At 39.6% G+C, this 41,243-nt stretch carries 37 protein-coding genes, 1 pseudogene and 1 riboswitch; of the genes and pseudogenes, 34 read left to right on the plus strand and 4 right to left on the minus strand.

The window, feature by feature from the left end:
• The first annotated feature begins 879 nt into the window (after positions 1–879).
• The 14 genes from cas6 to nt5e all read left to right on the plus strand — a co-directional run bounded on the left by cas6 (position 880) and on the right by nt5e (position 16,538).
• Positions 880–1,611 carry a CRISPR-associated endoribonuclease Cas6 gene (gene cas6, locus HMPREF2867_RS09645; protein WP_070577244.1) on the plus strand — a complete coding sequence of 244 codons (732 nt, stop codon included), beginning with the start codon at positions 880–882 and terminating at the stop codon, positions 1,609–1,611.
• A complete protein-coding gene (cas10, locus tag HMPREF2867_RS09650; protein WP_070577245.1) occupies positions 1,592–3,880 on the plus strand; it encodes a type III-A CRISPR-associated protein Cas10/Csm1 in 2,289 nt (762 codons plus the stop codon). Before cas6 ends, cas10 begins: the two co-directional genes overlap by 20 nt.
• 3 nt (positions 3,881–3,883) lie before the next feature.
• Complete coding sequence (csm2, locus tag HMPREF2867_RS09655; RefSeq protein WP_070577246.1) at positions 3,884–4,276, plus strand: type III-A CRISPR-associated protein Csm2; 393 nt, start codon at positions 3,884–3,886, stop codon at positions 4,274–4,276.
• Positions 4,276–4,938 carry a type III-A CRISPR-associated RAMP protein Csm3 gene (gene csm3, locus HMPREF2867_RS09660; RefSeq protein ID WP_070577247.1) on the plus strand — a complete coding sequence of 221 codons (663 nt, stop codon included), beginning with the start codon at positions 4,276–4,278 and terminating at the stop codon, positions 4,936–4,938. The genes csm2 and csm3 overlap by 1 nt, the downstream gene beginning before the upstream one ends.
• A gap of 1 nt (position 4,939) precedes the next feature.
• Positions 4,940–5,839 (plus strand): type III-A CRISPR-associated RAMP protein Csm4, encoded by a 900-nt coding sequence (gene csm4, locus HMPREF2867_RS09665; RefSeq protein ID WP_070577248.1) that lies wholly within the window; start codon positions 4,940–4,942, stop codon positions 5,837–5,839.
• Between the two features lie 2 nt (positions 5,840–5,841).
• Positions 5,842–6,915: a type III-A CRISPR-associated RAMP protein Csm5 gene (gene csm5 / locus HMPREF2867_RS09670; protein ID WP_070577249.1), complete on the plus strand. Its 1,074-nt coding sequence runs from the start codon at positions 5,842–5,844 to the stop codon at positions 6,913–6,915.
• Entirely contained in the window at positions 6,912–8,072 is a 1,161-nt protein-coding gene (gene csm6 / locus HMPREF2867_RS09675) for a type III-A CRISPR-associated CARF protein Csm6 (RefSeq protein ID WP_070577250.1), read from the plus strand. The genes csm5 and csm6 (HMPREF2867_RS09675) overlap by 4 nt, the downstream gene beginning before the upstream one ends.
• A 14-nt stretch (positions 8,073–8,086) precedes the next feature.
• Positions 8,087–9,373 carry a type III-A CRISPR-associated CARF protein Csm6 gene (gene csm6, locus HMPREF2867_RS09680; RefSeq protein ID WP_070577251.1) on the plus strand — a complete coding sequence of 429 codons (1,287 nt, stop codon included), beginning with the start codon at positions 8,087–8,089 and terminating at the stop codon, positions 9,371–9,373.
• A 200-nt stretch (positions 9,374–9,573) separates the two neighbouring features.
• The gene (pyrF, locus tag HMPREF2867_RS09685; protein WP_037599866.1) at positions 9,574–10,269 is read left to right on the plus strand and encodes an orotidine-5'-phosphate decarboxylase; all 696 of its coding nucleotides are present in this window, start codon (positions 9,574–9,576) and stop codon (positions 10,267–10,269) included.
• 87 nt (positions 10,270–10,356) lie between these two features.
• Positions 10,357–10,986 carry an orotate phosphoribosyltransferase gene (gene pyrE / locus HMPREF2867_RS09690; protein WP_004182503.1) on the plus strand — a complete coding sequence of 210 codons (630 nt, stop codon included), beginning with the start codon at positions 10,357–10,359 and terminating at the stop codon, positions 10,984–10,986.
• An 85-nt stretch (positions 10,987–11,071) separates the two neighbouring features.
• Positions 11,072–12,523, plus strand: coding sequence for an amidase (locus HMPREF2867_RS09695; protein WP_070577252.1), 1,452 nt, complete (start codon positions 11,072–11,074; stop codon positions 12,521–12,523).
• A gap of 109 nt (positions 12,524–12,632) precedes the next feature.
• On the plus strand, positions 12,633–13,481 hold the full coding sequence (locus HMPREF2867_RS09700) for a transporter substrate-binding domain-containing protein (protein ID WP_022496381.1): 849 nt from the start codon (positions 12,633–12,635) through the stop codon (positions 13,479–13,481).
• 58 nt (positions 13,482–13,539) lie between these two features.
• Positions 13,540–14,193, plus strand: a complete 654-nt coding sequence (locus tag HMPREF2867_RS09705) for an amino acid ABC transporter permease (RefSeq protein ID WP_070577253.1) — start codon at positions 13,540–13,542, stop codon at positions 14,191–14,193.
• 110 nt (positions 14,194–14,303) lie between these two features.
• Complete coding sequence (nt5e, locus tag HMPREF2867_RS09710) at positions 14,304–16,538, plus strand: cell surface ecto-5'-nucleotidase Nt5e (protein ID WP_070577254.1); 2,235 nt, start codon at positions 14,304–14,306, stop codon at positions 16,536–16,538.
• A 35-nt stretch (positions 16,539–16,573) separates the two neighbouring features.
• Here nt5e and HMPREF2867_RS09715 read toward each other — a convergent pair whose 3' ends face one another.
• The 3 genes from HMPREF2867_RS09715 to HMPREF2867_RS09725 all read right to left on the minus strand — a co-directional run bounded on the left by HMPREF2867_RS09715 (position 16,574) and on the right by HMPREF2867_RS09725 (position 20,499).
• Complete coding sequence (locus tag HMPREF2867_RS09715; RefSeq protein WP_070577269.1) at positions 16,574–17,482, minus strand: AraC family transcriptional regulator; 909 nt, start codon at positions 17,480–17,482, stop codon at positions 16,574–16,576.
• A gap of 176 nt (positions 17,483–17,658) precedes the next feature.
• Positions 17,659–19,029, minus strand: coding sequence for a tRNA uridine-5-carboxymethylaminomethyl(34) synthesis GTPase MnmE (gene mnmE, locus HMPREF2867_RS09720; RefSeq protein WP_070577255.1), 1,371 nt, complete (start codon positions 19,027–19,029; stop codon positions 17,659–17,661).
• 126 nt (positions 19,030–19,155) lie between these two features.
• The gene (locus HMPREF2867_RS09725) at positions 19,156–20,499 is read right to left on the minus strand and encodes an alanine/glycine:cation symporter family protein (RefSeq protein WP_070577256.1); all 1,344 of its coding nucleotides are present in this window, start codon (positions 20,497–20,499) and stop codon (positions 19,156–19,158) included.
• A 96-nt stretch (positions 20,500–20,595) separates the two neighbouring features.
• Positions 20,596–20,702, minus strand: a riboswitch (glycine riboswitch).
• A 305-nt stretch (positions 20,703–21,007) separates the two neighbouring features.
• Between HMPREF2867_RS09725 and pcrA the strand changes: the two genes are divergently transcribed.
• From pcrA to HMPREF2867_RS09825, 20 genes are all read left to right on the plus strand, one after another.
• Positions 21,008–23,317, plus strand: coding sequence for a DNA helicase PcrA (gene pcrA / locus HMPREF2867_RS09730; protein ID WP_070577257.1), 2,310 nt, complete (start codon positions 21,008–21,010; stop codon positions 23,315–23,317).
• A gap of 120 nt (positions 23,318–23,437) precedes the next feature.
• Positions 23,438–24,718, plus strand: coding sequence for an O-acetylhomoserine aminocarboxypropyltransferase/cysteine synthase family protein (locus tag HMPREF2867_RS09735; RefSeq protein WP_070577258.1), 1,281 nt, complete (start codon positions 23,438–23,440; stop codon positions 24,716–24,718).
• Between the two features lie 60 nt (positions 24,719–24,778).
• Positions 24,779–25,534, plus strand: a complete 756-nt coding sequence (locus HMPREF2867_RS09740) for an HAD hydrolase family protein (RefSeq protein ID WP_070577259.1) — start codon at positions 24,779–24,781, stop codon at positions 25,532–25,534.
• A 64-nt stretch (positions 25,535–25,598) separates the two neighbouring features.
• The gene (gene tpx, locus HMPREF2867_RS09745; protein WP_070577260.1) at positions 25,599–26,093 is read left to right on the plus strand and encodes a thiol peroxidase; all 495 of its coding nucleotides are present in this window, start codon (positions 25,599–25,601) and stop codon (positions 26,091–26,093) included.
• Between the two features lie 124 nt (positions 26,094–26,217).
• A complete protein-coding gene (locus tag HMPREF2867_RS09750; RefSeq protein ID WP_064524430.1) occupies positions 26,218–26,838 on the plus strand; it encodes a restriction endonuclease subunit S in 621 nt (206 codons plus the stop codon).
• Between the two features lie 89 nt (positions 26,839–26,927).
• On the plus strand, positions 26,928–27,161 hold the full coding sequence (locus HMPREF2867_RS09755) for a DUF1858 domain-containing protein (RefSeq protein WP_002890969.1): 234 nt from the start codon (positions 26,928–26,930) through the stop codon (positions 27,159–27,161).
• A gap of 1 nt (position 27,162) precedes the next feature.
• Complete coding sequence (locus HMPREF2867_RS09760; RefSeq protein WP_070577261.1) at positions 27,163–28,509, plus strand: DUF438 domain-containing protein; 1,347 nt, start codon at positions 27,163–27,165, stop codon at positions 28,507–28,509.
• A 119-nt stretch (positions 28,510–28,628) separates the two neighbouring features.
• On the plus strand, positions 28,629–29,510 hold the full coding sequence (gene truB / locus HMPREF2867_RS09765) for a tRNA pseudouridine(55) synthase TruB (protein ID WP_070577262.1): 882 nt from the start codon (positions 28,629–28,631) through the stop codon (positions 29,508–29,510).
• The gene (locus HMPREF2867_RS09770) at positions 29,507–30,418 is read left to right on the plus strand and encodes a bifunctional riboflavin kinase/FAD synthetase (protein ID WP_070577263.1); all 912 of its coding nucleotides are present in this window, start codon (positions 29,507–29,509) and stop codon (positions 30,416–30,418) included. Before truB ends, HMPREF2867_RS09770 begins: the two co-directional genes overlap by 4 nt.
• Before the next feature lie 69 nt (positions 30,419–30,487).
• Complete coding sequence (locus HMPREF2867_RS09775; protein ID WP_002890965.1) at positions 30,488–30,901, plus strand: Spx/MgsR family RNA polymerase-binding regulatory protein; 414 nt, start codon at positions 30,488–30,490, stop codon at positions 30,899–30,901.
• Entirely contained in the window at positions 30,894–31,175 is a 282-nt protein-coding gene (locus HMPREF2867_RS09780; protein ID WP_004182521.1) for a UPF0223 family protein, read from the plus strand. The genes HMPREF2867_RS09775 and HMPREF2867_RS09780 overlap by 8 nt, the downstream gene beginning before the upstream one ends.
• Entirely contained in the window at positions 31,165–31,932 is a 768-nt protein-coding gene (locus HMPREF2867_RS09785) for an inositol monophosphatase family protein (protein ID WP_070577264.1), read from the plus strand. The genes HMPREF2867_RS09780 and HMPREF2867_RS09785 overlap by 11 nt, the downstream gene beginning before the upstream one ends.
• 80 nt (positions 31,933–32,012) lie before the next feature.
• Complete coding sequence (locus HMPREF2867_RS09790) at positions 32,013–33,323, plus strand: RsmF rRNA methyltransferase first C-terminal domain-containing protein (RefSeq protein ID WP_070577265.1); 1,311 nt, start codon at positions 32,013–32,015, stop codon at positions 33,321–33,323.
• A 125-nt stretch (positions 33,324–33,448) separates the two neighbouring features.
• Positions 33,449–34,324 (plus strand): phosphate ABC transporter substrate-binding protein PstS family protein, encoded by an 876-nt coding sequence (locus HMPREF2867_RS09795; RefSeq protein ID WP_070577266.1) that lies wholly within the window; start codon positions 33,449–33,451, stop codon positions 34,322–34,324.
• A gap of 2 nt (positions 34,325–34,326) precedes the next feature.
• On the plus strand, positions 34,327–35,241 hold the full coding sequence (gene pstC, locus HMPREF2867_RS09800) for a phosphate ABC transporter permease subunit PstC (protein ID WP_002890959.1): 915 nt from the start codon (positions 34,327–34,329) through the stop codon (positions 35,239–35,241).
• Positions 35,231–36,115 carry a phosphate ABC transporter permease PstA gene (gene pstA, locus HMPREF2867_RS09805; RefSeq protein ID WP_013990602.1) on the plus strand — a complete coding sequence of 295 codons (885 nt, stop codon included), beginning with the start codon at positions 35,231–35,233 and terminating at the stop codon, positions 36,113–36,115. The genes pstC and pstA overlap by 11 nt, the downstream gene beginning before the upstream one ends.
• 10 nt (positions 36,116–36,125) lie before the next feature.
• A complete protein-coding gene (gene pstB, locus HMPREF2867_RS09810) occupies positions 36,126–36,929 on the plus strand; it encodes a phosphate ABC transporter ATP-binding protein PstB (RefSeq protein ID WP_048790301.1) in 804 nt (267 codons plus the stop codon).
• A 12-nt stretch (positions 36,930–36,941) separates the two neighbouring features.
• Positions 36,942–37,700, plus strand: a complete 759-nt coding sequence (pstB, locus tag HMPREF2867_RS09815; RefSeq protein WP_002884992.1) for a phosphate ABC transporter ATP-binding protein PstB — start codon at positions 36,942–36,944, stop codon at positions 37,698–37,700.
• Positions 37,701–37,728: 28 nt separating this feature from the next.
• On the plus strand, positions 37,729–38,382 hold the full coding sequence (gene phoU, locus HMPREF2867_RS09820) for a phosphate signaling complex protein PhoU (RefSeq protein ID WP_004182526.1): 654 nt from the start codon (positions 37,729–37,731) through the stop codon (positions 38,380–38,382).
• Positions 38,383–38,515: 133 nt separating this feature from the next.
• Positions 38,516–41,056 (plus strand): M1 family metallopeptidase, encoded by a 2,541-nt coding sequence (locus HMPREF2867_RS09825; protein WP_070577267.1) that lies wholly within the window; start codon positions 38,516–38,518, stop codon positions 41,054–41,056.
• A 30-nt stretch (positions 41,057–41,086) separates the two neighbouring features.
• Here HMPREF2867_RS09825 and HMPREF2867_RS11675 read toward each other — a convergent pair.
• Positions 41,087–41,243: pseudogene (locus tag HMPREF2867_RS11675) on the minus strand (IS30 family transposase); the annotation flags it as partial.

The following is a 41,243-nucleotide window of genomic DNA, read 5'->3' on the forward strand; positions in this document are numbered from 1 at the left end:
ATAAACCTAATTACCTCGAGAGGGGACGGAAACACAGATGCAGCATAAATAGTGATATTGCCAAATGCGATATAAACCCACTCATCTCGCGAGGGGACGGTAACTTTTCGTTTAACGTTTCATTAATTAATTCGTTCAGATATAAACCTATCCACCCCAAGAGGGGACGGAAACTCCCCGACATTAACGCTATCGTACTGTTCCTTGCTGGGATATAAATCTATATACCTCGAGAGGGGACGGAAACAAAATCTTTGTCAAACATCGTTGACCTCCAATTGTTTAGATATAAACCTATTCACCTCGAGAGGGGACGGAAACACGTGGATTGTCTGGCGTAGTGGTTAAAGCTACTGTGATATAAACCTATGTACCTCGAGAGGGGACGGTTACTCAATGTAATCAATCCTATTATTTAGTTCTTTAAACCTATATACCCCGAGAGGGGACGGAAACGCAGGAGTTTCACTCGTTCTTGGTGCAGTACTTGGTAAAGTACGGATATAACCCTATCTACCTCGAGAGGGGACGGAAACCTGCTAAATATGCTTCAAAAAGATCATTAATGTTTTGATATAACCCTATCTACCTCGAGAGGGGGCGGAAACAGTATTATTTTTTTGTTCTTCCATTGTTGTTCTTGATAAAAATCTACCTACCTCGAGAGGGGACGGTAACGTAAGGTTGTAGAGTTTAGGAGTTGCCTTAGATTTGATATAACCCTACATACCTCGCGAGAGGACTTTTTTGAAAATTTTGAAAACAGTCTTGACACCGCTTCCAGAAAGTGTTAGACTAAAAGCACATTAAGGGCGCCCCAATGAGGTGAAAAGTACTTTCAGCTTTTGGGGTTTTTTCATACAAAGATGAAGGAGTCGAATGAAAAAATTAGTATTTACTTTTAAAAGGATCGACCATCCTGCACAAGATTTAGCTGTTAAATTTCATGGCTTCTTGATGGAGCAGTTGGATAGTGACTATGTTGATTATCTGCATCAGCAGCAAACAAATCCCTATGCGACCAAGGTAATCCAAGGGAAAGAAGACACGCAGTGGGTTGTGCATATGCTCACAGATGACCTCGAGGATAAGGTTTTTATGACCTTATTAAAGATAAAAGAGGTGTCCTTAAATGACTTGCCTAAACTCAGTGTCGAAAAAGTTGAGATTCAGGAGTTAGGAGCAGATAAACTGTTAGAGATTTTCAATAGCGAGGACAATCAAACCTATTTTTCAATCATTTTTGAGACTCCGACAGGTTTCAAATCACAAGGTTCCTACGTCATCTTCCCGTCTATGCGTTTGATTTTTCAAAGTTTGATGCAAAAGTATGGAAGGTTAGTTGAAAATCAGCCTGAAATTGAAGAGGATACCTTAGATTACCTATCTGAACACAGCACAATCACGAATTATCGCTTGGAGACGAGTTATTTCAGGGTGCACGGGCAAAGAATTCCTGCCTTTAGAGGAAGGTTAACCTTTAAAGTACAAGGCGCTCAAACTCTAAAAGCTTATGTCAAAATGCTTCTAACATTCGGTGAATATTCAGGTCTTGGCATGAAAACGAGTCTCGGTATGGGAGGGATAAAGCTTGAAGAAAGAAAAGATTGATTTATTTTACGGAGCTCTTTTGCATGATATCGGTAAGGTCATTCAAAGGGCGACAGGAGAACGAAAAAAACACGCCCTGGTAGGCGCGGATTGGTTTGATGAGATTACTGATAATCAGGTCATTTCAGATCAAATTAGATATCACATGGCTAACTACCAGAGTGATAAACTTAGCAATGACCATCTCGCTTACATAACTTATATCGCTGATAACATCGCATCAGGTGTCGACAGAAGACAGTCAAATGAGGAGAGTGACGAGGATGCATCAGCTAAGATTTGGGATACCTATACAAACCAGGCTGATATTTTTAATGTTTTTGGAGCTCAAACGGATAAACGCTATTTTAAACCGACGGTTCTAAACTTGAAATCTGAACCTAACTTTGCGTCGGCAACCTATGAACCTTTCTCAAAAGGTGATTATGCGGCGATTGCGACGCGTATCAAAAATGAATTGGCAGAATTTGAGTTTAATCAAGCACAAATGGATTCTTTGTTAAATCTGTTCGAAGCAACCCTCTCTTTTGTGCCATCTTCGACTAATACTAAGGAAATCGCTGATATTTCACTTGCTGAGCATAGTCGTCTGACAGCAGCTTTTGCTCTAGCCATCTATGATCACTTGGAAGACAAAGGTCGTCATAACTATAAAGAGGACTTGTTTACTAAAGCATCAGCTTTTTATGAGGAAGAAGCATTTCTCCTAGCTAGCTTTGACTTATCAGGGATTCAAGACTTCATCTATAATATAGCGACCAGTGGTGCTGCTAAGCAATTGAAGGCTCGTTCTTTGTATCTTGACTTTATGAGCGAGTATATAGCAGATAGTTTACTTGATAAACTTGGCCTCAATCGGGCTAACTTGCTCTATGTCGGTGGAGGACATGCTTACTTTGTCCTAGCCAATACTGAAAAAACGGTAGAAACACTCGTTCAATTTGAAAAAGATTTCAATCAATTTTTATTGGCAAATTTCCAAACCAGATTATATGTTGCCTTTGGTTGGGGAAGCTTTGCGGCTAAGGATATCATGAGCGAACTGAACTCACCTGAAAGCTATAGACAGGTCTATCAAAAGGCTAGTCGCATGATTTCTGAGAAAAAAATCTCAAGGTATGATTATCAAACCCTTATGTTGTTGAACAGGGGTGGTAAATCTTCTGAAAGAGAGTGTGAGATTTGTCATTCCGTTGAGAATTTAGTTTCTTATCATGACCAGAAAGTGTGTGACATTTGCCGAGGCTTGTATCAATTTTCTAAAGAGATTGCCCATGATCATTTCATTATCACTGAAAATGGAGGGCTTCCTATTGGTCCGAATGCCTGTCTTAAAGGTGTTGCATTTGAAAAGCTAAGCCAAGAATCTTTTTCCCGTGTCTATGTCAAAAATGACTATAAGGCTGGTACGATCAAGGCAACCCATGTTTTTGTTGGAGATTACCAATTCACAACTATTGATAAATATGCTGATTTATCTAAAAATGAAAACAAATTAGGTATTAAACGTTTAGCTGTTGTACGTCTTGACGTGGATGATTTGGGAGCTGCTTTTATGGCCGGCTTCTCCCAACAAGGAAATGGGCAATATAGTACCCTATCACGCTCAGCCACTTTCTCACGAAGCATGAGTCTTTTCTTCAAGGTTTTTATTAACCAGTTTGCTAGTGATAAGAAGCTCTCTATCATCTATGCCGGCGGGGACGATGTTTTTGCTATTGGATCTTGGCAAGATATTATTGCCTTTACTGTTGAACTCCGTCAGAACTTCATTATATGGACAAATGGAAAGCTAACACTCTCAGCTGGTATCGGTCTGTTTGCTGATAAGACCCCTATTAGCTTGATGGCACATCAAACAGGGGAGCTAGAAGAAGCAGCTAAGGATAATGGGAATGATAATAAGAAAGATAGTATTTCACTCTTTAGTACAGACTATACCTTTAAATTTGACCAGTTTATCACGAATATTTACGACGATAAGTTAGAGCAGATTCGCTATTTCTTTAATCACCAAGATGAACGAGGTAAGAATTTCATTTATAAATTGATTGAATTGCTTCGAAACTACGAGAGTGAAGAAAAGATGAATGTTGCCCGATTAGCTTACTATTTGACACGTCTGGAAGAGTTAACAGACAAAGAAGAAAGAGATAAATTCAAACAATTCAAGAAATTATTCTTCAAATGGTATACAAACAATGAATCAGACCGTAAAGAGGCGGAATTAGCTTTGCTTCTCTATGTTTATGAAATTAGGAAGGATTAATACATGGCAATTTTAACTGATGAGAATTATGTAGATAAAGCAGAACGTGCTATTTCATTACTTGAAAAGGATAATAAAGGGAATTATTTACTAACAACGTCACAAATTAGAAATTTATTATCCTTATGTAGTTCTTTATATGATAGAAGTAAAGAGAGAAAGTTTGATGAATTAATAAATGATGTTTCCTATTTAAGAGTACAATTCGTCTATCAGTCTGGAAGAAACTCTGTAAGAGTTAATAGACAGACATTCTTCCCTGTTAAGGATTTGGTAGAAAAAGGCCAAATTCTTGAAGCGCTTAAGGAAATTAAAGATAGAGAGACACTTCAAAGATTTTGTAGATATATGGAAGCACTAGTGGCCTATTTCAAGTTTTATGGAGGTAAAGATTAATGACATTCGCTAAGATTAAATTTTCAGCTCAAATTCGTTTAGAGACAGGCCTTCATATTGGGGCTAGTAATGCTTTTGCTGCCATCGGTGCTATCGATTCGCCTGTTATTAAAGATCCTATTACTAACCTACCAATCATTCCTGGTTCAAGTCTCAAAGGAAAAATGAGAACGCTTCTTGCCAAGGTTTATAATGAAAAGGTAGCTGAGAAACCAAGCGACGACAGTGATATTCTTAGCCGTTTATTTGGAAATAGTGAAGATAAACGATTTAAAATGGGCCGCTTAATTTTTCGTGATGCCTTCTTGTCAAACGCTGATGAGCTAGACTCTCTTGGAGTAAGAAGTTATACAGAAGTAAAATTTGAAAATACAATTGACCGTATTACAGCCGAAGCCAATCCAAGACAAATTGAACGTGCTATTCGTAACAGTACCTTTGATTTCGAGTTGATTTATGAAATTACAGACAAGAATGAAAATCAAGTCGAGGAAGATTTCAAAGTAATTCGAGATGGATTAAAACTACTTGAACTTGATTATCTTGGTGGTTCTGGATCTCGAGGTTACGGTAAAGTTGCTTTTGTAAACCTCAAAGCTACTACCGTATTTGGAAATTATGATGTTAAAACATTAAATGAACTTTTAACTGCGGAGGTCTAATATGACCTATAAACTGTATATTATGACCTTTCAGAATGCTCATTTTGGTTCGGGCACTCTTGATAGCTCAAAATTAACATTCTCAGCAGACCGTATCTTCTCAGCCCTAGTGCTAGAAGCCCTAAAAATGGGAAAACTCGATGCATTTCTTGCGGAAGCCAACCAAGACGATTTCACGCTCACAGATGCCTTCCCATTTCAATTTGGTCCCTTTTTGCCGAAGCCTATCGGTTATCCCAAACATGACCAAATAGATCAATCAGTTGATGTCAAAGAGGTTCGTCGTCAAGCAAAATTGTCTAAGAAATTGCAATTTCTTGCTTTAGAAAATCTTGACGATTATCTCAATGGAGATTTATTTGAAAATGAAGAGCATGCTGTCATTGATACTGTGACAAAAAATCAACCACATAAGGATGGCAATCTCTATCAGGTTGCTACAACCAGATTTTCAAACGATACCTCGCTTTACGTCATTGCAAACGAATCTGATTTGCTTAATGAGTTGATGACTAGTCTTCAGTATTCAGGTCTTGGTGGAAAGCGTTCAAGTGGTTATGGTCGTTTTGAGTTAGATATTCAAAATATCCCACTTGAATTGTCAGATAGACTGACTAAGAATCATTCAGATAAAGTGATGAGCCTTACGACAGCACTTCCTGTAGATGCTGACCTTGAAGAAGCAATGGAACATGGTCATTACTTATTAACTAAATCGAGTGGTTTTGCATTTAGTCATGCTACTAATGAGAATTATCGTAAGCAAGATCTTTACAAATTTGCTTCTGGCTCAACTTTTAGTAAAACATTTGAAGGGCAGATTGTCGATGTGAGACCACTTAATTTCCCTCATGCTGTTTTAAATTATGCTAAACCACTCTTCTTTAAATTGGAGGTATAAAAATGAAAAATGACTATAGAACATTTAAATTGAGCCTCCTGACACTTGCTCCGGTTCATATTGGTAATGGAGAGAAATATACCTCTAGAGAATTTATCTATGAAAATAAGAAGTTTTACTTTCCTGACATGGGGAAATTCTATAATCAAATGGTAGAAAAGAGGCTTGCTGAAAAGTTTGAGGCATTTCTGATTCAAACTCGTCCAAACGCACGTAATAACCGTCTTATTTCTTTCTTAAATGATAACCGAATTGCAGAGCGTTCTTTTGGAGGTTATAGTATCTCTGAAACAGGTTTAGAATCGGACAGAAACCCTAATTCAGCCGGAGCTATTAACGAAGTTAATAAGTTTATTCGAGATGCTTTTGGGAATCCCTACATTCCTGGTAGCTCATTAAAAGGTGCTATTCGGACTATTTTAATGAATACTAATCCTAAATGGAATAATGAAAATGCTGTAAATGACTTTGGAAGATTTCCCAAAGAGAATAAAAACCTTATCCCTTGGGGACCCAAAAAGGGTAAAGAATACGATGATTTGTTTAATGCAATCCGTGTGAGTGATAGTAAGCCTTTTGATAATAAGAGTCTTATCTTGGTCCAGAAATGGGATTATTCAGCGAAAACCAACAAAGCTAAACCACTTCCTTTGTATAGAGAATCAATTTCTCCATTAACTAAAATTGATTTTGAGATTACAACAACCACTGATGAAGCTGGAAGATTGATTGAAGAATTAGGTAAGAGGGCACAAGCGTTTTATAAAGACTATAAAGCATTTTTCCTATCTGAATTTCCTGATGATAAGATTCAAGCCAATCTACAATACCCAATTTATTTAGGTGCAGGGAGCGGTGCTTGGACAAAGACTCTATTTGAGCAGGCTGATGGTATTTTACAAAGACGATACAGTCGAATGAAAACTAAAATGGTTAAAAAAGGTGTTCTTAAGCTCACAAAAGCACCTCTTAAAACGGTTAAAATTCCATCTGGTAATCATTCATTAATCAAGAACCACGAGTCCTTTTATGAAATGGGGAAAGCTAATTTCATGATTAAGGAGATTGATAAATGAGAGTACTTATATCAGCTGTAGGTGACACAGACCCTTTTAGAAATTTTCATGATGGCGCCTTAATTCATATTGCAAGAAAATATCGTCCCGAAAAAGTTATATTGATTTTTTCAGAACATACTGCAAAAAAACAAGGTAATATTGAAAAAGCCTTGTTTTCTATTGCGCCTGATTATGAGCCTGAACTCATAATTCATGATTCCATTATTAGTGATAATGAGGTTCATATTTTTGATGTGATGTTTCAACGTTTCTCTGATATTTTGCAAGAATACTATACTACAGAAGATGAATTTATCTTAAATCTTTCTAGTGCAACACCTCAAATCAAATCTGCTCTATTTGTGATTAACCGTTTAAATGGCATCAATGTCAAAGCGGTTCAAGTTTCGAGTCCTGAACACGCTTCAAACGAGAACATCGGTCATGATAATGATGAGAACATTGATGAACTCATCGAAGTCAATGAAGATAATAAAGTCAATTTTATCGACCGAACGATTGAAGATAATGCCGAAAAATTTAGTCAGGCTCTCTTGAAGAAGACTGCTCGAGATTTTATCGAGAAGTTTGACTATAAGGCGGCACTAGACATCCTAGACCAATTATCAGATTTCCCAAATCTAAAAAGTGTTCGAAAAGAAATCCGTGATGTTGTCAACTGTCTGTCAAAACAAGATGTTCCGCAAGGGTTGCGTCATAAAAAGTTTAACGAAGAAGAACAAAAAATTCTTAGTGCCTATTTGACTATTGAACTGCAAAGAGAACGTGGGAACGTAAGTGAAAGTTTTATACGAATAAAAAACTTAACTGAGTTTATTTTGGAAGACTATATTGAAAAAAGAAACCCAGGTTTAATCGATGATTATTGTGAAAGTATTCAGAAATATTATCTAAGTCTCTTTGATTACAGTAAACTTTTAAAAGCAACAAGAGAATTTAAACTTAGAAAAACAATCGCTCCAATTATTGAGATGAATTCTTCTAGAAATACGGTTGCCCACAGCTTAAGTCCTTTGGACTCAGATGCAGTTAATCAACTGGGGATAGCTATGAAAACCTTAAAAACTCTAGTTAGAGAACAATACCATTTTAGCCAGAGTGATTTTAATTTTTATCAGGATTTGAATAAGAAATTATTAACTAAGTTGAACTAAAGAGGTAATTCAAATTGAAAATTTTAATCTCAGCTGTAGGAACAACCGGTCCTATAAGTAATAATCACGATGCAGCTTTACTTCATATCGCAAGAAATTATAGACCTGACAAGATTGTCCTTGTATATAGTCAAGAAATGTTGGTCAAACAAGATTTGATAAATAAGGTCTTGCTCTCAATCGAAGGCTATAACCCTATCATTGAAATTGACTCTACAATCTTGAATAACGACGAAGTCTTTCTTTTCGACAAAATGTATGAAGTAATGGGGCTGATTGTTCAAAAGTATACTAATGACGATGACGAAATCATCTTAAACTTATCATCAGGTACACCACAAATTATTTCGGCTCTCTTTGCCCTTAACCGTATCAATGACTATAATACTCAAGCTATTCAGGTTGCTACTCCTAAAAAAGGAGCAAACAGAGAATACAAGCCTCTGACCAACACTGAGATAAATGCTCTTATTGTGGAAAATCAAGATAATAGTCTAGATTTTGTTGACCGAAGTATTAAAGATAAATCTGAGAAGTTCACGCAAGCATTAGTCAAACGTCATCTTAGAAGTTTAATTGCTTCCTTTGATTATCAAGCAGCAGAAGCGATAATCAATCGAAAAGAATATAATAAATTACTTTCTAAAAAGAGAATTGCTTATATTCGTGAGAAGCTAAACGATTTTTCACGTGTATTCAAAAATCAGTCGATTCTTTCAGATATCCTATCGTTTCCTCTCGATGATTCCCAAAAGAAGGCTTTGAATTACTATTTGATGATTGATGTTTTAAAAGAACGTGAGCATATTGCTGATGTCTTGATTAAGGCAAAATCACTTGCTGAATTTGTCATCGAAGAAACCATCAAAAAAGATCATGAGGGCTTAATCGTATTTGATGGCAATCTGCCTAAACTTAATCCAGATTTTCCTGATTGTGAGGCAATTTTAGACGATATTGATAAGAAAATGAAAAAATCTAGGGGTATTGAAGACACTGAAGAACGCATTTTTTCAGTACAATCAACACTTAATCTATTATCTTACTTGAATATCCTTGAGTTCTATGAATATGATTCTCAGCTTCAAACAGCGATAAATGGTATTTTAAGTTTGAATGGGGAACGAAATAAAGTTGCTCACGGTTTGTCAGAAATTGATACGCGATTATTAAGTCGTAAGAAGTTAAAACAACTTTCTGAAAACTTGCGATTGCTTCTTGTTGAGTGTTTGGGTATTGATTCAAGCTATTTTAACTATTATGACAAACAAAATGAAGAGCTTATAAAGATGCTTGAATAGATATTTGGGTGTCATCCCCCTTTGACATTCCCATATAAAAGCGCTATAATAAAACAAATTGAACTGAACCTTTAATCGAGTCCAGAGAGGCGAGAAAGGTGTACTGAGATGCTACGGCATCACTAAAGGGTAGGGACTGCCCTATTTTCGTGCAACCTTCGCTGACTGGCGGAGGTTTTTTGTGTGAAAGGATATAAGAAATGAGAGAAAATCGTCCTGTTATTGCCCTTGATTTCCCGACTTTTGAGGATGTGAAGGCTTTCCTTGCTAAGTTTCCTGCTGATGAAAAGCTCTATGTGAAGATTGGTATGGAACTTTACTATGCGGCTGGTCCTGAGATTGTACGCTACGTTAAAGAGCTTGGTCATAGTGTTTTCCTGGACCTTAAGCTTCACGATATTCCAAATACTGTGAAATCAGCTATGCGTGTCTTGTCTAACCTTGGCGTTGATATGACTAATGTGCATGCAGCTGGTGGTGTGGAAATGATGAAGGCTGCGCGTGAAGGCTTGGGTGATGGTCCAATCTTGATTGCTGTAACTCAGTTGACCTCTACCTCTGAAGAGCAAATGCATGATTTCCAAAATATCCAAACGACACTTCAAGAATCAGTGGTTCATTATGCTAAAAAGACTGCTGAAGCAGGCCTTGATGGTGTTGTTTGCTCAGCACACGAAGTAGAAAAAATCAAAGAAGCAACAAATGAAGATTTCGTTTGTTTGACACCTGGTATTCGTCCAGCAGGAGCAGCAGTTGGTGACCAAAAACGTGTCATGACACCTGCCGATGCGCGCCAAATTGGTTCAGATTACATTGTTGTTGGTCGTCCAATTACACAAGCTGATGATCCAGTAGCAGCTTATCAAGACATCAAGGCTCAATGGACCGGTCAATAAATTTTCAAAAAGACCTTATTTCATAGGAAAATAGACCGAATTAGGTTATAATAAAGAGTAGAAAACGCTTTACGGAGGATAATAATTATGACATTAGCATCACAAATCGCATCTGACTTGCTTGATATCAAGGCTGTTTACCTTAAACCTGAAGAACCATTTACATGGGCATCAGGAATCAAATCACCAATCTACACAGACAATCGTATTACTTTGTCTTATCCAGAAACTCGTACACTTATCGAAAATGGTTTTGTGGAAAAAATTAAGGAAGAATTTCCTGAAGTAGAAGTGATTGCTGGTACTGCAACTGCTGGTATTCCTCACGGTGCTATCATCGCTGACAAGATGAACCTTCCATTTGCCTATATCCGTAGCAAACCAAAAGATCACGGTGCTGGTAACCAAATCGAAGGTCGTGTGGTTAAAGGCGAAAAAATGGTTGTTGTTGAAGACTTGATTTCAACTGGTGGATCAGTACTTGATGCTGTAGCAGCTGCAGAGCGTGAAGGGGCTGATGTTATCGGTGTTGTGGCTATCTTCACTTACGAATTGCCAAAAGCTGAGAAAAACTTCGCTGATGCTGGCGTGAAATTGGTCACTCTTTCAAACTACACTGAGTTGATCAAAGTGGCTAAAGTGCAAGGCTACATCACAGCAGACGGACTTCAACTCTTGAAAAAATTTAAAGAAAACCAAGAAACTTGGCAAGACTAAATATCATGATTGAAGGCGGAACGTTTCAGGCGTTTCGTTTTTTTTAGTATAATTTAGGAAGTAATAGAAGCAGGGAGAATATAAGATGTCAGTAAATGAGTGGTCAGATGCAACGGCAATGGCTGAGGCCGTGCGAAATAAGACGGTCAGTCCCCGAGAACTAGTAAAGGATACTATAAGTGAAGCGGAAAGGACGAATACTAAAATCAATGCTATCGTCAGTCAACGTTACGAGAAAGCTTTAGAAGAAGCAGAAACTAGAGACTTTTCAGATAAACCTTTTGCTGGTGTCCCAATTTTCCTAAAGGATTTAGGTCAGGAGCAAGCTGGTGAGCCGTCAACAGCGGGTTCTCGCCTATTTACAAGTTATCGGGCTAAGGAAACGGATAATTATGTTAAGAAACTTGAGGAATTGGGCTTTATTATTTTAGGACGTTCTAGCACTCCTGAGTTTGGCTTCAAAAATATCAGTGATGCTCAGATTCATGGTCCTGTCAATCTACCTGATGATGTGAGGCGTAATGCTGGTGGCTCAAGTGGCGGTGCGGCTGCTATTGTGAGCTCTGGCATTTCTCCTTTGGCCCCAGCTAGTGACGGTGGGGGCTCTATTCGAATTCCAGCTTCCTTTAACGGCCTAATCGGTCTCAAGCCTACCAGAGGACGAATTCCTGTCGGTCCTGGTTCGTTTCGTGGATGGCAGGGAGCCTCTGTCCAGTTTGCTTTGACTAAGTCTGTTCGAGATACAAAATGCTTGCTTTATCATATGCAGACGTGTCAGATGGAAAGTCCCTTTATCTTGCCCAAACTTGACAAAGATTCTTTAGATAAACCAGTTCAACCTCTGAAGATTGCTTTTTCTACTGTCTCTCCTATTGGTGGTAAGGTATCAGAATCTGCTATTGCGGCGACAAAAAAGGCTGCTAGAGCATTAGAAAGTCTAGGACATCATGTCCATGAAATCACCTATCAGCCCTTGAATGGGATTGAAGCTATGCAGTCTTACTACATCATGAATAGTGTTGAGACGGCTACCATGTTTGATGGTATAGAGGCTGGTCTGGGACGTCAGATGACGCTTGAAGATATGGAGTTGATGACTTGGGCCATTTTCCAATCTGGGCAAAAGATTCCTGCCAAAGTTTACTCTAAAGTCCTAACTCAGTGGGACCAGTATAGCCATCAGATGGCGAATTTTCATGAGTCTTACGATATTCTTCTGACTCCTACAGTTGCGGATGTGGCACCTAAGCATGGGCAGTTTGCCCTCTCTGAAAGCCTACAGAACCAACTCAAGCATATGTCTGAGTTTGATTGGCCAAAGCAACAAGAACTTATTTGGGATATGTTTGCGGATAGTTTAGATTGGACGCCTTTCACCCAACAAGCTAACCTGACGGGACAACCATCGATTTCTTTACCTGTCTATCGTGATGGGCAAGGGCTGTCCCTTGGTGTTCAACTGACAGCCGCCAAGGGAAGAGAAGACCTCCTCTTACACTTGGCCCAACAAATGGAAGAAGGTTCGGTTTTTAGCTAGCTATACTCATTCTCGGTTCAATTTTTTGTAAAACCCTTTCAAATAGTGTAGTCTAAAATTATAAGTTTTTAACTTAACTTTATTATTTGTTTTAAGGAGACACACATAGATGAAAAAGAGATTTTTCGCCGTTTTTAGCTTAATTTTGGCTGCGGTCTTTTTGGTTGCCTGCTCGTCACAAAGTACAGGTGAGAAGAACTGGGAAAAGATTGAGAAACGTGGTAGCATCAAGGTTGCGACTGCTGGAACACTTTACCCACAAACCTATCACGATGATAAGAATAATTTGACTGGTTATGACGTTGAGATTCTCAAAGAAGTTGGAAAACGTCTTAAATTGAAAATTGAATTCACTGAGATGGGTGTAGATGGCATGCTTACTGCTGTAAATAGTGGGCAAGTCGATATCGCTAACTACTCACTCGAAGACGACAACAAGAATGTTAAAAAATTCTTACGTTCTGAACCATACAAGTATTCCTTCACTTCAATGGTCGTTCGTGAATCGGATAATTCTGGAATCTCTTCATGGAAGGATCTCAAAGGCAAAAAGGCAGCCGGTGCTGCAAGTACAAAGTACATGAAGATTGCCAAAAAAATGGGTGCTGAACTCGTCGTATATGATAATGTTACCAATGACGTTTACATGCAAGACTTGGTAAATGGGCGTACAGACGTTATCGTCAACGATTACTATTTGCAAAAGATGGCAGTAGCCGCTATCAAAGACAAGTACCCAGTTAAGATTAATGACGGTATCTACAGTAACCCTTACTCAACAAGCTTTACCTTCTCATTGAAGAATAAAACCCTTCAAGAAAAGGTCAACAAAGCCATCAAAGACATGAAGAAAGATGGTACCCTTACCAAGATTTCAGAGAAATTCTTTGCTGGTCAAGATGTTACAAAGAAAACAAAAGTTGACTATACTGAGATTGATATCTCTGATGTTGAATAATATAAGCGATCCAATTGGATCGCTTATTTGCTAAAGAAATGTTTAGAAAGTTAGACTTATGATTATTGATTTTTCACTGATTCTAAAAAGCATTCCTTATGTCCTATCAGGTCTGCCTTATACCTTAGGAATCTCGCTTTTAAGCTTTATGGTTGGGAATGTTTTTGCTATCATCCTTGCCTTTATGCGAATGTCTCAAAAGCCTTGGTTAAAGTATCCAGCCCGCATTTATATTTCCATCATGCGTGGGGTTCCTATGTTGGTCGTGCTCTTCATTCTTTACTTTGGTTTGCCTTATGTTGGTGTTCAGCTACCTGCCCTTCTTTGTGCCTTTATTGGCTTCTCCTGTGTTAGTGCCGCTTATATGGCAGAGATTTTCCGTTCATCCATAGTTGCTGTAGATAAGGGGCAGTGGGAAGCAGCTCGCTCTCTTGGTCTTCCTCAGAAATCTATTATCCGTCGGATTATCTTACCTCAGGCTATGCGTATAGCAGTAGCTCCTCTTGGTAATGTTATTATTGATATGGTTAAGAGTTCCTCATTGGCTGCTATGATTACAGTGCCTGACATTTTCCAAAATGCTAAGATTATCGGTGGGCGTGAGTATGACTACATGTCTATGTATATCCTAATCGCCCTCATTTACTGGACTTTGAGCTTTATTCTCGAAATGTTTCAAGGCTATCTTGAAAAACGTTTAGCTACCTATTGATTTTTGAAAAAATTGTTTGAATATCTAATAAAATATTGAAATTTATTTAATTCTAATCTTATAAATGTGGTATAATAAAAGCGGTTTAAAAATCAGAAAGGTCTTTTGGAATGAAGAAGAAAACAGTCGTTGCAACGACACTATCAACCCTACTCGTCTCAACTGCCATCTTGGCTAATGCTGTCCAAGCTGACGAGGTAGAAACTCATGCAGCTGTAACAGCACCAAGCACTGCAGTAGTAGCTACAGAGGCAACTACCAATGCGATATCTACTGCAACAAGTGAGTCTGCAGCTCCAGTAGCTAGTTCAACATCAGTTGTTACTGCTTCAACAGCTGAAACAAGCGAAACACCAGTTGCCACAGCCAGTGAAACAGCAACTGCAGCCGCAACTCCTACAACAGAAGTCGTGACAAATGCTAGCACAAGTGCCAGCAACGACACTGTAACTGTTCTTCACACCAACGATGTTCATGGTCGTATGGTTGAAGATGATCGTAACGGAGTTATTGGTGATGCCCTTTTGTCTGGTATCGTCAATGATTCTCGTTCAAAAGGAACAACCCTTGTCTTTGACTCTGGGGACTCATTCCAAGGTCTTCCAATCTCAAACAGCTCTAAGGGTGAGGACATGGCAAGCGTCATGAATGCTGTTGGTTTTGATGCCATGACAGTGGGTAACCATGAGTTCGATTTTGGTCTTGACCAATTGCGTCGTTTGAGCAAACAAATCAATTTCCCAATCATCACATCTAACGTTTATGTGGACGGCGTACGTCTTTTCCAACCATCTACAATCGTTGACAAAACACCTGGTGTTGATGGTGATGAAGTAGTTGTTATTGGTGTTACTACACCTGAGACAGCTACTAAGACACACCCACGTAATATCACTGGTGTCTCTTTCACCGATCCTATTACTGAGGTTAAAGCTGTTGTTGACCAAGTGGAATCAAATGCTCGTGCTGAAGGTAAGGAATACAAGACTTATATTGTCCTTAGTCACTTGGGTATAGATACAACAACTCCAGTTGAATGGCGTGGATCAACATTGGCAGAAGCTCTTTCAAACTATGCACCTTTGAAAGGAAAACGTGTTCTTGTCCTTGATGGTCACTCACACACTCTTCACACAGCGACATACGGCGATAATGTCACTTACAACCAAACTGGTAGCTACCTTAACAATGTCGGCCGCGTCGTTTATAATTCTGACCGTATCTTGTCACATGGCGTGATTTCACACGACGAAGCTAAGAAGAATTATCAAGTTAACCCAACAGTTAAAACTATGATTGATGACATCCAAGCTAAGTACAAGGCAGATTCTTCGAAAGTAGTTATCGAAAATAGTCCAGTTAAACTTAGTGGTGACCGTATGGATGTTCGTGTTCGCGAAACTAACCTTGGTAATGTTGTCGCTGATTCTCTCCTAGATTACGGACAATCAGCCTTCACACACAAGTCTAACCTTGCCGTAACAAACGGTGGTGGTCTTCGTGAAACAATTGCCAAAGACAAACCAATCACTAAAGGTGATATCATTGCCGTTCTTCCATTTGGTAACTCAGTTGCTCAAATTCAAGTGACAGGTCAAAATATCCATGATATGTTTGTCAAATCTCTTGGTTCTATTCTCCAAGTTGACGAAAGTGGTAAAACTGTTCTAGATGAAAATGGTCAACCTCTTCTTGAACCATCTGGCGGTTTCCTTCAAGTATCAGGAGCTCGTGTTTATTATGACACAACACTTCCAGCAGAAAAACGTATCTTATCAATTGACATTTTTGATCCAGAAACTGGTACCTATAAACCACTCAACACTAATGAAACTTACTACCTTGTAACGAATGACTTCTTAGCTGCTGGTGGTGATGGCTACACAATGCTTGGTGGTCCTCGTGAAGAAGGTCCTTCAATGGATACCGTCTTTGCGGATTACTTGACACATGCAGACCTATCTAAGTATGCAGTTATCAATCCAAACTCACGTACCATTTCTATTTCGAGTGCTGATTTTGCTGCCTTGAACAAAAAAGAAAATGCAGAAGACCCTACACTTAATCCATTGAGTCCTGTTACGCCATCTAGCGTTGCTGAAGACCTTAAAACAACTAAACCAGTTGTATCTAAAGTAGTAACGACACCTAATGGTAAAGTATTCTTCGTTTCAACAAGAAACGAAGCACTTAAAGAAACAGAAAAAGTGGCAGAAGCTTCTGCTCAAACTGAAGTTCTTCCTACAACAGGTGACAAGGCCTCACACGCTGGACTCCTCGGACTTGGTATGTTGCTAACTCTCTTTGGACTTAGTGGAAAACACAAAGGTAAAGAGAAATACTAAGAAGTTTGCAGATAAAAAAAGAGTTAACCATTTGGCTAACTCTTTTTTGTTTTCTTGTTGTTGCTATGTGTTTTTCGATACTGACTTGGTGTTTGGTCGTAATAGTGTTTAAATTGACGGTTGAAATTTGATAAATTGTTAAAACCAACATCAGTAGCAATTTCCAAAACTGGTTTAACACTATTACGGAGCTCTTCACAAGCAGCATTAAGTCTTGCTTGAATGATAAATTCGGTACAAGAGGTACCAGTTTGTTGCTTAAAAATCGTCATAAAGTGAGTCTTACTATACCCCATAAGCAATGACAACTTATCAATAGTGAGATTTTCGGCATAATGCTGGTTAATGTAATCAATAATTTCCCGAATTTTTTCATTCTTACGATAATGATCATCAGAAGTCTTTCGCTCTACCAAGCGATAGAAGTAGAAGAGATAGATTAATTCCTCTAGTTTTGACTTGAGAAGAAGTTCATAGTGACGATCTTTCTGACGAATCATCTTAAAAATCTCAAAAAGAAGAGCTTTAATTTCTGTATAACCCTCGTCTGACGGTCTTAGACATTGTTTAAACTTAAAATTGGAATTCTGTAAGGGCTGAAGATAACGGAGACTAAGCAGATCCACCAGAGACTGTCCCAACATATCCAAATGAAAATGAAGAGTATCAGTATGATGAGACTGATTATCTATGGGATGAATCGAATGAAGCTCATTAGGACATATCAAAAAAATATCTCCAGCCTGACTGTCAAAATAGTCATAATCAATATGATAGCGAGCTGTCCCCTCATAAACGTACTGTATTTCAAGCTCAGGATGCCAATGAAATAAAATATCAGGGCGTCCATTTTCGACCATAGTTTCCTCCAGTCGAAAAGGAAGCAGGTTATCATCAAAATCTATCAAATGTTTAAAATCAGTATCAGTAGCTGCTTGACTCATGATTAACCTTTCAAAATCATAGGATAATACCATGATAGCATTTTCTTTCTTAAAAAGCATGAGTTAATCGTCTTATAGTATTGGTAGTTTTTTGATTTACATAATTTTATTTCTGTATTTATGTATACAAAATAAAAAGATGACTAAGCATCTTTTTTACATAAATTTAGTTATGTTTATTTTCCTAGACAGAACTGACTAAAGAGTTGTGTAATGAGTTCATCTGGGGCAGCGTCACCAGTAATTTCTCCTAAAACTTCCCAGGTACGTGTCATATCAACCTGTAAGAGGTCAACAGGCATGCCTAATTCAAGACCTTGATTGACTGCTTCAAGACTTTCGAGGGCTTTTTCAATGAGTGAAATGTGACGAGCATTTGAGAGATAAGTAGCATCTTTCTCCACTTGGCCAGCATTATCAAAGAAGAGCTGATTGATGCGATCTTCGATTTTGTCAATATTTTCATTCTTGAGGACTGAAATTGGAATGACATCTTCGGGAAGTTCTTCCATTTGGATTGCTTGTGGTAGGTCTGTCTTATTTAGAAGAATGATTCGATTGCTATTTTGACTGATTTCTAGTAATGTACGGTCTTGCTCTGTTAACGGTTCGGAGCTATTAAGCACAAGGAGAACCAGGTCAGCCTCTTCGAGAGCTTTCTTGGAACGCTCAACACCAATCTTTTCAACCACATCATCTGTGTCTCGAATACCAGCAGTATCGATTAACTTAAGTGGAACACCCTTAATATTAACGTATTCTTCAATGACATCACGGGTGGTACCTTCAATATCCGTAACGATAGCTTTCTCCTCGCGTAGGAGATTGTTAAGAAGACTAGATTTTCCGACATTTGGACGACCAATGATTGCCGTTGAAAGGCCTTCTCGTAGGATTTTTCCTCGTTTAGCAGTGGCAAGAAGATTTTCTAAAAGTGCTTGGAACTCTTGCGTTTTTTCACGGACAAGAGCTGTGGTGACTTCTTCAACATCATCATATTCTGGGTAATCAATATTAACTTCGACTTGAGCCAAGGTGTTAAGGATTTCTTGGCGAGTGTTGTTAATGAGATCCTTGAGCGACCCATCAAGTTGAGAGACGGCAACGGCCATAGCCTTATCAGTTTTAGCACGAATCAAATCCATAACAGCTTCGGCCTGAGTCAAGTCCACACGACCATTCAAAAAGGCACGTTTGGTGAATTCTCCAGGCTCAGCCATACGAGCTCCAGAACGAATAAGGAGTTGGAGGATTTCATTAGTCACAGCAACCCCACCGTGAGTGTTGATCTCCACGACATCCTCACGCGTAAAGGTCTTTGGTGCACGCATAACACTTACCATGACTTCATCAATGGTTTCTTCATTTTCAACAATATGGCCGTAATTGATAGTATGTGAAGTAACTGATTCTAGATTTTTTCCTTTGAAAACTTTATTAGCAATGGCGATAGCATCGGTTCCAGATAAGCGGACGATACCGATAGCACCTTCACCTAAGGGCGTTGAAATGGCAGTAATCGTATCAAATTCTTTGGTAATTGACATAGTTATTCCTTTGGATTTTTTCTGTATAAGTTTTAAAATGATTTAATTTCATTGTAACGCAAAAGAGCAGTAGTCGCAAGGATTGGTGCTGACAATGCAAAGAAAAAAGAGCCTGAGCTCTTTTCTTTATTTATGACGTTCAAAGTATAATTTGGTTTCTTTAATGATGATTGGTGAAAGGACTAGGAGGGCAATCAAGTTAGGCAATGCCATCAAGCCGTTTACGATATCCGCAATTTTCCAAACAACATCAAGTGTGAGGTAACCACCAAGAGCAACCATAACCACAAAAATGAGGCGGTAGAGTGGAAGGAATTTAGTTGATTTGAAAATGAATTCGAAACAACGTTCACCGTAGTAAGACCAACCCAAGATTGTTGTAAAGGCAAAGAGAACCAAAGAAAGTGTTAAGGCAATTTCACCAAATGTACCAAAAACAGAAGAGAAGGCGGCTTGTGTCATTGGGGCACCTTCTAGGCTACCTGACCATTGACCAGTTACAAGGATAGCAAGACCTGTAAGCGTACAGATGATAATCGTATCAATGAAAGTACCTGTCATCGAAATCAAACCTTGTTCAACAGGTTCTTCGGTCTTAGCGGCAGCGGCAGCGATAGGAGCTGATCCAAGACCTGACTCATTTGAGAAGACACCACGCGCAATACCAAGTCGCATAGCGACCATGACTGTTGCACCAGCAAAACCACCTACGGCTGCTTTCCCAGTAAAGGCAGATTGGAAGACCATTTCAAGAACTGGTAAAAGTTGATTAAAGTTTGTAAAGATAACCACAAGAGCTGCTAGGATATAAAGTCCAGCCATAAATGGTACTACCTTTTCAGAAACTTTAGAGATAGATTGGATACCACCAAAAATGATGGCAGCAGTTATAAGAGCAAGTAAGATACTTACGATTTTTGGTGACCAGTCAAAGCTGTTTTGAAGTGAGGCGGTGATTGAGTTAACTTGAGAGAAAGTACCAATCCCCAACCATGCAACAAGCACACCTGCAAAGGCAAAGAAGTAGGCCAAAGGTTTAGCAATTATTTGCCATTTTCCAGAGAAACCATGTGTGATGTAATACATTGGACCACCAGAAACATTACCTTGGTCGTCAAGTGTACGGAATTTAATAGCCAAAAGACCTTCGGAATATTTGGTTGCCATACCAAAGAAAGCGGCAATCCACATCCAGAAAAGGGCACCAGGTCCACCAGTTTTGATGGCTGTAGCTACCCCAACAATGTTACCTGTACCAACAGTTGCAGCAAGAGCTGTCGCAAGGGCTGCAAAACTAGAAATATCACCTTCCCCTTTATCTTCAGCAAAGATAAGTTTAAAAGCTTTAGGAAGACGAAGAACTTGCAAAAGTCCAAGACGAAGCGTAAGGTAAATCCCAGTTCCTACAAGAAGGACCAAAAGGGGTGGACCCCAGACAAAATCATCAATTGTAGTAAAAAAGTCTAACATGAATGTAACAATCTCCTTTAACCGAGACGTCAAAAAAGAGGTTTGGCTTAACCAGACCTCTGAGAATACAAAGCTATTAATACAAGTTAAAAACTTGCGATGCTTTCTGTCCTTTTACCTGAGAGTTTCGGTTGTTACCCCTTGCCCCTTCGGTGTCTTGTTTACAGCTAAGGCTGCTTCAAGATCTCTCCAGAAGTCCGTCAATCACCAGTCTTCCTGATGACATCACTCGGTTCTTATTTTATTGTGGTTCTATCTTATCGAAAAAACCGAACAGTGTCAACACTAATTTTCATCAAAACTATAAAAAACCGAATATTACACTTAAGAATGCCTTTCACCAAAATCTAGAAAAGTTTGGAATAACAATCATTTTAAGCAAACAACCTCCCAATAAAAACAAACGATTATTTGCTAAAGTTATTTCACACTCATTATGAATAGAGTCTGCATTTTCATCCAAAAAATGATAAAATAGTAGAGCTTATTTTTGAGAATGGAGAATATGATGAACCCATTATTAACTGGTATGAATGACAAACAGGCCGAAGCCGTCCAAACGACTGAAGGTCCTTTGTTGATTATGGCAGGTGCAGGATCAGGGAAGACACGTGTACTTACCCACCGAATTGCCTACCTTATCGACGAAAAAATGATCAATCCTTGGAATATTTTGGCCATTACCTTTACCAATAAGGCAGCTCGTGAGATGCGTGAGCGTGCTATGGCTTTAAACCCAGCAACTTCAGAAACCTTGATTGCGACCTTCCATAGTATGTGCGTGCGAATCCTTCGTCGTGAAGCGGACCATATTGGCTACAATCGAAACTTTACTATCGTGGATCCTGGTGAACAACGTACTTTGATGAAACGTATTCTCAAGAATCTTAATCTTGATCCTAAGAAGTGGAATGAACGTGCCATCTTAGGGACGATTTCCAACGCAAAAAATGACCTCTTGGATGAAGTGGCTTATGAGCACCAAGCTGGTGACATGTATACTCAAATCGTTGCTAAATGTTACAAAGCCTATCAGGAAGAGCTCCGTCGTAGTGAAGCCATGGATTTCGACGATTTGATTATGATGACTCTGCGTCTCTTTGACAAAAATCCCGATGTGCTCGCTTATTATCAGCAGCGTTATCAGTATATTCACGTGGATGAATATCAAGATACCAACCATGCTCAGTATCAGTTGGTAAAACTCTTAGCATCTCGCTTCAAGAATATCTGTGTCGTGGGTGATGCTGACCAATCAATCTACGGTTGGCGTGGGGCTGACATGCAGAACATCCTTGATTTTGAGAAGGACTATCCTGAAGCTAGGGTTGTCCTCTTGGAGGAAAACTACCGTTCAACCAAGAAAATACTCCAAGCAGCCAACGAAGTTATCAAGAACAACCGTAACCGCCGTCCTAAGAAACTTTGGACTCAAAATGATGACGGTGAACAAATTGTTTATTACCGTGCTAATGACGAGCGTGATGAAGCTGTTTTTGTTGCTTCAACTATTGATAACATTATTCGTGAAGAAGGTAAGAACTTCAAGGATTTCGCTGTACTTTACCGTACCAATGCTCAGTCTCGTACCATTGAAGAAGCTTTACTCAAGTCTAATATTCCATATACCATGGTTGGAGGAACAAAGTTCTATAGCCGTAAAGAAATTCGTGATGTCATTTCTTACTTGAACTTGATTGCCAATCCTGCTGATAATATTAGCTTTGAACGTGTCGTTAATGAACCTAAACGTGGAGTTGGGCCTGGGACACTAGAAAAGATTCGTAACTTTGCCTATGAGCAAAACATGAGCCTCCTAGATGCTTCAGCTAATATTATCTTGTCTCCTATTAAGGGGAAAGTAGCTCAGGGCGTTTACAATTTTGCTAACATGATTCTGAACCTACGCGACCAGCTAGATGGGCTAAGCATCACTGAAGCTGTAGAGGCTGTTTTGGATAAGTCTGGTTATCTGGATGCTCTTTCGATGCAACAAACACTTGAAAGTCAAGCGCGCATTGAAAATATCGAAGAATTCATGTCTGTTACTAAGAATTTTGACGAAACCAACACCGATGGTACGGAAGACGAGACAGGTATTGATCGTTTAGGCCGTTTCTTAAACGATTTAGCTTTAATTGCTGATACGGACGATGGTGATATGGAAGCAGCAGAGGTAACCTTGATGACTCTCCATGCTGCCAAAGGGCTTGAATTCCCAGTTGTCTTCCTAATTGGTATGGAAGAGGGAGTCTTCCCTTTGTCACGTGCCTCAGAAGAGCCAGATGAACTCGAAGAAGAGCGTCGTTTGGCTTACGTAGGTATCACTCGGGCGGAAGAGATTCTCTTCCTTACCAACGCTAATACGCGTACGCTTTTTGGTAAGACTAGCTATAATCGTCCTAGCCGTTTCTTACGTGAAATTTCAGATGATTTATTACAATATCAAGGTCTAGCACGTCCAGCCAATTCATCATTTGGTGTTCGTTTTACAAAGGAAGAGCCTACACAATTTGGTCAGGGCATGAGTTTACAACAAGCGCTTCAGACTAGAAAAGCAAATGCACAGCCGCAAAGACATACTGGTGCTCAGCCATTTTCAAAAGCCACTGGGGGACTACCTTTTGGTAAGGCTTCAGACTCAGGCAACTCAGCTACTGATTGGGAAATCGGAGATATCGCTCACCACAAGAAATGGGGAGATGGTACCGTCCTAGAAGTCACTGGAAGTGGCAAGACACAGGAACTTAAGATAAAATTCCCAGAAGTTGGACTTAAAAAAGTCTTAGCAAGCGTAGCACCTATTGTGAAGAAATAGAAAGGGACCGAAAGGTCCTTTTTATAAGCCCTCCCTATCACATTGATAAAAAATTTCTATTAGACAGCTAGCTTTTCTGGGTGTAGAATGAAGGCAACTTTTGTTTTGGAGGACACCCATATGTCACGAGAATTTTCATTTGAAACCTTACAATTACACGCTGGACAAACACCTGACAAGGAAACAAAATCACGTGCTGTTCCAATTTACCAAACCACTTCATATGTTTTTGACGACGCTCAAGAAGGTGAAGATCTCTTTGCCCTTAGAAAGCCTGGTAATATTTACACACGTATTACCAATCCAACAGTAGCAGTACTTGAAGAACGTATTGCAGCCCTCGAAGGTGGTGTTGGGGCCTTGGCTACGGCATCAGGTATGGCTGCAATCACCTATGCTATCCTTGGTTTGGCACATGCTGGTGATCATGTTGTTGCTGCGACAACCCTCTATGGTGGGACATTCAATCTCTTAAAAGAAACCCTTCCACGCTATGGAATCACAACAACTTTTGTAGATGTTGACAATCCTGAAGAAATTGAAGCTGCAATCAAAGATAATACCAAGCTTGTCTTGATTGAGTCTTTGGGAAATCCGCTTATCAATATTCCTGATTTTGAAAAAATTGCTGTGATTGCTCACAATCATAAGATTCCATTGGTTGCTGACAATACTTTTGGAACTCCATATCTCATCAATGTTATCTCCCATGGTGTAGATATCGTGGTTCATTCTGCAACTAAGTTTATCGGTGGACATGGAACAACTATTGGAGGTCTTATCGTCGATTCTGGTAAATTTGACTGGGAAGCTTCAGGCAAATTCCCACAGTTGGTTGACGAGGACCCATCTTACCACAATATCAGCTATACGCGTGATGTTGGTCCAGCAGCATTTGTAACTGCCCTTCGTACACAACTTTTGCGTGACACAGGGGCTGCCTTAGCACCTTTCAATGCTTTCTTGCTCTTGCAAGGACTTGAAACACTTTCACTTCGTGTCGAACGTCACGTCGAAAATACAAAAAAAATCGTAGACTTTTTAGAAAATCATCCAAAAGTTGAAAAGGTTAACTATCCTGGATTACCATCAAGTCCTTACTATGACTTGGCACAAAAATACTTCCCTAAAGGTCCAGGTTCTATTTTCACTTTCCATGTTAAAGGTGGACAAGACGAAGCACGTACCGTAATTGATAATCTTGAAATCTTCTCAGATTTAGCTAACGTTGCTGATGCAAAATCTTTGGTGGTGCACCCTGCAACAACAACTCACCAACAATTGGCAGAAGCTGATTTACTAGCTTGTGGTGTCACTCCAAATCAAATTCGTATCTCAGTTGGTTTGGAAAACGCAGATGATTTGATTGAAGATTTAAAACTAGCTCTTGATAAAATCTAAGTATTTCAATACAAAATGATTTAGCCAGCTCTTTAGCTGGTTTTTTGTTATACTATCCCTATGAAATTTGTTTTTGATTTGGATGGAACCCTATGTTTTGATGGTATGACCATGTCAAAAGACCTACAAAAGGTTCTTTTAACTGCACCAAAATACGGGCATGAAATTATTTTTGCAACAGCACGTTCTTACAGAGACTGTCTTAGTATTTTAGAAGGAGAATTGAGAAAGCTGACAGTAGTAGGCTTAGACGGTGGTGAAGTCTTTCAAGATGAACACTTAGTATCACAATACACAATACCTTCTCCTGCTCTAAGAACGATTGTTAGCTACTGTGATACTTATAATCTCCCTTATTTTATTGATGATACCTTTAATTATGCTATTCAAAATCCTGAGCAAATCCCTTTTCTTTCAAATGTTGATCCATTAAACAAAGCAAGGATTTTGCCTGTTCATGAACTTAATGAGCCTATCAAAGTTGTTATGCCACTTGTAGAGCATGAAGATATACGTGAAGACCTTATCTTTAATCTAAACAAACTGGAATGTTTAGACCTTAGTTATCATGATATCGAAAGGTGTCTTTACATTAATCCTAAAGGTGTGACCAAGGCTAGTACTGTTTTAAACCACTTTGGTAAAGCCTTTGTAGCTTTTGGAAATGATCAAAATGATATTTCTCTTTTCAAAAATGCTATATATGGAGTGCAAATTGGTGATTATCCCTACCTAAAAAACTTTGCGGATGAGGTTATTCCTGCAATTAATGCAGTTATTGCTGAAAAAATTAGACTACTGTTTGAAAAATTCTAAACAAATGCTTAGGCTTATCGCTATATTTACAGTACAATAGTTAAAAAAGTATTGGAGGACTAACATGCCAACATTTATTGGAAAACCAGTTACAGTAGCAGAAGACAAACAACTTCAAGTTGGAGATACCTTGCGTGACTTTAACTTGACCACAACTGATTTGACGAAAAAATCACTTTTAGAATTCGATGGAAAGAAAAAAGTTATCTCTATCGTTCCATCAATCGATACTGGTATCTGTTCAACTCAAACACGTACCTTTAATAAGGAATTGTCAGAATTAGACGATACAGTAGTTATTACTATTTCAGTGGACCTACCATTTGCACAAGCTCGTTGGTGTGGTGCTGAAGGACTTGAAAATGCCATCATGCTTTCTGACTACTATGATAATAGTTTCGGTAAAGATTATGGTGTCCTCATTGAAGAATGGCACTTGTTAGCACGTGCAGTTTTAGTGGCAGATGCTGACAATAAGATTACTTATGTCGAATATTTGGACAATATCAATACTGATCCAAATTATGAAGCAGCAGTAGCAGCGGTTAAAAGCTTATAAAATGAGGCTCAGGTCTCTTTTTTATTTTGCCTTTCTTACAGTTTTTACTTGCAAAAGTATTAGCTTCTTGCTATTATTGTATAGCAATACTCAATATGGATAGTAAAATATAAAAGGAGATTCAATGTCTGAAAAAGAAAGACCTCAACTGATTATCGATTACGAAGCTAATACAGACAAACTTGTTCGTTTAGGCGATGTTGTCGATCAATTTAAAGGAAAAGCTGTTCCTGCTAAGGCAGAACCTGGCGAATTTGCTGTCATTAATCTATCGGATATGACACCCAACGGCATTGCCTACGATGACCTTAAAACGTTTTCTGAGGAACGACGCAAACTTTTACGATTTCTCTTAGAAGACGGTGATGTTCTTATTGCATCTAAGGGAACGGTTCAGAAAGTTGCTGTTTTCGAAGATCAGGGCAAGCGAGAAGTTGTCGCTTCATCAAACATCACAGTGCTTCGTCCCAAAGAGAAACTCCGTGGTTTCTACATCAAGTTTTTCCTTGAGACAGAGATTGGTCGTGCCTATTTAGACTATGCTGATAAGGGAAAGGCTGTCCTAAATTTGTCGACAGCTGACCTCTTGGATATCAAAATTCCTGAGATACCAATTGTGAAGCAAGATTATCAAATTGCTGCCTACTTGCGTGGGCGTGCTGATTACCACCGTAAGATGGTGAGGGCAGAGCAGGAGTGGGAAAATATCCAGCATAATGTCACAGAAGCTCTATTTGGAAATTAATCAAAAGCCAGCAAACTAAGATTTGTTGGTTTTTTTTTCATTATTCTCGTGTATAATGGAAGTAGTAAATATGTTAATAGGAGGTCATTATGACTACCAACACTATAGATTTATCACAACCTGTTGCAACAATCATTAAAGAGCATCCAGAGGTTAAGGAATTACTGATTGATCTCGGTTTCAAGCCCTTGTCTAACCCAGCTATGCTAAATACTGTCGGTAAGGTAACAAGTCTAAAGGCTGGATCTAAGTTAGCAAATATTCCCTTAGAAAAAATTAAGCAAACCTTGCTGTTCAATGGTTATGACGTAATTGGTGACTGATATGGAAGATAATCGTATTCAAATACTCAAAGAAATTCTACTTGATTTGCACCATGGAGCCAGTCCTGAGAGTGTTCAAGAGCGCTTCAATCAACACTTCAAGGGAGTATCTGCCCTCGAAATCTCTATGATGGAGCATGAATTGATGTCATCAGAAGATGGGGTTACCTTTGAAGACGTAATGAGCCTCTGTAATGTCCACGCAAATCTCTTTAAAGGTGCTATTGCAGATGTGGAAGTGGCAGACACTGATCAAGAGGGCCACCCTGTCTATGTGTTTAAACAAGAGAATTTAGCCCTACGTTCAGCTATTCTCCGTATCCGACGTATCATAGAAAATATTAGTAAGCCTGAAAATGAAGATTTTAAATCTGACTTGTTCAATGGACTTAAGCATCAGATGACTCTACTTGGTCAATTCCATAATCATTATACGCGTAAAGAAAAGCTTTTCTTTCCAATAATGGAGCGTTACGGCCATGACTCCCCTCCAAAAGTGATGTGGGGAGTAGACGATGACATCCGAAAACTTTTTAGAGCGGCAGAAGCTAAACTAAAAGAACTTCCAGATACTGATTTAGAAGAATTTTCAAAGTCTTTCGAAGCATTCTCAGAAGAGTTTGAAGCCATGATTTTCAAAGAAGAGGCTATCTTACTTATGATTCTGCTTGAAACCTTCACCCAAGACGATTGGCTTTCGATTGCCGAAGAAAGCGATGCCTATGGCTATGCAATAATAAAACCTACAGCTGTCTGGAAACCTAAGCGTGAACGTTTTGAGGAGGTAAATGCTGATACATCGCAAGAACAATCTGAACTAAGTAGTGACGAACATCTGGACAATACCCGAATTATTGACACTCCCGAAGGGCAGTTCACCATCAGCTTCACTCCAAAACCAAAAACTGAAACTGTCGTAGATAGAGAAACGACTCAGCCTTTTGGCAATGGTTATCTTTCTGTGGAGCAGGCCAATCTCATTCTCAACCATCTTCCTTTGGAAATCACTTTCGTCAATAAAGACGATATTTTCCAGTACTATAATGATAATGTTCCCGCCAATGAAATGGTTTTTAAACGAACACCTAGCCAAATTGGACGAAACGTTGAACTTTGTCATCCGCCAAAAGTGCTTGACAAGGTCAAGAAAATCTTTGAATTACTGAAGAGTGGGGAGCGTGACCAAGTTCCAATGTGGTTCAAATCTGAACGTTTAGAGAAATTCGTTTATGTTACCTATGCAGCTGTTAGAGATGACAAGGGAGACTTTCAGGGTGTCCTAGAGTATGTGCAAGATATTCAAGCCTTCTTTGAACTGGAAAGCGATCTTAAAAGAGATATTGATTAAAAAGCTAGCAGTTTTGCGATTGCTTATGACTATAATACTCAAGAGGTTAGAGACTTTGCTCTCTGCCTCTTTATGTTTCTACCTAGCTCTTTAGGATTGCTTTTGATATAATTAAAAGTATGATTTCAGGAATTATTAATCTAAAAAAAGAGGCTGGAATGACCAGTCATGATGCTGTATTTAAACTACGCAAAATATTACATGAGAAAAAAATTGGGCACTGCGGAACTCTTGATCCAGATGTTACCGGTGTTTTACCTATAGCGGTTGGAAAAGCGACTCGTGTCATTGAATACATGACTGAAGCAGGAAAGGTCTATGAAGGAGAAATTACCATTGGCTTTTCGACAACTACCGAGGATGCTAGTGGAGATGTCGTTCAAACAACTCCAGTTACAGAGCTAGATGAAGAAACAGTTGACAAAGTCATGACTAGTTTTGAGGGCGAAATCACACAAATCCCTCCTATGTATTCAGCAGTTAAGGTCAACGGAAAGAAACTTTATGAGTACGCACGCGCTGGAGAAGAAGTAGAGCGTCCACAACGTCAAGTGACAATTTCCGAATTTGTCCGTACCTCTCCTATTGAATTGGAAAACAACACCGCAAAATTCACCTTCCGTGTTGCTTGTAGCAAGGGGACTTATGTCCGTACTTTATCTGTCGATTTGGGTGCAAAACTCGGATACGCGAGTCATATGTCTGCTCTTCGTCGAACAGCCTCAGCTGGTCTAACCTTAGATAAGGCACTAACTCTCTCACAAATTACAGAAATGGTAGAAGCGGGGGATACTTCCTTCCTCCTTCCCATCGAATTTGGTGTTCAGGACCTACCAGCTGTTCAAGTCACTGAGGATGATGCTAAAGAAATTTCATTTGGTCGCTTTATTACTATCGATAGCCAAGAACCCTTAGTTGCGGCCTTTTTAGGAGACAAGGTTCTAGCCATCATGGAAAAGCGAAATCAAGTTTATAAACCTAGAAAAGTATTAAGTCAATGAAAATAACTTCTATTAACGATTATAAAGATATCCATCAGGAAAAAGAAACGGTTCTTGTCTTAGGGTATTTCGATGCTCTTCACCGTGGTCATAAGGTCCTTTTTGATAAGGCGCGCCAGATTGCTGATGAAAAACAGCTTGAAGTAACTGTCCTTACCTTTAATGAGAGCCCTCAATTGACTTTTCAAAGGTATACGGATGATCTCCTCCTTCATATCACAGCACCTCAGAGACGTTGTGATCTTTTTAAAGCCTATGGTACTGATCAGCTTTATTTAACAGATTTCAATAGTGATTTTGCTCGAACAAGTTCAGACGATTTCATTGCTCGTTATATTAAACGTCTAAAAGCCCAAGAGGTTGTTGTGGGCTTTGATTACAAATTTGGACATCATCGAACAGATGCGGACTATCTTGCCCGTAATTTTTCTGGTAATGTTCATGTCATTGAGGAGCAACAAAGCGATGGTGAAAAGATTTCGTCAACACGTGTGCGTCAATTAATACGAGAAGGCAAGGTTAAAGAAGCCAATAAACTCCTTGGCCATGAATTCTCTACACGTGGCATTGTGGTGCATGGTGATGCCCGTGGACGTACCATTGGTTTTCCAACAGCAAATTTAGCACCTATTGATAGGACTTTTCTACCAGCTGACGGTGTCTATGTCGCCGAAGTTGTAATTGATGGCAAACGTTATCGTTCCATGACTAGCCTAGGAAAAAACGTTACCTTTGGGGGAACAGAACTTCGTCTTGAAGCCAATATCTTTGATTTTGAAGGCGATATTTATGGAAAGACAATTGAAGTTTTTTGGCTGGATTATATCCGTGATATGATTAAGTTCAATAATATCGATGAACTATGTGCTCAACTGGAGGCTGATAAAAAAATCGCGGAAAAATTTTAAGAAAGCGTAGCCAAAACTAATCAAATAATGTATAATGATTAGGAATGTTAAAGTGAAAGGGGTGTTTGCGTGGTAACTTTATTTTTATCACCTAGCTGCACTAGCTGTAGGAAAGCACGAGCCTGGTTGACCAATCATGAAGTTGCTTTTGACGAACACAATATTATCACGAGCCCATTAACTCACGATGAGTTAATGAAGATTTTGTCTTACACGGAAAATGGTACTGAAGATATCATTTCAACTCGTTCAAAAGTCTTTCAGAAGCTGAATATCGATGTGGATGATTTGACCATCAAGGAACTCATTCAATTGATTTCTGAATACCCAAATCTTCTTCGTCGACCTATCATTATGGACACCAAACGCATGCAAATTGGTTTCAACGAAGATGAAATTCGTGCCTTTTTGCCTCGTGATTATAGAAAGCAAGAATTGCGCCAAGCGACCATTCGAGCTGAAATTGAGGGTAACAATGACTAAAGGAAATTATTCCTACCCACTCGATCCATCATGGAGCACTGAGGAAATTACCACAGTGCTTCATTTTTTGAGTCAGGTAGAAAAAGCATACGAGAGCAAGGTTGACCGTGACCAACTCTTGCAAGCCTATAAGGCATTTAAAACCGTTGTTCCAGGCAAAGCGCCTGAAAAACAACTAGACAAGGCCTTTGAAGAAGCTAGCGGTTTTTCAACCTATCAAGCTGTCAAAGCTGCTAAAGCAAAAGATAAAGGATTTGTATCACTTGGAAAATAAACTGATTTTCGCCAAAGAAATCATCAAAGAAGCCGGTGCTTTTATTAAAGAAAGTTTAAGTAAAACTATCACGGTCGAAGAAAAGACGGCTTATGATGATTTAGTAACTAATATTGACAAACAAACACAAGATTTACTCGTGGCACGTATTAAATCCTCCTTCCCTTCAGACAATATTTTCGCTGAAGAAAATGGCTTGGTTCATAATATTAAAGATGGAAATGTCTGGGTCTTGGATCCTATTGATGGAACGGTCAATTTTATTGTCCAACAAGATAATTTTTGTGTTATGATTGCCTACTATGAAGAGGGGCAAGGAAAATTTGGCCTCATTTACAACGTCATGGCTGATCAACTTTTCTATGGTGGTGGCCAGTTTGATGTGTATTGTAATGACAAGTTGCTTCCAGCATATAAAAACCGACCTTTAGACCGTTGCCTAGTCGCTAGCAATGGAGCTATGTATGCTAAAAATTTTCACGGCTTAAAAGACCTTATTGATAAGACCTTGGGCGTTCGTGTCTACGGTGGTGCTGGTTTAAGCATGTCAAAAGTCCTATCTGGTCAAATTTTAGCTTACTTTTCAGTTATTTACCCATGGGACTATGCCGCAGCAAGTATTATGGGAGAAAAATTGGGTTATCACCTTGAGACCATTTCTGGAGAACCACTGGATTATTCTAGTCGTCAAGCTGTGATGCTTGTCCCTAAAGACAGACTTGAAGAGATCAAGCATATTATGGGCTCAGAAAATTAATTTGAAACATAAAACCATACTGGACAAATCAGAACAGCAAGTTCTCTTGGTTAGTCCAGTTTTTTGATAGAAAGGAAACTATGCAATTTCCATCAGACTTTATAGAAAAATATAATAACCTCCTTAGAGATGAAGCTGAGGACTTCTTTGCATCTTTTGATCAAGAAGCCGTATCCGCCTACCGTACCAACCCTTTGAAAAAGCAACAGAAGGACTTTCCTGATGCTATCCCTGAAACACCTTGGGGCCATTACGGTAAAATTTCCGGAAAATCTGCCGACCATGCAACTGGTTTAGTTTATTCTCAGGAACCAGCTGCTCAAATGGTTGCTCAAGTGGCAGCTCCATCCAAGGGAAGTCGTGTCTTAGACTTGGCAGCTGCTCCAGGCGGAAAGTCTACTCATCTTCTTAGTTACCTAGATAATACAGGACTGCTGGTCAGTAATGAAATCAATCCAAAGCGTAGCAAAATTCTGGTTGAAAACATTGAGCGTTTTGGAGCGAGAAATGTTATTGTGACAAACACGTCAGCTGATAAACTAGCCAAAGTTTTCAAAAATTATTTTGATACGATTGTCTTTGATGGACCATGTTCTGGAGAAGGAATGTTTCGTAAGGATCCTGATGCAATCCAATATTGGCATAAGGAGTATCCTAATGAACTGGCACAATTACAGAAGGACATCTTATCAGACGGTTTGAAAATGCTCGCTCCTGGTGGACAATTGATCTACTCAACCTGCACCTGGTCTCCTGAGGAAAATGAAGGTGTTGTTGCTTGGATTTTAGAAAATAATCCTGATCTTGAATTGGTGGCAATCCCTAAATTGAATGGCATGAGTGATGGAATTGATTTTCCAGAAACAGCTCGAATGTATCCACACCATTTCAAAGGTGAAGGCCAGTTTGTGGCAAAATTCCAGGATAAGCGCGTACCTGAGCAAACACGTATCAAAGAGGGAAAATCTAACCTAAACAAGGAGCAGAAGCAACTTTGGGAAGATTTTGCAAAAAAACACCTTAAAACTAGACTGGATGGTTTGCTGCAAGTTTTTGGGGACAATCTCTACCTGCTTCCAAAAGGGCTCCCGGACCTTTCTAAAGTTAAAATCGCTCGTAACGGTTTGCATCTTGGTGTCTTCAAGAAAAAACGTTTCGAACCAAGTTTTGCTCTTGGAATTGCTTTAACATCTGATGAAGTTGTTTCAAGTATAGAGCTAAGTCAAGACAAGTTTGCCCAATACGTTTCTGGTAATGTGGTTACTCTAGATCAAACACATCCTAACGGTTGGTATCAGCTTTTAGTGGACGGCAATGGTTTTGGGTTTGCTAAAGTTGTTGGAAATACGGTTAAAAACTACTATCCTAAAGGATTAAGATTTCACATTTAAGAACCTGTAACCAAACTTTAATATGACTTAGTTATCCTATACTTGTTATAATTAGATAGGTGTCTTTTAACAGCATATCTATGAGACACTTTCTTACTTATGTTACAAAATGTCGGAGGACAAAAATGAAAAAAACAAAAGTCCTTGCAGTGATTCTGTCACTGGCAATGGCCATGCTGGTTTTAACTGGCTGTGCCTCTTGGATTGACCGTGGCCAGTCCATTACAGCAGTTGGTTCTACGGCCCTTCAACCCCTAGTGGAGGCGGCAGCAGATGGGTTCGCTGAAAAGAACCCTGACAATATCGTTAACGTTCAGGGTGGCGGTTCTGGTACTGGACTTTCTCAAGTACAATCCGGTGCCGTTCAAATTGGTAACAGTGACCTTTTTGCCGAGGAAAAATCGGGAATTGATGCTAGTAAGCTTGTTGACTTTCAAGTTGCCGTTGCTGGGATTGCAGTTATTACAAACAAAGAAGTCTCTGTAGATAACTTAACAACAGAACAACTGCGTAAGATTTTCACTGGTGAAATCACAAACTGGAAACAGCTTGGTGGTAAAGACCTAGAGATTACTATTATTAACCGTGCAGCTAGCTCAGGATCACGCGCAACTTTCGATGCAGTGATTATGGATGGTAAATCACCAATTCGTACCCAAGAGCAAGATTCTAACGGTATGGTTAAGTCAATTGTTGCTCAGACACCAGGTGCTATTTCATACCTATCATTTGCTTACCTTGATGATTCTGTTAAAACATTGAAGTTAAACGGATTTGAACCCAAAGCTGAAAATGTTGCAACTAACGATTGGCCGATTTGGACCTACGAACATATGTATACCAAGGGAAAACCGGATAGCTATACCAAACAATTCTTAGATTACATGATGAGTGACGAAGTCCAAGAAAACGTCGTCGCAAAAATGGGTTACATTTCCATCCATAGCATGAAAGTTACCAAGGATGCTGATGGTAAAGTCTCAAAGAAGAGTGAGGAGTAAGCATGAAAAATGAAGAATTGGTGAAACAATTAACATCACCCTCTAAAAATTCACGCCTCGAGAAGTTTGGTAAAACAATCACTTTCCTTTGCCTGGCCTTGATTGTTTTCATCGTGGCTATGATTTTACTTTTCGTTGCTCAAAAAGGGCTGGCGACTTTCTTTGTCAATAAAGTTAGCTTGGTCGAGTTTCTCTTTAGTGGTGATTGGTCACCATCTGAAGGTAAATTCGGGGCTCTACCAATGATTTTGGGATCATTCGTAGTGACTTTGCTTTCAGCCTTGGTTGCAACCCCATTTGCCATTGGAGCAGCCATCTTTATGACTGAGATTTCTCCTAAAGGAGCCAAATTCCTACAACCCGCTATTGAACTTTTGGTCGGGATTCCATCCGTTGTTTATGGATTTATTGGTCTCCAAGTCGTGGTTCCATTTGTTCGCTTAATTTTTGGTGGAACAGGTTTTGGTATTCTTTCAGGTACCTTTGTCTTGTTCGTCATGATTCTACCAACCGTAACCTTTATGACAACAGATACGCTTCGTGCAGTGCCTCGTCACTACCGTGAAGCTAGTCTAGCAATGGGGGCTACACGCTGGCAAACGATTTGGCGTGTGACACTTAATGCGGCTAAACCAGGTATCTTCACGGCCGTTATCTTTGGTATGGCCCGTGCCTTTGGTGAAGCTCTGGCCATCCAAATGGTTGTCGGAAATTCCGCCGTGATTCCAACTTCTTTAACGACACCAGCAGCAACATTGACATCTGTCTTGACTATGGGAATCGGGAATACAGTCATGGGTACTGTTTCAAACAATGTCCTTTGGTCTCTCGCCTTGGTGCTCTTATTGATGAGTCTTGGTTTCAATATGTTGGTGAAATTCATTACCCGTGAGAGAAAGAGAAATTATGAACGCTAAAAAAATTGATAAAATTGCCATCAGCACGCTTTATGTGATTGCTGGCATTATTGTAACAATCCTGGCAGCCTTGATTCTCTATATCTTGGTTCGCGGGATACCACACATCAGCTGGTCTTTCTTGACTAGTCGATCATCATCCTACAAAGCTGGTGGAGGAATTGGGGTTCAACTCTACAACTCATTCTTCCTATTGGTTATTACTTTGATTATTTCTGTGCCTCTTTCAATGGGAGCTGGCATCTTCTTATCAGAATATGCTAAAAAAGGACGACTTACCAACTTTGTCCGTACCTGTATTGAAATCCTATCTTCACTACCTTCAGTAGTGGTCGGACTCTTCGGTTATTTGATTTTCGTTGTTCAATTTCAGTATGGATTTTCAATCCTATCAGGTGCCTTGGCCTTAACTGTCTTTAACTTGCCACAAATGACTCGTACGGTTGAAGATAGTCTACGCACAGTTCACCATACCCAACGTGAAGCTGGCCTAGCTCTAGGTTTGTCTCGATGGGAAACTATCTGTCACGTTGTTGTTCCAGAAGCCTTACCTGGTATTGTTACTGGTATCGTTCTTGCTTCTGGTCGTATTTTCGGAGAAGCAGCAGCGCTTATCTATACAGCAGGTCAATCTGCACCAGCACTTAACTGGAGCGACTGGAATCCGCTTAGCATCTCTAGTCCAATTTCGATTTTCCGCCAAGCAGAGACACTTGCTGTTCACATCTGGAAGGTCAACTCGGAAGGTACGACACCTGACGCCACTGCAGTATCTGCTGGTTCAGCAGCAGTGCTCTTGATTTTCATTCTGATTTTCAACTTTGGTGCACGTCGTTTGGGAGCTTACCTCCATAAGAAATTAACATCCGCTTAAAGGAGTTATCATGACAAAATATAATTGGGACGAGCGTCATATTATTACCTTCCCAGAGAAGGAGCTCGCTCTTGAAACAAAGGACTTGCATGTCTACTATGGTCAAAAAGAAGCCATCAAAGGCATTGACATGCAATTCGAGAAAAATAAAATCACAGCTCTTATTGGGCCTTCAGGATGCGGTAAATCAACTTTTCTTCGTAGTCTAAACCGTATGAATGATACGATTGATATTGCCAAGGTTACTGGACAAATCCTTTATCAAGGAGTCGATGTTAACGCAAGTAATATCAATGTTTATGAAATGCGTAAACATATTGGAATGGTTTTCCAACGTCCAAACCCATTCGCAAAGTCTATTTACAGAAATATCACCTTTGCTCACGAACGTAAAGGTGTAAGAGATAAGCAAACCTTGGACGAGATTGTTGAAACATCGCTTAAGCAAGCTGGACTTTGGGATCAAGTTAAAGATGACCTTCATAAATCTGCCTTTACCCTCTCAGGTGGTCAGCAGCAACGTCTTTGTATTGCAAGAGCTATTGCCGTGAAACCGCAGATTCTCCTCATGGACGAACCTGCAGCTTCATTGGACCCTGTAGCTACTATGCAGCTCGAAGAGACCATGTTTGAACTTAAGGAAGATTACTCTATTATCATCGTGACGCACAATATGCAACAAGCAGCGCGAGCTAGTGATTATACAGCATTCTTCTACCTTGGTGATCTTATCGAATATGATAAAACCAAGAAAATCTTCCAAGATGCTGCCCTACAGTCAACCAGTGACTATGTATCAGGACGCTTTGGATAGAAAGGAGCACTTATGACTGAACCAATCATTTCAATTAATGATTTATCGGTGTATTTCAATAAGAAAAAAGCCCTCAATAATGTGACAATGGATTTCTATCCAAATGAAATCACAGCCCTTATCGGCCCTTCAGGATCCGGGAAATCAACCTTGCTCCGTTCTATCAACCGAATGGGAGATTTAAATCCCGAATGGACACTTACTGGTGCTGTTTCATACAACGGTCACAATGTCTACAGTCCTCGAACAGATACCGTTGAGCTCCGTAAAGAAATCGGAATGGTCTTCCAACAACCCAATCCTTTTCCAATGTCAATCTATGAAAACGTGGTTTATGGCCTTCGTATCAATGGTATCAAAGATAAGGCTGTCCTTGACAAAGCAGTAGAAGAGTCACTAAAAGGTGCTTCAATCTGGGAAGAAGTCAAAGACCGTCTCCATGACTCAGCACTTGGACTTTCAGGAGGGCAACAACAACGTGTCTGTATTGCACGGGTTCTTGCCACGTCTCCAAAGGTTATCCTTCTTGACGAACCAACGTCTGCCCTCGACCCTATCTCCGCTGGTAAGATTGAGGAAACCCTATATAACCTTAAGGACCAATATACCTTGTTGCTCGTCACACGTTCTATGCAACAGGCAAGCCGTATCTCACAACGAACAGCCTTTTTCCTTGATGGAGAGCTCATCGAGTATTCATCAACGAAAGACATGTTCCTAAATCCACAACATAAAGAAACTGAAGATTATATTACCGGTAAATTCGGTTAAGAAAGGACAGATTACTAAAAAAATTATGATGTTACGAACTCCCTTCGAAGAAGAATTAGAAAAACTCCACAACCAATTTTACGCTATGGGTACAGAGGTTGCAGCTCAACTTAAGAAAGCTGTACGTGCCTTTATCAGCCATGACCGTGATTTGGCTAAGGAAGTCATTGAAAATGACGAAATCGTCAATAACTACGAAACCAAACTTGAGAAAAAATCACTTGAAATTATTGCTCTACAGCAACCTGTATCAAGTGATTTGCGTACAGTTATCACCGCACTTAAAGCATCTAGCGACGTTGAGCGTATGGGTGACCATGCCGTTGCTATCGCTAAAGCAACCATCCGCATTAAAGGTGAAGAGCGTCTAACTGAAATTGAAGCTGAAATCAAGAAAATGGGGAAAGCAGTCCGCCACATGGTCGAAGATGCTCTAGATGTTTACTTGAACAGTGACGAACGACGCGCTTATGAAATCGCAGCTTCAGATGAAATCATTGATAACTATTTCCGTGATATTCAAGCCATGACAGTAGAAGGTGTTCGTAAGAATCCTGATGCCGCCTTCGCTGCCAAAGAATATTTCCAAGTACTTATGTATTTGGAACGTATCGGTGACTATGCCCGCAATCTCTGCGAGTGGGTTGTCTACCTTAAATCTGGTAAAATCATTGAACTGTAGGCAAAGCTTCCAATCTATGTTATAATGGGTTTGTATTGAATAATTCAGACCCTTTTCTTTTGTAAAAGAGTCTAATATCGAAACATTTGTCAGTCTGTTTCGATACGAAAAGTTAGATTAGGAGTATATACGTATGACAGCATCTGTTGCTCGTTTTATCGAAAGTTTCATCCCTGAAAATTACAATCTTTTCTTGGACATTAATCGTTCTGAAAAGACCTTTACAGGGAATGTTGCCATTACAGGTGAAGCCCTTGATAACCATATCTCCCTTCACCAAAAAGACCTTACCATTAGTTCCGTTCTCTTGGATAATGAATCGTTAAACTTCCAAATGGATGATGCTAACGAAGCCTTTCATATTGAACTTCCAGAGACCGGTGTTTTGACGCTTGTCATTGAATTCTCTGGTCGTATTACAGATAATATGACAGGGATTTACCCATCATATTACACCTACAATGGTGAGAAAAAGGAAATTATTTCAACGCAGTTTGAATCTCATTTTGCGCGTGAAGCCTTCCCATCTGTTGATGAACCAGAAGCTAAAGCTACTTTTGATTTCTCATTGAAATTTGATGCTGAAGAAGGCGATATCGCTTTGTCAAATATGCCTGAAATCAATAGCCATTTGCGTGAAGAGACTGGGGTTTGGACTTTTGAGACAACCCCTCGTATGTCTACATACCTCCTTGCCTTTGGTTTTGGAGCTCTTCAAGGTAAGACAGCGAAAACACAAAACGGTACTGAAGTTGGTGTCTTCGCTACAGTTGCACAAGCTGAAAACAGCGTTGACTTTGCCCTTGATATTGCCGTTCGTGTCATTGATTTCTACGAAGACTACTTCCAAGTCAAGTATCCTATCCCATTGTCATACCATCTCGCACTTCCTGACTTCTCAGCAGGTGCCATGGAAAACTGGGGACTTGTTACCTATCGTGAAGTTTACCTTCTTGTAGATGAAAATAGCTCAGCTGCAAGCCGTCAACAAGTAGCCCTTGTAGTTGCCCACGAATTGGCTCACCAATGGTTCGGTAACCTTGTTACAATGAAATGGTGGGATGATCTCTGGCTTAACGAAAGTTTTGCCAATATGATGGAGTATGTTTCAGTAGATGCCATTGAGCCTAGCTGGAATATCTTCGAAGATTTCCAAACAACTGGTGTGCCTCATGCCCTCCAACGTGATGCTACAGACGGTGTTCAGTCTGTCCACATGGAAGTCAATCACCCAGATGAGATTAATACCCTCTTTGATAGTGCTATCGTTTATGCTAAAGGTAGCCGTCTCATGCATATGCTTCGCCGTTGGTTAGGTGACGAAGCCTTTGCTAAAGGACTTAAAGCTTACTTCGAAAAACATCAGTACAACAACACTATTGGACGAGATCTCTGGAATGCCCTTTCTGATGCTTCTGGTAAAGATGTCTCTAGTTTCATGGATACTTGGTTGGAGCAACCAGGTTACCCTGTTGTTAGTGCAGAAGTAGTTGACGACACTCTCATTCTTAGTCAAAAACAATTCTTCATTGGTGAACATGAAGATAAAGGTCGTCTTTGGGAGATTCCATTGAACACAAACTGGAAGGGGCTCCCAGACACACTCTCAGAAGAGCGTATTGAGATTCCAAATTATAACCAGCTTGCTGCTGAAAATAAAGGAGCTCTTCGCCTTAATACAGCAAATACAGCACATTACATCACAGATTATCAAGGTGAACTCTTGGACCAACTCTTAGAGGAATTTGCTAACCTTGATACTGTAAGTAAACTTCAGATTTTGCAAGAACGCCGTCTTCTTGCTGAAAGTGGCCGTATCTCATATGCAAGCCTAGTCGCTCTTCTTGATCTTGTCGAAAAAGAAGAAAGCTTCTTGATTGCTCAAGCTAAGTCTCAAATCCTCGCTGGTTTGAAACGCTTTATCGATGAGGATACAGAAGCAGAAGTGCATTACAAGGCTTTAGTACGTCGTCAATTTCAAAACGACTTTGAGCGTCTTGGTTTTGATGCCAAAGATGGAGAATCAGATGAAGATGAAATGGTTCGTCAAACAGCTCTTAGCTACTTGATTCAAGCAGTCTATCAACCAGCAGTCCTTGCGGCCGCAAGTGTTTTCCAAGCTCATAAAGAGAACATTGAAAGCATCCCTGCAAGTGTCCGTGGTCTCGTTCTCATTAACCAAATGAAACAAGAAAACAGTCTAACTCTTGTTGAAGACTATGTCAATGCATATGTAACAACAAATGATAGTAATTTCCGTCGTCAATTGACTCAAGCAGTTTCATACCTTAAAAACCAAGAAGGTCTCGACTACGTGCTAGGTCAGCTTAAAGACAAACATGTCGTTAAACCTCAAGACTTGTACCTATGGTATATGAATTTCCTCAACAAATCATTTGCACAAGAGACCGTTTGGAACTGGGCGAAAGATAACTGGGATTGGATTAAGGCAGCCCTAGGTGGCGATATGAGCTTTGATAGCTTTGTTAATATCCCAGCTGGAATCTTTAAAACGCAAGAACGTCTTGATCAATATATTGCTTTCTTCGAGCCACAAACAAGTGATAAAGCCTTAGAACGTAATATCTTGATGGGAATTAAGACAATTGCCGCACGAGTAAACTTGATTGAAAAAGAAAAAGCAGCCGTTGAATCTGCCCTTAAAGATTATTAATAAGATAAATTGCAAGAATAAGTGCAACATTTAGTCAAACTCATCCTCTAGAGCTTCACAAGCAGTTCTGTAAGCTAAACATTTTCGCGGTCTGTGATTGATATCATATAAGGCTTTGTTCAAAGCCTCCTCAGAGATGGTGGCTAAATCTGTTTTCTTTGGGAAATATTCTCTTAGTAAGCCATTT

Origin of the sequence: Streptococcus sp. HMSC064H09, assembly GCF_001812625.1 — a bacterium.
In the GTDB taxonomy this organism is placed as follows: Bacteria; Bacillota; Bacilli; order Lactobacillales; family Streptococcaceae; genus Streptococcus.

What these genes read in the sequence shown, in the direction of transcription:
- cas6 (WP_070577244.1), top strand. Translation starts at nt 880, where the DNA reads ATGAAAAAATTAGTATTTACTTTTAAAAGGATCGACCATCCTGCACAA.
- csm2 (WP_070577246.1), top strand. Translation starts at nt 3,884, where the DNA reads ATGGCAATTTTAACTGATGAGAATTATGTAGATAAAGCAGAACGTGCT.
- csm3 (WP_070577247.1), top strand. Translation starts at nt 4,276, where the DNA reads ATGACATTCGCTAAGATTAAATTTTCAGCTCAAATTCGTTTAGAGACA.
- csm4 (WP_070577248.1), top strand. Translation starts at nt 4,940, where the DNA reads ATGACCTATAAACTGTATATTATGACCTTTCAGAATGCTCATTTTGGT.
- csm5 (WP_070577249.1), top strand. Translation starts at nt 5,842, where the DNA reads ATGAAAAATGACTATAGAACATTTAAATTGAGCCTCCTGACACTTGCT.
- csm6 (WP_070577250.1), top strand. Translation starts at nt 6,912, where the DNA reads ATGAGAGTACTTATATCAGCTGTAGGTGACACAGACCCTTTTAGAAAT.
- pyrF (WP_037599866.1), top strand. Translation starts at nt 9,574, where the DNA reads ATGAGAGAAAATCGTCCTGTTATTGCCCTTGATTTCCCGACTTTTGAG.
- pyrE (WP_004182503.1), top strand. Translation starts at nt 10,357, where the DNA reads ATGACATTAGCATCACAAATCGCATCTGACTTGCTTGATATCAAGGCT.
- HMPREF2867_RS09695 (WP_070577252.1), top strand. Translation starts at nt 11,072, where the DNA reads ATGTCAGTAAATGAGTGGTCAGATGCAACGGCAATGGCTGAGGCCGTG.
- HMPREF2867_RS09700 (WP_022496381.1), top strand. Translation starts at nt 12,633, where the DNA reads ATGAAAAAGAGATTTTTCGCCGTTTTTAGCTTAATTTTGGCTGCGGTC.
- HMPREF2867_RS09705 (WP_070577253.1), top strand. Translation starts at nt 13,540, where the DNA reads ATGATTATTGATTTTTCACTGATTCTAAAAAGCATTCCTTATGTCCTA.
- nt5e (WP_070577254.1), top strand. Translation starts at nt 14,304, where the DNA reads ATGAAGAAGAAAACAGTCGTTGCAACGACACTATCAACCCTACTCGTC.
- HMPREF2867_RS09715 (WP_070577269.1), bottom strand. Translation starts at nt 17,482, where the DNA reads ATGAGTCAAGCAGCTACTGATACTGATTTTAAACATTTGATAGATTTT.
- mnmE (WP_070577255.1), bottom strand. Translation starts at nt 19,029, where the DNA reads ATGTCAATTACCAAAGAATTTGATACGATTACTGCCATTTCAACGCCC.
- HMPREF2867_RS09725 (WP_070577256.1), bottom strand. Translation starts at nt 20,499, where the DNA reads ATGTTAGACTTTTTTACTACAATTGATGATTTTGTCTGGGGTCCACCC.
- pcrA (WP_070577257.1), top strand. Translation starts at nt 21,008, where the DNA reads ATGAACCCATTATTAACTGGTATGAATGACAAACAGGCCGAAGCCGTC.
- HMPREF2867_RS09735 (WP_070577258.1), top strand. Translation starts at nt 23,438, where the DNA reads ATGTCACGAGAATTTTCATTTGAAACCTTACAATTACACGCTGGACAA.
- HMPREF2867_RS09740 (WP_070577259.1), top strand. Translation starts at nt 24,779, where the DNA reads ATGAAATTTGTTTTTGATTTGGATGGAACCCTATGTTTTGATGGTATG.
- tpx (WP_070577260.1), top strand. Translation starts at nt 25,599, where the DNA reads ATGCCAACATTTATTGGAAAACCAGTTACAGTAGCAGAAGACAAACAA.
- HMPREF2867_RS09750 (WP_064524430.1), top strand. Translation starts at nt 26,218, where the DNA reads ATGTCTGAAAAAGAAAGACCTCAACTGATTATCGATTACGAAGCTAAT.
- HMPREF2867_RS09755 (WP_002890969.1), top strand. Translation starts at nt 26,928, where the DNA reads ATGACTACCAACACTATAGATTTATCACAACCTGTTGCAACAATCATT.
- HMPREF2867_RS09760 (WP_070577261.1), top strand. Translation starts at nt 27,163, where the DNA reads ATGGAAGATAATCGTATTCAAATACTCAAAGAAATTCTACTTGATTTG.
- truB (WP_070577262.1), top strand. Translation starts at nt 28,629, where the DNA reads ATGATTTCAGGAATTATTAATCTAAAAAAAGAGGCTGGAATGACCAGT.
- HMPREF2867_RS09770 (WP_070577263.1), top strand. Translation starts at nt 29,507, where the DNA reads ATGAAAATAACTTCTATTAACGATTATAAAGATATCCATCAGGAAAAA.
- HMPREF2867_RS09780 (WP_004182521.1), top strand. Translation starts at nt 30,894, where the DNA reads ATGACTAAAGGAAATTATTCCTACCCACTCGATCCATCATGGAGCACT.
- HMPREF2867_RS09790 (WP_070577265.1), top strand. Translation starts at nt 32,013, where the DNA reads ATGCAATTTCCATCAGACTTTATAGAAAAATATAATAACCTCCTTAGA.
- HMPREF2867_RS09795 (WP_070577266.1), top strand. Translation starts at nt 33,449, where the DNA reads ATGAAAAAAACAAAAGTCCTTGCAGTGATTCTGTCACTGGCAATGGCC.
- pstC (WP_002890959.1), top strand. Translation starts at nt 34,327, where the DNA reads ATGAAAAATGAAGAATTGGTGAAACAATTAACATCACCCTCTAAAAAT.
- pstA (WP_013990602.1), top strand. Translation starts at nt 35,231, where the DNA reads ATGAACGCTAAAAAAATTGATAAAATTGCCATCAGCACGCTTTATGTG.
- pstB (WP_048790301.1), top strand. Translation starts at nt 36,126, where the DNA reads ATGACAAAATATAATTGGGACGAGCGTCATATTATTACCTTCCCAGAG.
- pstB (WP_002884992.1), top strand. Translation starts at nt 36,942, where the DNA reads ATGACTGAACCAATCATTTCAATTAATGATTTATCGGTGTATTTCAAT.
- phoU (WP_004182526.1), top strand. Translation starts at nt 37,729, where the DNA reads ATGTTACGAACTCCCTTCGAAGAAGAATTAGAAAAACTCCACAACCAA.
- HMPREF2867_RS09825 (WP_070577267.1), top strand. Translation starts at nt 38,516, where the DNA reads ATGACAGCATCTGTTGCTCGTTTTATCGAAAGTTTCATCCCTGAAAAT.